This is a genomic window from Alkalilimnicola ehrlichii MLHE-1, assembly GCF_000014785.1.
Classification (GTDB): Bacteria; Pseudomonadota; Gammaproteobacteria; order Nitrococcales; family Halorhodospiraceae; genus Alkalilimnicola; species Alkalilimnicola ehrlichii.
Genome location: NC_008340.1, coordinates 2899738 through 2955412, shown reverse-complemented (window position 1 = coordinate 2955412; position 55675 = coordinate 2899738). Strand labels below are relative to the sequence as shown.

Here is a 55675-nt window from a genome sequence, read left to right as displayed (position 1 = left end):
AGTGAGGTCAGCACCCCGGAGACGTTGGCCTTGGGCAGCCGGCCGCTGGAAAAGGCCCGCTGGGCCGGCGCCATCGACGCGGTGGGCGGCGAGCTGTTGGCCGGCGTCTGTCGCCACGTGGGCCTGTACGGCAACGTGGCGGCCATCGGGCTGGCGGGCGGTGCGGAGCTCCACACCACGGTGATGCCGCACATCCTGCGCGGCGTGAGCCTGCTCGGCATCAGCTCCGCCAACTGTCCGCAGGCACTCCGGCGGCAGGTGTGGGCCCGGTTGGGCGACGATCTGCGCCCGTCGCGCCTGGATGAAGTGGTGGACCGGGTCCTGCCCCTGGACCGGCTGGCTGGCGGGTTTGACGACCTGCTTGAGCGCCGGGTCCGTGGCCGGATCCTGGTGGAACTGTAACAAACGAACGGGGCCGGTCCGCGGTCCCGGCCCAGTGCACTGACGTGCCAGGAGGAAATACCATGAGCATGACAACCCCCGGCGCGCGCTTCCGCGCCGCCCTGGAGGCCAACCGGCCGTTGCCGATCGTCGGCACCATCAACGCCTATACCGCTATGATGGCGGAGCGGGTGGGGCACCAGGCGATCTACCTCTCCGGTGGCGGGGTGGCCAATGCCTCCTACGGCCTGCCGGATCTGGGGATCACCACCATGAACGATGTGGTGGAGGACGCCCACCGTATCTGCGGGGCCACGGACCTGCCGCTGCTGGTCGATATCGACACCGGTTGGGGTGGGGCCTTCAATATCGAGCGCACGGTCAAGGAGATGCAGCGGGCCGGGGTGGCTGCTGTGCACCTGGAGGATCAGGTGGCGCAGAAGCGCTGCGGGCACCGGCCAAACAAGGCCATCGTCTCCCAGCAGGAGATGGTGGACCGGATCAAGGCGGCCGCCGACGCCCGTATCGACCCCGACTTTTACCTGATCGCCCGTACCGATGCCTTTCAGATGGAGGGGCTGGACGCCGCTATCGAGCGGGCCGCGGCCTGTATCGAGGCCGGTGCCGACGCCATCTTCGCCGAGGCGGTGCACACCCTGGACGACTATCGCGCCTTCTGCGAGCGGGTGGATGCACCGATCCTGGCGAACATCACCGAGTTCGGGGCCACCCCGTTGTTCAGTCAGCAGGAGCTGGCCGAGGTGGGCTGCCGGATGGTGCTCTATCCGCTGTCGGCCTTCCGCGCGATGAATGCCGCGGCCCTGAAGGTCTATCAGGATATTCACGAGAAGGGCCACCAGCGGGATGTGGTGGAGCTGATGCAGACCCGCGATGAGCTCTACGACTTCCTGAACTACCACGACTTCGAGCAGAAGTTGGACGCGCTGTTCGAGCAGGACAAATAAGGCGCGCTGGGGCTTGCGGCGGGGCGCCGGCCTTCGGACGGCCGGGATTCCCGTCGCGGGGACGCTGCGAGTACGTCCCTGTAAGCTCGTCGCCGGCCGTCCATGGCCGGCGACGCCCCGCGACGGGAATCCCGGCCGCCCGAAGGCCGGCTCCGGGGCTGCTTTACCCGCTTTCACAATTGTCAAACCGCACGAGGGAGAGACCTATGAGCGATAAGAAACTGGGCGGTGCCGGCCTGCGCGGCCAGTCCGCTGGCCAGACCGCGCTGTGTACCGTGGGCAAGGGCTCCGGCCTGACCTACCGCGGCTACGATGTCCGCGAACTGGCCGAAGGCGCCACCTTCGAAGAGGTGGCCTACCTGCTGTTGAAGGGTGATCTGCCCACCAAGGCGGAGCTTGCGGCTTACACCGAGAAACTGAAGGGCATGCGCGATCTGCCCGATGCGCTGAAGGCCGTGCTCGAGCAGATCCCGGCCGACGCCCACCCCATGGACGTAATGCGCACCGGCGCCTCCATGCTGGGTAACCTGGAGACCGAGCAGAGCTTCGATGAGCAGCAGGAGGCCACCGACCGCCTGCTGGCCGTGCTGCCCGGGATCATCACCTACTGGTACCGCTACAGCCACGACGGCGTGCGCATCGACACGGCCACCGACGATGACTCCATCGGTGCGCATTTCCTGCACCTGCTGCGGGACGAGAAGCCCAACAGCCTGCACGAGAAGGTGATGCACGCCTCGCTGATCCTCTATGCGGAGCACGAGTTCAACGCCTCCACCTTCACCGCCCGGGTCTGCGCCTCCACCCTGTCCGACATCCACTCCTGCGTCACCGGCGCCATCGGCTCCCTGCGCGGCCCGCTGCATGGCGGCGCCAACGAGGCGGCCATGGCCATGATCGAGCAGTGGAACAGCCCGGACGAGGCCGAGCGCGAGCTCAAGGGCATGCTCGAGCGCAAGGAGAAGGTGATGGGCTTCGGCCACGCCATCTACCGCGTCTCCGACCCTCGCAACGAGATCATCAAGGCCTGGTCCAAGAAGCTGGCCGACGAGGTGGGCGACACCGTGCTCTACCCGGTCTCCGAGCGGGTGGAGCAGGTGATGTGGGACGAGAAGAAGCTCTTCCCCAACGCCGATTTCTACCACGCCTCCGCCTACCACTTCATGGGCATCCCCACCAAGCTGTTCACCCCCATCTTCGTGATGTCGCGGGTCACCGGCTGGTGTGCCCACGTTTTCGAGCAGCGGGCCAACAACCGCATCATCCGCCCGAGCGCGGACTACACCGGCCCCGAGGAGCGGCCCTTCACCCCCATCGATCAACGGGGCTGAAGGAGGCCTACTGGTGGTGCCCCTCAGGAAGTGCCCGTTTCGGGCCTCGCTGAGACTGGAGGGGGCACCCCGGCTGGCCGAGCTGTGGGTTCGACGGATTCGGTGGAAGACCGTAGGCGACAGGGATGTCGCCTTCGAGCCTACAGGGATGTATTCACGGCGTGTCTTCCAGCGAATCCGTCGAACCCACAGCCCCGACTCCTAACGCCTGGTGTGGGTACAGACAGAGACCAAAAGCCTCCCGGAACGACGGGATGGCAACGAGGGCGACCGGCCGACACGCAACCGTGTGCAAGGCCGAAGAGTCACCCCGTCACCCGACCCTGAAACACCGACTCGACGGAAAGCAGACGCCATGAACACGAAATACCGTAAAAACCTGCCCGGCACCGATCTCGATTATTTCGACGTGCGCGCCGCCGTCGAGGACATCCAGCCGGGCGCCTACGACAAACTGCCCTTCACCTCCCGCGTGCTGGCCGAAAACCTGGTCCGCCGCTGCGAGCCCGAACGGCTCACCGATTCGCTGAAGCAGATCATCGAGCGCAAGCGCGACCTGGACTTCCCCTGGTACCCGGCGCGGGTGGTCTGCCACGACATCCTCGGCCAGACCGCCTTCGTCGACCTGGCCGGCCTGCGCGACGCCATCGCCGAACGGGGCGGTGACCCGGCCAAGGTCAACCCGGTGGTGCCCACCCAGCTCATTGTCGACCACTCCCTGGCGGTGGAGCACGCCGGCTTCGAGAAGGACGCCTTCGAGAAGAACCGCGCCATCGAGGAGCGCCGCAACGAGGACCGCTTCCACTTCATCAACTGGACCAAGAAGGCGTTCGAGAACGTGGACGTCATCCCCCCGGGCAACGGCATCATGCACCAGATCAACCTGGAGCGGATGTCCCCCGTGGTGCACAGCGTGGACGGGGTGGCCTTCCCCGACACCCTGGTGGGGACCGACAGCCACACCCCCCACGTGGACGCCCTGGGTGTGATCGCCATCGGCGTCGGCGGCCTGGAGGCGGAGAGCGTCATGCTGGGCCGGCCCAGCTACATGCGCCTGCCCGACATCATCGGCGTGGAGCTCACCGGCAAGCCGGCACCGGGCATCACCTGCACCGACATCGTACTGGCCCTCACCGAGTTCCTGCGCAAAGAGCGGGTGGTCTCCGCCTACCTGGAGTTCTACGGCGAGGGGGCCGAGGCCCTGAGCGTGGGCGACCGCGCCACCATCTCCAACATGACCCCGGAATTCGGCGCCACCGCCGCCATGTTCCACATCGACCAGCAGACCCTGGACTACCTGACCCTCACCGGCCGCGAGCCGGAGCAGGTGGACCTGGTGGAGAAGTACGCCAGGACCGCCGGCCTCTGGGGCGATGACCTGAAGGGCGCCGAGTACGAGCGGGTGCTGACCTTCGACCTGTCCACCGTGGTGCGTAACATGGCCGGCCCCTCCAACCCCCACAAGCGGGTGGCCACCACTGATCTTGCCAAGGCTGGCATCGCCGGTGAGGTGGAGCAGCGGGACGACGGCCTGATGCCCGATGGAGCGGTAATCATTGCCGCCATCACCAGCTGCACCAACACCAGCAACCCGCGCAATGTCATCGCCGCCGGCCTGCTGGCCCAGAAGGCCAACGAACTGGGCATGACCCGCAAGCCCTGGGTGAAGACCTCCCTGGCCCCCGGCTCCAAGGCGGTGCAGTACTACCTGGAGGACGCCGGCCTGCTGCCCGAGTTGGAAAAACTCGGCTTCGGCATCGTGGCCTTCGCCTGCACCACCTGCAACGGCATGAGCGGCGCCCTGGACCCGAAGATCCAGCAGGAGATCATCGACCGGGACCTCTACTCCACCGCCGTGCTCTCCGGCAACCGCAACTTCGACGGCCGCATCCACCCCTACGCCAAGCAGGCCTTCCTGGCCTCGCCGGCCCTGGTGGTGGCCTACGCCATCGCCGGCACCGTCCGCTTCGACATCGAGAAGGACGCCCTGGGCACCGACAAGGATGGCAACCCGGTCACCCTGAAGGACCTCTGGCCCTCCGATGAGGAGATCGACCGCATCGTGGCCGAGCACGTGAAGCCGGACCACTTCCGCAAGGTCTACATCCCCATGTTCGAGAAGAAGGTGGAGAAGGCCGAGCAGGTGAGCCCGCTCTACGACTGGCGGCCCCAGAGCACCTACATCCGCCGGCCCCCCTACTGGGAGGGCGCCCTGGCCGCCGAGCGCACCCTCAAGGGCATGCGGCCGCTGGCGATCCTGCCGGACAACATCACCACCGACCACCTCTCCCCCTCCAACGCCATCATGCCGGACAGCGCCGCCGGGGAGTACCTGGCCAAGATGGGCCTGCCGGAGGAGGACTTCAACTCCTACGCCACCCACCGGGGCGACCACCTGACCGCCCAGCGGGCCACCCTGGCCAACCCCAAGCTGTTCAACGAGATGGTGCGGGACGAGAACGGCGAGGTGAAGCAGGGCTCCCTGGCCCGGCTGGAGCCGGAGGGCAAGGTGATGCGCATGTGGGACGTGATCGAGACCTACATGGAGCGCAAGCAGCCGTTGATCATCGTTGCCGGCGCCGACTACGGTCAGGGCTCCTCCCGGGACTGGGCCGCCAAGGGCGTACGCCTGGCCGGGGTGGAGGCCATCGTGGCCGAGGGCTTCGAGCGCATCCACCGCACCAACCTGGTGGGTATGGGCGTGCTGCCACTGCAGTTCCAGGAAGGTACCACGCGCAAGACCCTGGGCCTGGACGGCACCGAGACCTATGACGTGGAGGGCGATCTGGCCCCCGGCGCCACCGTCACCCTGATCGTCAATCGCCGGGACGGCGGCCGCGAGGAAGTCCCGGTGATCTGCCGGCTGGATACCGCCGAGGAGGTCTCCATCTACGAGGCCGGCGGTGTGCTCCAGCGCTTCGCTCAGGACTTCCTGGAGGCGGAGGCCGAGGAGCAGCAGGGCCGCCGCGCCTGAGCGCTGCCTCGTTGGGCTCTCCCGCACCCGGCAGCGGTGCGGGAGAGTGCCGCGTCCGCCATCCCATTCACCGGCGCCCCGCCTACGGACGGGGCGCTCATGCATCAGGACGAGACAGGCCCATGGCACACACCCCACAAATCCGCATCCCCGCCACCTACATGCGCGGCGGTACCAGCAAGGGCGTCTTTTTCCGCCTGGATGATCTGCCCGAGGCGGCCCAGCAGCCGGGCGAGGCCCGGGACAAACTGCTGCTCCGGGTCATCGGCAGCCCCGACCCCTACGGCAAGCACACCGACGGCATGGGCGGGGCCACCTCCAGCACCAGCAAGACGGTGATCCTCTCCAGGAGCGACAGCCCCGACCACGACGTGGACTACCTCTTCGGCCAGGTGGCCATCGACAAGCCCTTCGTGGACTGGAGCGGCAACTGCGGCAACCTCTCCGCCGCCGTCGGCCCCTTCGCGGTCAGCAACGGCCTGGTGGACCCGGCCCGCATCCCCGAGAACGGCGAGGTGGCCGTGCGCATCTGGCAGGCCAACATCGGGAAGACCATCGTCGCCCGGGTGCCCATCACCAACGGCCAGGTGCAGGAGACCGGCGACTTCGAACTGGACGGGGTCACCTTCCCCGCCGCCGAGGTGCCGGTGGCCTTCATGGACCCAGCGGACGGGGGCGGCGCCATCTTCCCCACCGGCAACCGGGTGGACGACCTGAAGGTGCCCGGGGTGGGGACGCTGAAGGCCACCCTCATCAACGCCGGCATCCCCACGGTCTTCGTTAACGCGGACGAGATCGGCTACACCGGCACCGAGCTGCAGGAGGCCATCAACGGCGACCCCAAGGCGCTGGAGATGTTCGAGACCATCCGCGCCCACGGGGCGGTGAAGATGGGGCTCATCACTGACCCGGCCGAGGCGGCCGACCGCCAGCACACGCCGAAGGTGGCCTTCGTGGCCCCGCCGGCCAGCTACACCGCCTCCAGCGGCAAGGCCGTGCAAGCGGAGGACATCGACCTGCTGGTGCGCGCCCTCTCCATGGGCAAGCTCCACCACGCCATGATGGGCACCGCCGCCGTGGCCATCGGCACCGCCGCCGCCATCCCCGGCACCCTGGTTAACGAGGCGGCCGGTGGCGGCGATCGCAACTCGGTCCACTTCGGCCACCCCTCCGGCACCCTGCGGGTCGGTGCGGAGGCCACCCAGGAAAACGGCGAGTGGACGGTGAAGCAGGCGATCATGAGCCGTAGCGCGCGGGTGCTCATGGAAGGCTGGGTCCGGGTACCCGGCGATAGCTTCTAAGCACCCATAGCTTGTCTTTTTTTTCGGTCGGCTTTCGGATGGGTGGGTGTTCCGGCTCGGGATTTGCCGGTAGGGATACGCCGTAAATACTTGCAAGCTACGCAGTCCTGCTCCGCTTGCAAGTCCAGCCCGTCCATCCCTGGCCGGGCGTTCGCCGCAATGCGGCTCACCCCTAGGCTCGTAGGCGGCCTCCCTGCCGCCTACGAGCCCTACCGGAGCCCCAAGCCGGAGCACCAGCGCGGCATCTGATCGCGCGTTGACCCAAGGAAATGCCAAGGAATCCCCGAACCCATCATTGCGAGCGGGGCCCCACCCCCACCGTCACTGCGAGGAGGCGAAGCCGACGTGGCAGTCTACCGCTCTGGATCGCCACGGGCCTTCGGCCCTCGCGATGACGGGGAAAAAGCCTTCGGCCCTCGCGATGACGGGGGTGCCGCCTACGAGCCTACAGGGATGTATTCACGGCGAGTCCACAACCCAACCCCACTCCCCGGCCGCCCCCCCCCCTGTCCGAAGCCCCATCAACACCCCCCACACACAGTCCGGACTTAATACCTACACTGGAGAGAGAAAAACCAAACCAGGCATGAAAGCCGACCGCCGAAGGGAGGAAGACCCATGAGCGCCACCGATCGGGGTATCAAGTCCACCAAGCGTCCCAAACCGGACAAAGAGCTGGTCGACATCGCCAAGTACGTCGCCAAGAAGGAGATCAAATCCGACGAGGCCTACGAGACCGCCCGCTACTGCCTGATGGACACCCTGGCCTGCGGCATGCTGGCCCTGCAATACCCCGCCTGCACCAAGCTGCTCGGCCCCGTGGTCCCCGGGGCGCAGATGGCCGACGGCGCCCGGGTGCCCGGCACCCCCTACCAGCTCGACCCCGTCCAGGCCGCCTTCAACATCGGCGCCATGGTCCGCTGGCTCGACTTCAACGACACTTGGCTCGCCGCCGAGTGGGGCCACCCCTCCGACAACCTGGGGGGCATCCTCGCCGTGGCCGACTACCTCAGCCGCCAGCGGCTGGCCCAGGGCAAGAAACCCCTGACCATGAAGGACGTGCTCACCGCCATGATCAAGGCCCACGAGATCCAGGGGGTGCTCGCGCTGGAGAACTCCTTCAACCGGGTGGGGCTGGACCACGTCATGCTGGTGCGCATCGCCACCACCGCCGTCGCCACCGACATGCTGGGCGGCAGCCAGGACGACATCACCAACGCCCTCTCCCACGCCTTCATCGACGGCTCCGCGCTGCGCACCTACCGCCACGCCCCCAACACCGGCTCCCGCAAGAGCTGGGCCGCGGGCGATGCCAGTGCCCGCGGCGTGCGCCTGGCGCTGATCGCCATGACCGGCGAGATGGGCTATCCCACCGCCCTGTCCGCCGACTTCTGGGGCTTCAACGACGTGCTCTTCAAGGGCAACAAGCTGGAGATCAACCAGGCCTACGACAGCTACGTGATGGAGAATATCCTGTTCAAGATCTCCTTCCCCGCCGAATTCCACGCCCAGACCGCCGTGGAGGCCGCCATGACCCTGCACGAGCAGGTGCGTGACCGGCTCGACGAGGTGGAGAAGGTGGTCATCGAGACCCAGGAGGCCGGGGTGCGGATCATCGACAAGGAGGGCCCGCTGGACAACCCCGCCGACCGCGACCACTGCATCCAGTACATGGTCGCCGTGCCGCTGATCCACGGCCGGCTCACCGCCGACGACTACGAGGACGCCGTCGCCGCCGACCCGCGTATCGACGCCCTGCGCGAAAAGATGGAGGTGGTGGAGCACAAGCCCTTCTCCAAGGACTACCTGGACCCGAAGAAGCGCTCCATTGGCAATGCCGTGCAGCTCTTCTTCAAGGACGGGAGCAAGACCGACCGGGTCGCGGTGGAGTACCCGATCGGCCACCGCCGCCGGCGCAAGGAGGGTATCCCGGTGCTGGTGGATAAGTTCGAGAAGGCCCTGGCCACCCGCTTCGCCCCGCGGCGCGCCGAGGCCATTCGCAAGGCCTGTGACAAGCAGAAGGGGCTGGAGCGCATGGCGGTCAACGAGTTCATGGCGCTCTGGACCCTCTGACCCGCCCATAAAAAACGCCGGCCCCCGAATGGGGGCCGGCGTCTGTTACCGGCGGCTGTGACAGCCGCCCGCAGCGTCGTCCTTACTTGGACTGACCACCGGCCTTGGCCGCGGCCTGGACGCTCTTCTGGGTCAGGGCCTGGGCCTCTTCGGCGTACTTGCGGTTCAGGCTGACCACCTTCTCGGCGTCGGCCTTCACGCGCTCGCCGAGCTCGCGGGCCACGTCCTGTTGGCTTTCGATGTAGCTCTGCACATCCTGCGGCGCCTTGATGTCCAGCGCGGCGCGGATCTGCTTGAAGCCCAGGTCGGCGTAGCTCTTGGAGAGCTCGACCTGGTTGCTCACCAGGGCCTCCAGGTGGTTGACGCTCAGCTCGGCGAAGCTGCGGGCCGGGCCGCTCACCAGCTGCTCAATCTGCTTGTTCATCTGCTCAATCGTCGGGTTCATCATGGCAACACCTCATTGCGTTTGTATTTGCGACAAGGTGTGGAGCCCTTCTCCAACCTTGTTGCGATGCAGCATAACAGCGGATTTGGTGCAGTGCAACAATTATTTTCAGATCCGGCCCGAACGGTGCGGCGGTGACCCGACAGCTGTCGGCGGCGGGATGTGCTTTACTGGTGGGAGTGACGGATTCTCCCCGGTTGTCCGGGAGTTATGGCATGTGGAAGGTGTCGGCGGGGCTGCTGCTGATGATCATCTCTTTCGGGGCCCTGAGCGATCCCCAGGGTGAGGCGGACAGGGTGGTGACCCTGCCCGAGCCCAAGCGCGCCGGGCCCATGGCCCTGGAGCAGGCGCTGGAGACGCGGCGTTCCGTGCGCCGCTACGCCGAGGAGGTGCCGGATCTGAACGCGATCGCCCAGCTGGCCTGGGCCGCCCAGGGGGTGAGCGACCTGGGCCGGGGGTTGCGGACCGCGCCATCGGCCGGGGCCACCTATCCGATGGAGGTGGACCTGCTGGTGCGCCGGGCCCGTGGCCTGTCGCCCGGGGTCTGGCGCTATCGACCTGATGAGCATGTGCTGGTGCGTCGGCTGGACGCCGCGCCGGGTGAGGCGGTGGTGCAGGCGAGCCTGGGGCAGGCAGCGGTGGCCCGGGCCCCGCTGGTGGTGGCCTTGTCGGCGGTGGAGGCGCGCACCGCGCACCGCTACGGCGAGCGGGCGGCGCGCTACGTGCACATGGAGGCCGGTCACGTGGCGCAGAACATCTACCTGCAGGCCACCGCCCTGGGTTTGGGTACGGTGGCGATCGGCGCCTTCGACGATGAGGCGCTGGCTCGGGCGCTGGAACTCGGGCCGGGGGAGCGGCCCCTCTACCTGCTGCCGATCGGTTACCGCCGGTGACCCGGGCGCGCCGGCCGTGCGAAAGGCAGTGTGCGGTCAGGGGGTGGGGGTATCGGAGGCGGGGGCGCCGTCGCGCAGCATGTAGTGGATCGCTGCCCAGTCGTAGAGGGCGTGGACCAGGCAGACCACCAGGAGGTTGCCGGTCAGCTCGTAGATCACCCCCAGGTAGATGCCGAAGCCCACCGCGAAGACAAAATAAGTCCAGGACAGGAAATGCAGCAGGCCGAAGACCACCGCTGCCGCCAGCACCCCCGTCCAGGGCCCGGCCAGCTCCGTCAGCCAGCCCTGCAGGACGCCACGGAACAGCAGCTCCTCGCCGAAGCCGGCCAGCAGTGAGATCAGCAGCACCGGTCCCCGGCCGCGCCCGCGGAACAGGGCGTTGATCATCGGTCGCACCAGGGCATCCAGGTCCTCAAACCAGGCCACCCGCGCCCGCGACAGCCCCCAGAGCCCCAGCAGCGGGGGGAGGGTGGCGACCACCGCCAGCAGCACCGCATCCAGATTGGCGTCCATGGCCGTCCAGGGGCGAACGCCGAGCAGGAAGGCCAGGCCGATGGCCAGCGGGAAGAGGAGCCCCTGAAAGACGATGGCCGCGATCAGCGGGTCGGTGACCGGTGTCTTTCCGTTCGACAATGTTGGCACCCCGCGATGGTTGGGACTGAGCCGATGGGTCGGCAGTGACCGCCGTCGGGCCACGGACGGTAACAGATTGTACCCCGCCACGCGCGCTGCCCGGGCGGCAACCGAGCGGTACCCTGCGTTGAATCAACCGGGGGGCGTTCCTATGCTTGCTTTAACCGGGATCAAAACGGCCCGGTGGTCTTTCGATCAGCGGCCTATAGGAGCGCCGTATGTCCTCCGCCTCGCAGCCGCCCCCCGGGCAGGGGGTCTTAGCCCCCCGCCTGCAGGATTACGACCGGACCCGCGCCGCGTTCAGTTGGGCGCAGGCCCGCCGGGAGATCACCGATCTCGGGGGCGGCCGGCTCAATATCGCCTACGAGGCGCTGGACCGCCACCTGGACGGCCCGGGTGCGGACCGCACCGCCATCCGCTTCCTCCCCCGCGACGGGGGCAACCCGCTGGATATCACCTACCGGGCGCTCAACGCCCGCGCCAACCAATTCGCCAACCTGCTGGCGGAGCGGGGCCTGCAGCCGGGCGACCGGGTGTACTGTCTCGCCCACCGGATCCCTGACCTCTACGCCGCGGCCCTGGGCACGCTCAAGCACGGGTGTGTTTTCACGCCGCTGTTCTCCGCCTTCGGCCCCGAGCCCATCCGCTCCCGGGTGGAGATCGGCGAGCCGGCGGCGGTGGTGACCACCGAGCGGCTCTACCGCCGCAAGATGGCTGACTGGGTCGCGGAGACCCCCTGTCTGCAGCATGTGCTGCTGATCGGGGATGTGGATGAGGCGCCGGAGGGGACGGTGGACGCCGCCCGGGCCATGGACGCCCTGTCCCCCGAATACACCACCCGCCCGATGGACCCGGAAGCGATGGCGCTGCTCCATTTCACCAGCGGCACCACCGGCCGGCCCAAGGGCGCCGTCCACGTGCATGAGGCCGTGGTGCTGCACCGGGTCACCGCCGAGCAGGCGCTGGACCTGCAGCCGGGGGATATCTACTGGAGCACTGCGGACCCGGGCTGGGTGGCGGGGATGTCCTACGGCATCATCGGGCCCTTCGCCGCCGGTGTCACTCTGGTGGTGGACGAGGCCGAGTTCGACGCCGAACGCTGGTACCGCATCCTGGATGAGCAGCGGGTCAACGTCTGGTACACCGCGCCCACCGCCATCCGCATGCTCATGAAGTGCGGGCCGGAGCTGCCCGCCCGGCACGATCTCTCGGCGCTGCGGTTCATCGCCAGTGTCGGCGAGCCGCTCAACCCCGAGGCCGTTCATTGGAGCCGGGAGATCCTGGGGCTGCCCTTCCACGACAACTGGTGGCAGACCGAGACCGGCGGCATCATGATCGCCAATTTCCGCTGCCTGCCCATCAAGCCCGGCTCAATGGGCCGCCCGGTGCCCGGGGTCGAGGCCGCCGTGATCCGGCGCGATGACGAGGGGGGCATCGAGTTGATCGACGCCGCGGATGAGACCGGTGAGCTGGCCCTGCGTAAGGGCTGGCCCGCCATGTTCCGCGGCTATCTGCACGAGGAGGCGCGCTACCGCAAGGCCTTTTCCGGCGACTGGTACCTGACCGGCGATCTGGTCCGGCGGGACGCCGACGGTTACTACTGGTTCATCGGCCGGGGCGACGATGTCATCAAGACCTCGGGCCACCTGATTGGCCCCTTCGAGGTGGAGAGCGTGCTGATGGAGCATCCGGCGGTGGCCGAAGTGGGGGTGATCGGCGTTCCGGATGAGGTGACCGGCGAGCGGATCAAGGCCTTCGTCGCCCTCAAACCCGGCCATGCCCCTGACGACGAACTGCGCCGTGCACTGATGGCCCTGGCCCGCAAGCGCCTGGGGGCGGCGGTGGCGCCGCGGGAGATCGCCTTCGCCGATCAGCTGCCCCGGACCCGCAGCGGCAAGATCATGCGGCGGTTGTTGCGGGCCCGGGAGTTGGGCCTGCCGGAGGGGGATCTCTCGACCCTGGAGGGGGGCGCCAATGACGACTGACAGCGAAGGCAAGCCGAGGCTGTCGCGCACGCACCTGCTGGCCCTGCTCCGTCAGATGCTGCGCATGCGCCGGTTCGAGGAGCGCTGCGTCGAACTCTACACCCAGGAGAAGATCCGTGGCTTCCTCCACGTCTACATCGGCGAGGAGGCGGTCGGGGCCGGCGCCATGTTCGGTCTCGACCCGAACGACGGCGTGGTGGCCACCTACCGCGAGCACGGCCACGCCCTGCTCAATCGCATCGCCATGAACCCGGTGATGGCGGAGATGTACGGCAAGGCGGCCGGATGCAGCCTGGGGCGGGGCGGGTCGATGCACCTGTTCGACGCCGAACACCGATTTTACGGCGGCAACGCCATTGTCGGCGGCGGCTTGCCGTTGGCCGTGGGGCTGGCGCTGGCCGACAAGCTGGCGGGTCGCCAGCGGGTGACCGCCTGTTTCTTCGGCGACGGCGCCGTGGCCGAGGGGGTGTTCCACGAGTCGCTCAACCTGGCCGCCCTCTGGCAGCTCCCGGTCTTTTTCGTCTGCGAGAACAACCAGTACGCCATGGGGACGGCCCTGCACCTCGCCCACGCCCAGACCGAGCTGTACCGCAAGGCGGAGGCCCTGGGCGTCCCCGCCGAGCGGGTGGACGGCATGGATGTGGTGGCGGTGGAGGCCGCCAGCGGCCGGGCCCTGGCCTCCGTGCGTGCCGGCGAGGGGCCGCGCTTCCTGGAGTGCGAGACCTACCGCTTCCGGGCCCACTCCATGTTCGACCCGCAGCTCTACCGTGACAAGGCGGAGGTGGAGGCGTGGCAGGCCCGCGACCCGATCCGGCGGCTCAGTGATTGGATGAGCCGCTCCGGGGCGCTGCACGAGGGGGAGTTGGAGGCCATGGACGGGGAAATCGGTGAGGAGATTGACGCCGCCGTGGCCTTCGCCGAGCAGGCCGAATGGGAGTCCCCGGATACCCTGCTGGATCACGTCTGCGCACCGGTGTCGGAGGCGCCCCCTCCGCCCCCCGATGTGGCGACCGAGCCGGAGCGGCTGAGCTTCCGCGAGGCCTTCCGGCGTGGCTTGATCGAGGCCCTGACCCATGAGCCGCGCAGCTTCATGATGGGGGAGGACATCGGTCACTACGGGGGCTGCTACGCCGTCTCCCGCGGGTTGCTGGAGCAGTTTGGGCCGGAGCGGATGCGCGACACCCCGCTCTCGGAGAACGGCTTCACCGGCGCCGGGGTCGGCGCGGCCCTGGGCGGCGCCCGGCCCATCGTCGAGATCATGACGGTGAACTTCAGCCTGCTGGCGCTGGACCAGATCGTCAATAACGCCGCCACGCTGCTGCACATGTCCGGCGGCCAGTTCCCCGTCCCCCTGGTGATCCGCATGGCCACCGGCGCCGGCCGGCAGGTGGCTGCCCAGCACTCCCACAGCCTGGAGAACTGGTACGCCCACGTGCCCGGGCTCAAGGTGCTGGCGCCGGGCACCCTGGAGGACGCCCGGCACATGCTTTGGGCGGCGCTGCATGACCCCAACCCGGTGGTGATCTTCGAGCACGTCCTGCTCTACAACCAGGAGGGCGAGCTGACCCCCTGCCCGCAGGGGGTGGATATCCGCCAGGCCGCCATCCGCCGGCCGGGCCAGCACCTGACCCTGATCACCTACGGCGGCAGTCTGGGTAAGACCCTGGAGGCGGCCGAGGCGCTGGCAGAGGAGGGTATCGAGGCCGAAGTGCTGGATCTGCGGGTGTTGCGCCCGCTGGATACGGAGGCCCTGGTGGCATCGGTTACCCGCACCCAGCGGGCGGTGATTGTGGACGAGGGGTGGAAGACCGGCAGCCTGGCTGCGGAGATCAGCGCCATCCTGGCGGAACAGGCCCTGTGGTACCTGGACGCCCCCATCGCCCGGGTCTGCTCGGCCGAGATCCCGATCCCCTACGCACGCCACCTGGAGACGGCAGCCCTGCCCCAGGTGGAGGACATCGTCGGGGCCGCCCGACAGGTCATGGAGGGGGCGGAATGAGCGATTTTCTCATGCCCTCCCTGGGCGCCGACATGGCGTCCGGGGAACTGGTGGAGTGGCGGGTGCGGCCGGGCGACCGGGTGGAGAAGGGCCAGGTCATCGCGGTGGTGGAGACCAACAAGGGCGCCATCGAGGTGGAGGTGTTTGAGTCGGGGGTGGTCGAGGCGCTCTACGAAGAACCGGGCACCCGGCTGCCGGTGGGGGCACCGATGGCTCGGATCGGCGATGGCCGTGGCCTGGAAGCGGGCGAGGGGAGCCCCAAGCCGGAACCCAAGCCGGAACCCAAGCCGAAGCCCGAGCCGAAGCCCAAGCCGAAGCCCAAGCCGAAGCCCAAGCCGAAGCCCAAGCCGAAGCCCGAGCCGGAGCCGGAGCCGGAGCCGGAGCCGGAGCCGGAGCCCGAGCCCGAGCCGGAGCCGGAGCCGGAGCCGGAACCGGCTGTGTCGGGGCCGGAACCCCCGGCCGGCACGCCAGGCCGGGCGCCGGTGCGGCTCTCCCCCGCCGCCCGCCGCCGTGCCCGGGAGCTCGGCGTGGACCCGGCCGGGTTGCGGGGCAGTGGGCCGGGGGGCGCGGTGCTGGCCGGTGACGTGGAACACGCCGCCGGTGCCCGGCCTGCCGCGGCCCCGGCGGAGCCCCCTCCGACACGCCCGGCCGGGTTCGATCGTGACGAGATGCGGCGGGCCATCGCCGCGGCCATGACCCGTTCCAAGCGGGAGATCCCCCACTACTACCTGAACACCACCGTGGACCTGAAGGCGGCCCACGACTGGCTGACCGCCTACAACCGCGAGCGCCCGCCGGAATCGCGGCTGGTGATGGCCGCGCTGTTTGCCAAGGCCGCAGCGCGGGCCCTGCGCAAGTACCCGGACCTCAACGGCCACTACCATGAGCAGGGCTTCCAGCCCGCGGACTCGGTGCACCTGGGCGTGGCCATCCACCTGCGTGGCGGCGGGTTGATCGCGCCGGCGCTGCTGGACGCGGACCGGCTCAATGTCCCTGACCTCATGGTCCGCCTGCGCGACCTCATCGACCGGGCCCGGGGCGGCGGCCTGCGCAGCTCGGAGGTCACGGCCCCGACGGCCACCATCACCGCCCTGGGGGAGCGCGGCGTGGACACCGTCTACGGCGTCATCCATCCGCCCCAGGTGGCCATGATCGGCTTCGGCCGTGTGCGCCGGCGGCCGGTGGTGGTGGGGGATGGGCTGGCCGCCAGGCCGGCGGTGGATGTCTCGCTGGCGGCGGATCACCGGGTCTGCGACGGCCATCTGGGCGCCCGCTTCCTTAACCGGATCGAACAAGACCTGCAGCAGCCGGAGGCCCTGTGAAGCAAGAAGACCTGCGCCGCACCATTCTCGAGGAGCTGGCCCGCATCGCCCCCGATGTCGATGTGGCGGCGGTGGACGATCAGGCGTCCCTGCGTGACGAGTACGACCTGGACTCGGTGGATGCGCTCAATCTGCTGACCGCGCTGCACAAGCGGCTGGGGGTGGACATCCCGGAGGCCGACTACGGCCGGCTGCACAGCCTGCAGGACCTGCTCGACTACCTGGGGCCACGGCTCGGCTGAACGGCGGGGCAGGGGCAGGTCAGCCACCGCCGGAGGCGGGCGGCGCGCCCGGCGCCCGGTCGTCGCGCTGCCGCGAGCGCTCGATTACGTCCTTGACAGCGGCCCGGCGGTCCAGCGGGTGATCGAAGGCCACCTTGCGCCGTTCCGGCGGCAGGAAGTCGTTCAGCTCCTCGTAAAAGCGAAACACCGCATGGGTCATGCCCGGGCCTCTCGTCCGCCAATCCCCTGGCGCCATGGTATCGCCGGCGGCCGGCCCCCCAAGCCCCGGCCGCCGGCGCGGAGCCACCGCTCAGCGCCCCCGGGGCTGTGGTGTAATGGGCGCAGGTGCAGGCGGAACGAAGGGAGGAGGGCATGACCGTTACCGGCGGCGGACCGCTGATCAGGACCAATCTCATCACCGGCTTCCTGGGGGTGGGCAAGACCACCACCATCCGGGGGCTGCTGGCGGGGCGGCCACAGGGCGAGCGCTGGGCGGTGCTGGTCAACGAGTTTGGGGAGATCGGCGTGGACGGCGGCCTGCTGGAGGACACCGGGGTGGCGCTGGAGGAGATCCCCGGCGGCTGCCTGTGCTGTGTCTCAGCCCGGCTGTTCACCGTGGGGCTGGATCGGCTGATCCGTCACGCCCGGCCGGATCGCATCCTGATCGAGCCCACCGGGCTGGGCCATCCGGCGGAGATCATCCGCACCCTGACGGCACCGCCCTATGACCAGCGCCTCGATCTGCGCGCCACCGTCACCCTGATGGACGCCCGCCACCTGGCCTCGATCCGCCATCGCGAGCACCCCAATTGGAATGATCAGATCCACCTGGCGGATGTCCTGCTCGCCAATAAGGCGGACCTCTACAGCGAGGCTGATCATACTGCACTGCAGAACTTTGTGGCGGGCCGGCCGGCACCGCGGCCCCGGGTCATCGAGACCCGCCAGGGGAGGGTCGCCCCGCCGCTGCTGGACCGGCCGCGCCTGGATCGCGGTGGTGCGCTGTTCCCGGAGGTGCAGGCCTTTCAGGCCCAACAGGCCACCCGCACCGGCGGTCATCACCACCACGAGCACCGCCACGGTGCGTCCGAGGCGGCGCCGGATGACTGGGTGGTCATCGACCGGCAGGCGGACGGCTTTGTGGGACGGAGTTGGCTACTGCCTGCGGGCGCCCGTCTCGATCACCCGACCTTGGTGGATTTGGTCGATGGCTTGTCGGCAGAGCGGGTCAAAGGCATCGTACCCACGCAGGCGGGTTGGCAGCACATCAACCGGGTGGCGGGGGAAGGGGGTCTGTCGCCGGGCGGCCCCCCTGCCGGCGGCGGCCGGCCGCGGCTGGAGGTGATCCAGCCGGCGGAGACAGGCACCGACCTGGAGGCGCTGGACCGCGCCCTGCGTGCCGGGTTGCTGCCCTGAGGCGTTGCTCGCCCGGCGGAGGGGACGACCCGCGCCTTACCCCGGCGGTGGGTGGGGCTGACGGGCGTCGCGCTCGAGGCTGCGGACCAAGTGCAGCACGCTGACCAGATGGCCCGTTGCCAACAGCACGGCGAGCACGGCGTAGAAGACCGCCCAGTAATCGAAGCCCTGGAGCACCATCAGCGTGGTCGGGAAACCGATCAGAATGGTGTAGAAGATCAGAAAGGTGGGCACCGCGACCCGGTCATGCACCCGGCGCTGCCAGTCCGGCCAGGCGGTGGCCAACGCGAAGATCGGTTCGGAGTCGGCGTGGAGCGCGTTGAGACGGGCCTCGAACCGGCGCATCCGCGCCTGATGGAAGAAAAAGATCGACTGCTTCATCAGATTGTAGAACATCACGAACATGACCACCAGCAGCAGGGTGGTGAACCCCACCGGGGTGACCGGCTGGTCGAGCCGTGCATTGAGTTCCAGCATCCGGGCCACCGGGTCCCAGGCCAATACCGCGCCTATGCCGCCCAGCAGCTTGATATCGGAAAGGGCGTCCCGGATGTAATTGTTGCAGCATTCGGACAGCCGGACATACTCCCGGTACAGCCGTTCTTCGTGCTGATTCTCCGGCGCATCCCTGGGGGTCTCATTCACTCCGCCACCCTCCGTCGGGTCCGTTACCGGCAGTCTAGCAATGCCACCGCCGACGGAGGGGGCGAAATAGTCAGCCCGGTTAGGCCATTTCGCCCACCCGCGGCGCGGCGGCCACGATCTCCGGGCTGGCCTGGTCGGCGTAGGCCTGGAAGTTCTTGTGGAACAGCCCGGCCAGGTGCTGGGCCATCTCCTCATAGGCGGCCGGGTCGGCCCAGGTCTTCGCCGGGATCAGCACCTCGTCCGGCACGCCGTGGCACTGCAGGGGCACCTGCACACCGAAGGTGGGGTCGGTCACGGTCTCCTGGTCCTTCAGCGAGCCGTCATGGATGGCGTCGATGATGGCGCGGGTGTGGGCCAGGCTCATGCGGCGGCCCTCGCCGTAGGGGCCGCCAGTCCAGCCGGTGTTCACCAGCCAGACCTGGACACCGGTGGCGCGGATCTTCTCGGCCAGCAGTTCCGCGTAGTGGGTCGGGTGCAGCACCAGGAAGGGAGCACCGAAGCAGGCGGAGAAGGTGGCCTGGGGTTCGGTGACCCCCATCTCCGTGCCCGCCACCTTGGCAGTGTAACCGCTGATGAAGTGGTACATGGCCTGGGCCGGGGTAAGTTTGCTCACCGGCGGCAGCACGCTGAAGGCGTCACAGGTCAGGAAGATGACGTTCTTCGGGGTCCCCCCCACGCAGGGCAGCCGGGCGTTGGGGATGAACTCGATGGGGTAGGAGCAGCGGGTGTTCTCGGTGATGGACCCGTCGTGGTAGTCCACCTCCCGGGTGACCGGGTCGTAGACCACGTTCTCCAGCACGGCGCCGAAGCGGATGGCGTTGTAGATCTCGGGCTCGGCGCGCGGGTCCAGGCCGATGGCCTTAGCGTAGCAGCCGCCCTCGATGTTGAACACCCCCTCGTCGGTCCAGCAGTGCTCATCGTCGCCGATCAGCCGGCGGCGCGGGTCGGCCGACAGGGTGGTCTTGCCGGTGCCCGACAGGCCGAAGAAGACCGAGACATCACCGTCATGCCCCTCGTTGGCCGAGCAGTGCATGGAGAGCACGCCCTGCTTGGGCATGATGTAGTTCATGATGGTGAACACGCCCTTTTTCATCTCGCCGGCGTATTCCGTACCCAGGATCACGAACTCACCCCGGCTCAGGCAGAGGCTGACGCTGGTGCTGGAGGTGACGCCGGGGAGCTCCTGGTTGGCCGCCAACCGGCCGGCGTTGTAGATGGTGTAATCGGGCTCGCCGAAATCGGCCAGCTCCTCCCGGTTGGGCCGGATCAGCATGTTGTGCATGAACAGGGCGTGGTAGGCCCGCTCGCAAATCACCCTTACCTTCACCCGGTAACGTGGGTCCCAACCGGCGTAGGCGTCGATCACATAGAGTCGGTCACGGGTGTTCAGATAGTTCACCGCCTGCTGCTGCAGGGCATCGAAGCTGTCCGGTTCCATTTCGATGTTCACGTCCCCCCACCAGACATCGTCGGTGACCTCCGGGTGGTGGGCCACCCGTTTGTCCTTGGGGCTGCGTCCGGTCTTTTCGCCGGAGCGGGCGATCAGCGCGCCGGTGGAAGAGATGGCCGAGCCCTTCTCGTGGGCCAGGGCCTCTTCATAGAGCCGCGCCGGGGCGGGGTTGCGCAGGACTTCCGCCACCTCGATGCCGTGCTTTGCCAGGGAGAACGTCACGTGCAAGCTCCTCGTTTTTTGGGGGGTGTCGGGCTGCCCATTTAGAGTCGTATTCATGATCGGGCGGTGTATCCGTTTATGTTACCGCGGGATGACTCTTTATGCCGCCCCCCGGTGACGATTCCTATTGCCGCACCGTCCACTTTGGTGCGCCACTGAGACCCCGACAACAGTGTGCGCACCACCGGCGTGCGCGACACGCGCCGTCGACCCTCGCCGGATTCATGCAACTCCCTGTTTTACCGCCAGGCCCGGGCAGTGGCACGCACCTTGTATTATTTTGCGCTGCATCATTGCTGACGGGCTCAGCCCCTGGAGTTGCTCATGGTCACCAAAGTCATGCTGGTCGATGATTCGCCGGAGCGTTCGGCCTGGCTCGAGGAGTCACTGCAGGTGGCGGGCTTTACCGTGGTGGCCACCGTGCAGGGCGCGGATGACCTTTACCAGCGGGTGCTCGACGAGGAGCCGGAGGTGATCATCACCGAAGCGGGATCGGGCAAACGCGACACCCTGGAGGGGCTGTGCAGCCGCGGGGGGCGGTACCCGGGGCCGGTGATGAACGGCTCCGTTCATCACGACCCGGAATTGATGAGCACAGCCGCGGCGGCGGGGCTCAGTGCCTACGCCGTGGGGGGCGTGCCGCGCGAAGGGGTGCAAGGGGCGATCCGCCTGGCCATCCGGCAGTACGAGCGCTTTCAGGGGTTGACCCGCGAGCTGGCGGACACTCGCCGCCAGCTTGCCGAGCAGCGTGATGTGCACCAGGCCAAGTGCCTGCTGATGGAGCGCGAGGGGCTGGGCGAGGCCGATGCCTACCACCTGCTGCGCCGCCGCGCCATGAACTGCGGGCAGCCTATTCCGCGTCTGGCGCGCAGGCTGCTCGTCGACGCGGGCCTGGCCCACGGTTGACCCGCGGCAGTGCATGCCCGCACCGATGCCGTGCAGTTGCCCCGCCACGGGGTGTCAAGCTATTTCGTAACACGTTGTTTCAACGGTAAAAGCCAAATCTGGCACGCGAATTGAATATACATCACTGACATCAGTGCCCTGTCCGTCGCAGCGCGACACCCAACGGCGGGTGGTGGCAGGCACTGAAACAGGCTTTCCAGGCAAGGGCGTCTGGCGTCGGCTACCGGCCGATGCCGCGCCCTTTTTTGTTATTGGCGGGAGGTAAGCACCATGAGCAACCGATCACTCAACGACCCGTTCAACCCGGAGGCGGACCTGCGCCACGGAGCGGGCTGCACCTGCTCCAGCTGCGGTGGCGGCGAACATGCCCAGCACGACCACGGGGCCGCCCCAGCGGAGCAGGACGCCAACCAGATGCTGGCCGCGAAGCAGGGCGTCGACAAAGAGGCCATGTTCGACCGGGCCGTGGAGAGCGCGGTGGTGCGTGCCCTGTTCGGTCACCACGACGCCAGCCGGCGTTTCTTCCTGAAGGCGGTGGGCGCCGGCACCTTTGCTGCGGCGGTGGGCTCCATATTCCCGCTGGATGCGGCCAAGGCCATGCTCAAGGACAACCTGGGTGACCCCGAGAAGCGCGACCTGACCGTGGGCTTTGTGCCCATCACCTGCGCCACGCCCATCATCATGGCCCACCCCATGGGCTTCTACGAGCGCTACGGGCTGAACGTGGACCTGCGCTCCACCGCCGGCTGGGCGGTGGCCCGGGATATGTCCATGAACCGGGAGTACGACGCCTCCCACATGCTCACCCCCATGCCCCTGGCCATGACCATGGGCACCGGCTCGTCGAGCATGCCCTTCATCATGCCGGCGGTGGAGAACATCAACGGCCAGGCCATCACCCTGCACAACAAGCACAAGGACAAGCGCGACCCCAGCCAGTGGAAGGGCTTCCGCTTCGCCGTGCCCTTCGACTTCTCCATGCACAACTTCCTGCTGCGCTACTACGTCGCCGAGCACGGCCTGGACCCGGACCGGGATATCCAGATTCGCGTGCTGCCGCCGCCGGAGATGGTGGCCAACCTGCGCGCCGGCAACGTGGACGGCTACCTGGCCCCCGACCCCTTCAACCAGCGGGCGGTCTGGGAGGAGGTGGGTTTCATCCACCTGCTCACCAAGGAGATCTGGGACGGCCACCCCTGCTGCGCCTTCGCCACCAGCCGCGCCTTTGCCGAGGAGTACCCGAACAGCTTCGGTGCCCTGTTCAAGGCCATCGTGGACGCCACCCACTATGCCTCCGAGCACGAGAACCGGGCCGAGATCTCCGAGGCCATCGCCCCGCGCAACTACCTGAACCAGCCGGTATCGGTGATTCAGCAGGTGCTGACTGGCCGCTACGCCGACGGGCTGGGCAACGTCAAGGAGGACCCGGACCGGATCGACTTCGACCCCTTCCCCTGGCACTCCATGGCGGTGTGGATCATGACCCAGATGAAGCGCTGGGGTTACGTGGACGGCGACGTGGACTACAAGGGCATCGCCGAAGAGGTCTACCTGGCCACCGACTGCGGCAAACTCATGCGCGAGCTGGGCTACGAGCCGCCGGAGGTCACCTACAAGAGCCACATGATCATGGGCAAGGCGTTCGACCCTGAGCAGCCGGAGGCCTACGTGGACAGCTTCGAGATACGGAGGTCGTAAGCCATGTTGAGTCGCGAGAACCTCAAGGCCGTCGTCCTCAGCCTCGCCATGCTCGTGGTGATATTGGGCATCTGGGAGTGGAGCGTGGGTGGCACCCTGGTTCCCGGGCAGGAGGAGCTCAGCGAGTACGAAATGCTCACCGGCGCGGGCAGCGCTTCCAGCAGCAACATCCCGGCGCCGTCGGAGGTGTTGAGCCTGGCGGTGACGGAGCTCTCTGACCCCTTCTACGACCGGGGCAGCAACGACAAGGGCATCGGCACCCAACTGGCCCACTCCATAGGCCGGGTGCTGGCCGGCTACGGGCTGGCGGTGCTGGTGGCCATCCCGCTGGGCTTCGTGGTGGGCATGTCGCCGGTGATGCAGAAGGCGCTTAACCCCTACATCCAGGTGCTGCGGCCCATCTCGCCGCTGGCCTGGATGCCCCTGGCGCTCTACATCATCCAGGACTCGGTGCAGTCGGCGATCTTCGTCATCTTCATCTGTTCCGTCTGGCCCATCCTGGTGAATACCGCCTTCGGGGTGGCGGGGGTCAAGAAGGACCTGCTGAACGTGGCGCGCACGCTGCAGCTCTCGCCGGTGAAAACCGCCTTCTCGGTGATCCTGCCGGCCGCCGCACCCACCATCCTCACCGGCATGCGCATTGCCATCGGGATCTCCTGGCTGGTCATCGTGGCCGCCGAGATGCTCGTCGGTGGAACCGGCGTCGGCTACTTCGTCTGGAACCAGTGGAACAACCTGGATCTGACCAGCGTGATCTTCGCGGTGCTCATGATCGGGATCGTCGGCATGATCCTGGACAGCATGCTGGCCATGGCCACCCGGGCCGTGCAGTACGCCGAATGAGCCCGTGCATTCACTGAATTCAGGCATCCGCGTACAACGTCACTGTGGGCAATGCGCCCCCGGCCGAGCGCCGGGGGCTGCCCCGGGAGAGACCCTATGAGTCATGCATTCCTCGAGGTGGAAAGCCTCAAGAAGACCTTCCCCGCTGCCCGCGGCGGGGACCCGCTTACCGTCTTTGACGGGGTGGACTTCAACATCGAGAAGGGCGAGTTCATCTGTGTCATCGGCCACTCCGGCTGCGGCAAGTCCACCATCCTGAACGTGCTGGCGGGCCTGGACGAGGCCACCGACGGCAACGTCTTCATGGACGGCAAGGAAGTGAAGGGCCCGAGCCTGGACCGGGGGGTGATCTTCCAGAACCACAGCCTGCTGCCCTGGAAGAGCGCCCTGGCCAACGTGGTGTTTGCCACCCAGGCCCGCTGGCCGGGCTGGAGCCGTCAGCAGGTGCGTGAGCACGCCATGAAGTACATCCGGCTCGTGGGGCTGGAGGGCAGTGAGACCCGGCGCCCGGCGGAGCTTTCCGGCGGCATGCGCCAGCGGGTGGGTATCGCCCGCGCCTTCGCCATCGAACCCAAGCTGCTGCTCATGGACGAGCCCTTCGGCGCCCTGGACGCCCTGACCCGGGGCACCATCCAGGACGAGTTGCTGCGGATCTGGAGCGACTCCGGGCAGACGGTGTTCATGATCACCCACGACGTGGACGAGGCCATCCTGCTCTCCGACCGCATCCTGCTGATGACCAACGGCCCGGAGGCCCACGTGGCCGAGGCGGTGAAGGTGGATATCCCCCGGCCGCGGGACCGGACCTCCATCATCGAGCACCCCAACTACTACCCGACCCGCAACCACTTGGTCGACTTCCTGGTCCGGCGCTCCCGGGAACTGCAGGGGCAGAGCGGCACCCGCAAGGCGGCCGAGGTCAATGTCGGCGAGGAACCGGAGCCCGGAAAGCGGGTTGTGAATGGCTGAACCGCACCTGCCACGGCAGGTGAGTACTACCTTGAGCGCGGCGTAGCCGTGTGCCCTAACCTTTGACCTTCAAGAGGATGACAACCATGAACAAGGCAGAAATGCGTGAAGCGATCCTGGCCGCCAAGCAGTTCAAAGGCATGAGCTGGGAGGCCATCGGGGAGGCCACGGGCCTGTCGCCGGTCTTCATCTGTTCCGCCTGCCTGGGAGAGAACAGCCTGCTGGCCGATCCGGCCGAAAAGCTCTGCGGCGTGCTGGGGCTGCCCGGTGAGGTGGGGGCGGCGTTGCAGGTCTACCCGGAGAAGGGCCAGCGCTACCAAGAGATGCTCTCCGACCCGCTGGTCTATCGTCTGAACGAGGTGGTGATGGTCTACGGCGAGACCCTGAAGCAGGTGATCCAGGAGAAGTTCGGTGACGGCATCATGAGTGCCATCGACTTCACCATGGAGGTGGACAAGGTCGAGGACCCGAAGGGCGATCGGGTGGTGCTCACCCTGAACGGGAAGTTCCTGCCCTACAAACGCTGGTGAAGGCTGCGGTTGTCGACGGTGAAGAAATGACGCCCGACGGCCTTTTGGGCCCCCGGGCGTTATTCGGTTGGCACTGCCGTCAGCGGCCGGCGGTCAGGTCTTCTTGCCGCAGGTGCTGAGGCCCAGGGGCAGGTAGACGGGGCACCAGCCGATGGCGGCGGTGGCCAGCGGGATGATACCGATCAGGCCCCAAGGGGTCTGCGGACCGACGAAGACCAGCGCCAGCAGGATGACGCCGACGATGGCGCGGAGGGCACGGTCCACGGTGCCCATGTTCTGTTTCAGGTTCATACGGAGACCTCCAGTTGGGGGATGTATTCAATTAAAAGATTGTATCAGCCTGCGCTTTTCCGGCCGGCTTTTCAAGCCCGCTGACACCGTAGGAAATAGGGGGTGACGGACGGCGGTGCGCCGGCGGGGGCGGATTACGGTTCAGGCCTCCGATTGCGCACCCTTCGGGTACCCTGCGCTACTCGGGAAAAATCGGCGCGCGTGAACTCGCTTCGCTCGAACAGGCACGCGCTTCATCCGATTTTTCCCTGCGTTGCTCGGTGGGCAAAAGTCGGCCTGAACCGTAATCCGCCCCCGCCGGCGCACCGCCGTCCGTCAGTCGTCAGCTCGGGCCAGCACGTGGTCCACCCATTGGCCGGTGAGCTGGTCCAGCAGGCGGTTCTGCTGCTGGCGGGCGGCCAGGTTGTCCAGGTCGATCCAGGCCAGGGGCTGGTCCTGTTCGGCGCAGGAGAAGACCGGGCGGGTGCGTTTGCCGGTTTCCGGGTCGAGCTGCCACTGCAGGCACTGGGCACAGACGCCCTTGAGCATGCACTGCATCGGGCTGCCCACGGTGCCGTGGGCCTGGACCCCGGGGGCGAGGCGGCCGCCCAGGTGGTCACCCAGGGCGGCCTGGAAGCCCTTGAGCAGCCCGGTGCCGCCCATTACCAGGATGCGGTCCACCGAGGAGAGCGGCAGGCCGCGGCCCTCGACCGGGCGGATCTCGCCGTCGGCGTACCGGCGCAGCACATCCAGCATGTCGGTGGCCTGCACCGCGCAGTCCCCCGGGCGGCGGGCCTCAATCAGCGCCTCACCGGCGGTGCACCAGATGATCTGGTCGGCACCGGCCTCCAGCTCCCCCTGGTGGTCCACATCGCGGGGCGAGCCGAAGGCGGCCAGGTAGAGCACCCGGTTGCCGGCGGCGCGCAGGGCTGAGCCGATGTCGTGCATCACCGCCGCGCCCCAGCGCCCGGCCACCACCAGCACCGTCTCGCCGCTGGGGATATCGGTGGGGGCACCGGTGGGGCCCATCAGTACCACCGGGTCACCGGGCCGGAGCCGGCCGGCGATGCGCGGGCCGGCCCCCCACTGGAAGACCATCAGGCGGATGCAGTCGCCGTCGATGCCGGTGCCCGAGACGGTGAGCAGCGGGACCTGGAGCCGGGTGCCGGCCACCAGCGGGGAGTGGCTCTCGTAGGTCTGCAGCCGGAAGAATTGCCCGGGGCGGAAACGCCGGGCGGCAGCCGGGGCGCGCACCCAGATCTCGGTGACCGCCGGGTTGTCCCGGTTCACCGAGACCACCTCCGCGCTCAGCAGGTCGGCGACACGGCGCTGGAAGGCGTGGGGGTCCGGGTTGGGCACCCGAGCCGGCAGGCTGTCCAGGGCCTTCATCACCTCCGGCCAGCTGTCGTGGGCCGAGGCGATGGCCCTCACCACGCTGCCCTGGTAGACCGGGTGGGTGTCGCCCAGGAAGGTGACCGTGCGCCCCTGATGGCGGTAGCCGGTGAAGGGACCCGCCTCCGGCGACTTGACGTGCTCGGCGGTCTGCACCGGTTGCAGGCCCTCGTTGTGAAAGGCGTGGGGCCGGTAGTGGTTGCCCTCCAGCTCCAGGCTGCCCGGGTGCTCGTGTTCGTAGATGGTGTTGGGTACGGTGCCGGCGGCCACGAAGACCGAGCGGGCGGGCAGTTCCACCTCGTGGCTGGTAGTGAACCAGCGGCCGGCATCGTGCTTCATCTGTCGGCAAACCAGGCTGCGGATGTGGTGGTGCTCGTCCAGCCGGGCGTGGATGGGGTCCAGGCCCTCGGCGTAGTAGAGCCCCTCCTCGGTGGCCGCCCGCAACTCCTCGTGGTTGCGGGTGTAGGCGGGCGAGGCGTTCATGCCCTTGCGGTAGGCGATGGTCACCCCGCCCCACTTCTGGATCAGCGGGATAAAGTCGGGTTCCCGGCCCTCGGCGGCGGCCTTCGCGCGCTCATCGCGGGCCGCTCGGCCGTGGGCCAGGAACTCATCCAGGATGGCCTGATCCTCGTCGTTCAACCGGTCGCGCACGCGCGCCTCGCCGCGTTCGGCCACCAGGGTCTCGTAGCGCCAGAGCACCTTTTCCACTTGGCGGATGTAGTAGGCCTGCACCTCGGTGGCGGTGTCCACGCCGGTGAGCCCGCCACCGATGACCACCGCCGGCAGGCGTACCTGGAGGTTGGCGATGGAGCTCATCTTGCCGGCGCCGGTGAGTTGCAGGGCCATCAGGAAGTCGTTGGCCTGGCGCATGCCGCGGGCGAGCGAGTTGCCCATGGGGATGACCCGCGGGTAGCCGGCGCCGGTGGCGACGCAGACGTGGTCAAAGCCCTGTTCCCAGGCGTCCTCCAGGGTGAGGGTGCCGCCCAGGCGCACGCCGCCGTGGACGCTGAAGGTCTGGCGCCGGGCCAGGGTGAGGTAGATGAGCTTGAGGAAGTTCTTGTCCCAGCGCACCGTGATGCCGTACTCGGCCACCCCGCCGAAGCCGAGCAGGGTGCGCTCGTCCAGGTCCTCGGCCAACTGGTCCCAGTCGCGCACCGGGCCGCGGAGGATGTCCTCGGGCAGGGGCTCGACCTTGAGCCCATCGATGCCGACCACCTTGCAGCCGGCCATGGTGAGGTGGTGGGCCATGGTGAAACCGGCCGGGCCCATCCCGGCCACCAGCACCCGGCGGCCGTTGTGGGGCTGCTCCAGGTACTGCTGGGGACGCAGCGGGTTCCAGCGGGCCAGCAGGTGGTAGAGTTCGACCCCCCAGGGCAGGTCCAGCACCTCGGTGAGCACCCCGGTCTCGGCCTGGGGGATGTTCACCGGATCCTGCTTCTGGTAGATGCATGCCTTCATGCAGTCGTTGCAGATCCGGTGGCCGGTGGCCGGGACCATGGGGTTGTCCACCATGATCATGGCCAGGGCGGCGATCACTCGCCCCTCCCGGCGCAGGGCGTGCATCTCGCTGATCTTCTCCTCCAGCGGGCAGCCGGTGAGGGTGTTGCCCAGCGGGTCCACCCGGTAGCCCAGTTCCGGTTGCTTCTTCTTCTCCGGGAAACCGCGGGAGCAGAAGTCGCCGGCGTGCTCGTGGCAGAGCACGCAGTAGTGCGTCTCGGCGTGCACATCGCGGGCGGACATGCGCGGGTCGGTGAGGCTGAAACCGTCGCGGCTGCGGTGGTGTTCTGTGGCGGCCGCCAGCCGGGCGGCACCGGGCAGGTCGGCCCGGCGCAGCGGCACCAGGCGGGCGTGGTCCACCTTGCGCGGCAGGCGGAAGGCGGTCCAGCCGGCCACCCGCGCACGCCCCTCCGGGGTCTCCAGGGCGCGGGCGCACCACTCGGCGAGGCCACGGATGGCCTCGGCGTGGCCTGCCTCGTCACCCAGCAGGTTGAGGCCGTAGCGGGCCACCGCCAGTTCCTCGTCCTGCTCGGTGGGCAGGCGGGCCTGGCGGAGGGCCTCGCGGAGCGCCTCGTCGAGGGTGGTGAAGTCAGCCTCCGGACGGGCCCTGCGTGCGCGTTTCTGCACGAACTCGCGGCGGAAGTCGATGATCACATCGTCGGCGACGAGCGTGGCCCGGCGGCGGGTCAGCGCCTCGGTGATGCCGAACAGCCCCGCCAGCCACTGCTCCAGGTGGGGCGCCACGGCCAGCAGCAGCCGGCTGTAGTCGGGGGTGGTGGCCGGCTGCCGGTCACGGTGGGCGAGCAGCCGTTCGCACAGCTCGCCGTCGCGCTCGCGCAGCCAGTCCAGGAATCGGCGGTCCAGCTCGGCCAGACCCGCCGGGGTCTGGAGTCGGGCGAAGGTGAGGCCGGCGCTTTCCAGGTGTTGGTCAAGACTGTTCATGGCTACCCGCGGTGTGCTGTGGAGGGGCCGGGACACCGGCAGGGCGCCCCTGCGGCAGAACACCGCAGGTTAACGCGGCTAACGGCGGACTTCCACCCGGTAGCGCAGCTCCGTCCGGCCCTCCGCGGGTACCTGCAACGCCCAGCGCGCCAGCCGGGCCGAGACCCGCTCGTGCGCCTCGCTCTCCTCCAGGATCTGCCAGTCGCCGTTCAGCTCTTCCTCCAGCTGCACCGTCACGGCCTGCTCGCCGGCGTTGTCCACCCTGAGGTGCCACTCGGCCTCGAAGCCGCCGCGCTCGTCCAGCCGGCGCCAGCTCACCGGGGTACGTTCCGCGGTGACGTCAAAACTGCGGCCGATATCGAGCCGCACGGTCTGTCCGGCCGGCGTATGGCCGATGCGCTGTTCACCCAGGTACTGCAATTCCCCATGGCGGTCGGGGCCGTAGACCTGGACCGGGCCCGCCGGCATCGGCGTCCCCGATGTGGGGTCGCCGTTGTCGAAGACCAGTCGGCCGGTCACGCCCTGTGGCTGCCGTTCCGCCAGTTGTCGCCCGGCCTGTCCCCGGCTCACCCACTGGCGCTCCACCGGCACAGTGCGCGATGCCGCCAGGGTGGCCAGTCGGGTCTCGCCATCACGCAGGGTGAGTGGGTCTGGCAGGGTATAGAGGTGGTAGCCGGCCAGGGCCTCCCGCTCCGGCGCAGCGGCCTCGGCGGCCTGGCTGCGCAGCGCCATGGGCTGCACCGGGCGGTCATCGCCGTGGGTGTCGCCGGCCAGCAGCTGCAGCCGGGCCTGGGGCCAGTCGCCGCCGCTGCGGTTGTCGATGGCGGCCAGGGACTCCAGGCGGAGCGCTTCGCCCGTCTCATCCAGGGTGGCGGTGTGGCGGGCGGACCAGGAGAGCCCGCCGGTGAGATAGGCCAGTTCGACCGGCTGCTCGCCGCCCTCGTCCGGCGTCAGGTCGAGGGTGAGGGCGGGCAGCGGCTGCAGGTGGGCGGGCAGGCTGCCGAAACGGATCCGCCAGGCATCGTTCAGGGGTACCGTCTCGGCGCCGTGGTCGGTCTCCAGTAGCACCCGCCGGTCGTCGCTGTGCAGCAGTCGGCCGGTGATCCGGCGACCGCTCGCATCATGCACCAGCGTCAGGGTGTGACCGCGGCGGGCGGTGAGCAGCCGGTCGATGTCCAGCTCACCGGTGGTCCAGTCCAGGCCGCTGGCCCGCAACGGTGTCTCGCTGCGCAGGTGCAGGCTGCCCGGGTCCAGGGCCCCGGGCAGACCGGTGAACTGGACGCGGGCGCCGTCCTCCGGCAGCTCCAGCCGCCGTTGCTCGCGGACCAGGGCCAGGTCGCGTTGGTAGACGGTGATCGAGAGGGCTTCGCGGTCGTCGGCGCCGCTCTCCTGCGCCGGGGGGGCGGCGGCGGTCAGCGCGGGGCCGGTGGCGAGCAGGGTGGCAAGCAGGGTGCTGGACCAGGCGTTCATGGCCGGTGTGCTCCTTAGCTGTCGGGATGGCGGCGCCGTATCGGTGCCGGGGGCCTACCCTGATTGACCCGCCAGCACTCGCAGACGTTCCTCGGCGCGGGCGCGGCTGATGGGGTCCATGACCTCGTCGAGCCAGGTCACGGCATCGCGGGCGGGGGCGTAGCCCTGGCGGTCGGCCAGGCTGAACCAGCACCAGGCTTCGATCTTGTCCTCCTCCACCCCGTGTCCCTCGGAGTACATGATGGCCAGGTTGTACTGCGCCGGCGGGAAGCCCTGCTCGGCGGCGAGCCGGTACCACTTGACGGCCTTGGCCGGGTCCTTGAACACCCCGCGGCCCTGATCGTGCATGACGCCCACGTTGGTCTGCCCCTCCGGATGGCCCTGACGGGCGGCGCGCCAGTACCAGTCCACGGCCGCCTGGTCGTCCTGGGCCACACCGCGACCGTCGCGATAACAGTTGCCGAGTTGGACCTGGGCGTCCGGGTCGCCGGCCTCGGCCGCCAGGCGCCACCACCGCGCCGCCTCGGTCGGGTCCTGGGCCACACCCAGGCCCATGGCCAGCAGGCCGGCCAGATTGGCGGCGGCCTGCGGGTGGCCCTGTTCGGCGGCCCGGCGGTAGTGGCGCACGGCGGCGCTGAAGTCCTCCTCGACGCCGCGGCCCATCTGGTGGGCCACCCCCAGGCTGTTCTCCGCATCGGGCAGGCCGGCCTCGGCGGCCCGGCGCCACAGGGCCACCGCCTGGGCCGGGTCCTCCGGCACGCCCTGGCCCTGGAACAGTAGGGCGGCCAGGGCGTGCAGGCCCTGGGGGTGGCCCTGGTCGGCGGCCCGGCGGTAGAGTGCCGCCGCCTGGGCCGGGTCCGGGGTCCCGTCCAGGCCGTATTCGGTGATCTGGCCGAGGTTGAACCAGGCATCCGCGTGGTCCTTCTCGGCGGCCTGCTCCCACCAGCGGCGGGCGGCGGCCAGGTCCTGCTCCAGCCCCTCGCCGTGGGCCAGCAACAGCCCCAGGCCCACCTGGGCATCGGGGTCGCCCTGTTCCGCCGCGGGGCGCCAGAGACGGGCCGCCTCCGCGGGGTCGCCGCGCTCCCAGGCGTGGCGGCCGGCGTCGGCGGCGTCGGTGGGGGGTGTTGTGGCCATGCTCAGTGGGATCAGGGGCAGTATCATGGTCCTTCGCTTTCGCTGCGGGTTGATCCCCGCATCATACTGATCCGGTCGCAGCCCGGCCACGTCGCGGCGGGCGCATCACCGGTTGACGAACGCAGGGGGCCGCCGAAATGGGCGACGGGCTGTCACGACAGGCGCTGGGGATGCTGATTGCCGGCGCGGGGGTGCTGGCGCTGAGTTTCGACGCCCTGCTGGTGCGCCTGGCCGGTGTCGGGCCCTGGGAGGTGGCGGTCTGGCGCGGGGTGTTCATCGCCTTGTCGCTGGCGGTGGTGGCGGGCTGGCTGGGGGGCTGGCAACGGGCGGTCCGCGCCCCGCTGGGGCCATTGCTGGGCGCCAGCCTGATGTTCGGGTTGAATGGCCTGCTCTTCGTGCTGGCGGTGATGCACACTGCGGTGGCCAACGTGGTGGTGATCCTGAGTATCGCGCCGCTGTTCGCTGCCGCCTGTACCCGGCTGTTTCTGCGCGAGGGGGTGGCGGCGCACACCTGGGTGGCCATGGTGGTGGCGGTGATCGCGGTGGGGACGGTGTTCGCCGGTTCGCTGGACGGCGACGGCCTGTTGGGCGACGCCTTCGCCCTGGGGGCGGCAATCGTACTGGGCGGCAACTTCACGCTGCTGCGCCGCTTTCCCCAGGTGCCGCGGCTGCCCACCGTCTCGCTGGGGGGCGCGGTCACCGCCCTGCTGGCCTGGACCTCCGCCGCCCCCTGGGGGCTGGCGGCCGAGAGCTACGCCGTGCTGGCCCTGATGGGCCTGGTGCAGATGCCGCTGGCCCTGGGGCTGCTCGCCACGGCGACGCGCTATATCACGTCGCCGGAGGTGAGCCTGTTCATGCTGGTGGAGATGGTGCTGGCGCCGGTCTGGGTGGCGGCCTGGCTGGGCGAGTCGCCCTCGCCCCAGACCCTGGTGGCTGGCGGCCTGCTGTTAACGACCCTGGCCGTGCACAGCGTGCTGGCGCTGCGCCGGCTGCCGCATCAACCGACCCCTACCGGCAGGACGTAGTAATCGCCCCCGGCCGCCTGCGGGCGGGCCGGCCGGCGGTCATCGTTCCCGGCGTCCTGGCGCTGTGCCTGTGCCAGGGTCAGGCGCAGGGTGGTCAGCGCCCGTTCATGCTGGTGGATCCGGCGCTCGAGCGCCTGGATATCGGTACCGATCGCCCTTGCTTGCACGGCCATGGTGGCTTCCTCCCGTGGATATATCGCTGTCAGACCCGGGTGGTCTGCTCATCGTTATGATGGACCGGCGTGGGGAGGTCTAAAAATAATAAATAGTCGCTTTTGTATAGCAATTGGCAATAACCGGGGTGCCGGCCCCTCAGGGGTCAGGGGCCGCTTCCGGCCGCCACGCCAGGTCGGGCTGACGGGCGGCGCGCACCTCATCCAGCCGGCGCACAGGCAGCCGATAGGGGGCCCCGCGCACCTGCTCGGGGTCACGCCGGGCCGCCTCGCGGATGGCCACCATGGCGGCCACGAAGGCATCCAGCTCCGCCAAGCTCTCGGTCTCGGTGGGCTCGATCAGCAGGCACTCGGGGATGAGCATCGGGAAGTACATGGTAGGGGCGTGGATGCCGTGATCAAGCAGCGCCTTGCTGAAGTCCAGGGCGGTGACCCCGAGCTCCCGGGCCTCCGATTTCAGCGTGAGCACGAACTCGTGGCTGGCGCGCCGCTCCGGGTAGGCCACCTGAAACCCCTCCGCCTGCAGCCGCGCCATCAGGTAGTTGGCGTTCAGGGTGGCGTAATCGGCCACCCGGGGCAGGCCCTCACGGCCCAGCATGCGGGTGTAGGCCCAGGCCCGCAGCAGCACCCCGATGTTGCCGCCGAAGGCGGACAGCCGGCCGATGGTGTGCGGCCGGTCGCCCTCCTGCAGCCAGCGGAAGCGGCCATCCGGCTCGCGGGCCACCTGCGGCACCGGCAGGTAGGGGCGCAGCCGCTCGCTGACACAGACCGCCCCGGCCCCCGGCCCGCCGCCGCCGTGGGGCGTGGAGAAGGTCTTGTGCAGGTTCAGGTGCATGACGTCGAAGCCCATGTCGCCGGGGCGGACCCGGCCCAAGATGGCATTCAGGTTGGCGCCGTCGTAATAGAGCAGCCCGCCGGCGGCGTGCACCGCGTCCGCCATCTCGCGGATACGCCGCTCAAAGACGCCGACCGTGGAAGGATTGGTGAGCATGATGCCGGCGGTCCTCGGGCCCAAGGCCTCGTGCAGGGCCCCCATGTCCACGTCGCCGTCCGGCCCCGTGGGGATCTCGCGTACGGTACAGCCGCAGAGGGCGGCGGTGGCCGGGTTGGTGCCGTGGGCGGCGTCGGGCACCAGGATCTCGTTCCGCTGGTGGTCGCCGCGCCCGGCGTGCCAGGCCATGATCATGGCTACACCGCAGAACTCACCCTGGGCGCCGGCCATGGCCGCCAGGCTGGTATCACCCATGCCGGTGATCGCGGTGAGCCAGTCCTGCAATTCGTGCAGGCAGGCCATCATCCCCTGGCCGGTGGTGGACGGGGCCAGCGGGTGGCGCTCGGCAAAGCCCGGCTCGCTGGCCACGGCGTGGCAGCCGCGGGGGTTGTACTTCATGGTGCAGGAGCCGAGCGGGTAAAAGTGGGTGTCGATGGAGAAGTTCAGTTGCGACAACCGGGTGTAGTGGCGCACGGCCTGTAGCTCCGAGACCTCCGGCAGGGCGGGGCGCTTGCGCCGGCGGAAGGCCTCGGGCAGTGCGGGTACCCGGGTCGGACGCTCAGGGGCCTGGGCGGCGGCGCGCCGGCCCTCGCGGGCCTGTTCGAAGATCAGCATCGGGTCGGTTTCCTGCCTGTTGGGGGGCGGCCGAAGGACGGGGGCACGCGGTGCGCGCCCCGTCGCCACCGTGATGCCCTCAGTCCAGCGCCTTGAGGGCGGCCTCGTAGTCGGGCTCCTGGCTGATCTCCGGCACCTGCTCGGTGTAGCGCACCTGGCCCTGCTCATCGATGATCACCACCGCGCGGGCGCAGATGCCGGCGGTGGGGCCGGTCTCCACCAGGACGCCGTAATCCTTTGCGAAGTGGCGGTCGCGCATCATCGACAGGGTCTTGACCCGGTCGATCTTCTCCGCCTCGCAGAAGCGCTTCTGGGCGAAGGGCAGGTCGGCGGAGATGGTCAGGGCCACCAGGTTGTCGCGCTCCTTGGCGGCGTCGTTGAACTTCTTGGCGGAGGTGCTGCAGACGCCGGTGTCCAGGCTGGGGACGATGTTGAGCAGTACCTTGCGGCCTCGGAAGTCGGCGAGACTCACGTCCTTGAGGTCCACGTCGGTCAGGGTGAAGTCGGGGGCCGTGCTCCCGACCGCCGGCAGGTCGCCGCAGGTCTGGATCGGTTCGCCGCCCAGGGTGATGGTCGCCATGGTCTTCTCCTTACGCTTATGGTGAGGGGACGGGGTCAGGCCGGGTGTTCAGCACCGCGGCCAGGCTGTCCCGGTAGTACTCGATATCCACCTCGTCGCGCATCTCGGTGGCGCAAACCAGCAGGGCGTTGCCCAGTTCCGGATAGTCCGCCGACAGGTCGTGGCCGCCGAGGATGCCGTGGTCTTCCAGGGCCTGCAGCACCGGGGCCACCGGGCGGTCCAGGCGCAGCACGGCCTCATGAAAGTGTGGCCCGCGCAGCGCGGATTGCACGCCCGGCAGGCCGGTCAGGGCCTCCACCAGGGCATGGGTGCGGGCCAGGCAGCAGTCGGCGACCCGCTCCAGGCCGTCGGGACCCAGCAGGGCCAAGTAGAGGGTGGCGGCGGTGGCCATCAGGCCCTGGTTGGTGCAGATGTTGGAGGTGGCACGGCCCCGGCGGATGTGCTGCTCGCGCGCCTGCAGGGTGAGGGTGTAGCCGGGCTTGCCGTCCAGGTCCACGGTCCGCCCCACCAGCCGCCCCGGTAGCTGGCGCATAAGCGGGCGCCGGCAGGTCAAAAAGCCGAAACCGGGGCCACCGGAACTCATCGGGATGCCCAGGGGCTGCCCCTCGCCGCAGGCGATGTCGGCGCCGGCCTCGCCCCACTCACCGGGCGGTGCCAGCCGGGCCAGGGCAATGGGGTTGACCACCCCGATCACCAGCGCACCGCGGGCCTGGGCGGCGCGGGTGAGGGTGTCCACCGGCTCCAGCACCCCGAGGAAATTGGGCTGCGGCAACAGCAGGGCGTCGAAGCCGCCGCTCACCCCCTCCAGGGCGTGCTCCGGCAGATGCCCCTGGTCGGGGTCGTAGTCCAGCAGCGTCAGCTCGATGCCCTGGGGCGCCAGCAGGGTGCTCAGCACCCGGCGGTAGAGCGGGTGCAGGGTGTGGGGCACCAGCACGCGATGCGCGGCGTCACGGCGGCGCTGGCGGACGGCCATCAGCGCCGCCTCCGCGGTGGCGGTGGCGCCGTCGTAGAGCGAGGCGTTGCTGACCGCCAGGCCGGTGAGGGCGCTGAGCATGGACTGGAATTCGTAGATGACCTGCAGGGTGCCCTGGGAGGCCTCGGCCTGGTAGGGCGTGTAGGCGCTGTAAAACTCACCGCGGGCGGCGATCTGCCAGACGGCGGCGGGGATATGGTGCTCGTAGCAGCCGGCCCCGAGAAAAGAGACCGGTTGGCGGTCCTGGGCCGCCCGCCGCCGGGCGATGCGCCGGACCGCCATCTCCGGTAGCCCCTCCGGCACCCCCTGCGGCGGCGGAGCCCGCAGCGCCGCCGGGATCTCGTCGAACAGCGCGTCCAGGTGCCGGACACCGATGACCTCCAGCATCCGGCGGACCTCGGCCTCGGTGTGGGGGATAAAGGGCACGCCCGTTACTCCTCGTCGGCCACCAGGTCCTGGTAGTCCTCCGGGTCCAGCAGTTGCTCCAGGTCGTCGCTGTCGTCCGGGCGGATGCGCATGATCCAACCCTCGCCGTAGGGGTCGGTGTTGACCAGCTCCGGGCTGTCCTGCAGCTCTGAATTGGCCTCGATCACCTCGCCGCCCACCGGCGCGTAGATGTCGGAGGCGGCCTTGACCGATTCCACCACGGCGCAGGCCTCCTCGGCGTCGTAGTGGCGCCCCACCGTGGGCGTCTCCACGAACACCAAATCGCCCAGTTCGCTCTGGGCGTGATCGGTGATGCCGATGGTGAGCGTGCCGTCGTCCTCCAAGCGGGTCCACTCGTGGGTGCGGTTGTACTTGAGGTTGTCTGGTACCTGGGTCATGGCTTGGTTCGTTCCCTGGGTTGTGAGAGGGCGTTTCAGGGCGGTGCGGGCCGCCCTGCCTGTTAGCTGTATAGCGGGCTAGTCGGGGACGTCCACCCGCGGCTTGCCATTGCGGACGAAGGGCGGCCGGACCGGCTCGGCGCTCAGGGCGCGGTCGCGGACCCGGACCCGTAGCGGCCCCCCGGTGCCGTTGGGCACCCGGGCCAGGGCAATGCCCCGTTGCAATACCGGCGACCAGCCGCCGCTGGTGACCTCACCGATCACCCGGTCGGCGGCGTCCAGCACCGCATGCCCGTGGCGGGGCACGCCGCGCTCGCGCAGGACCAGGCCCTGCCGGCACCATGGCGCCCCCTCCCGGCGTTGGGCCTCCAGCGGATGGCGGCCGATGAAGTCACGATCCTCCGGCGTCCAGTGCACGGTCCAGCCCAGGCCGCACTCCAGCGGCGTGGTCTCCGGGGTCATGTCCTGGCCGTTCAGGTTCAGGCCCGCCTCCAGGCGCAGGCTGTCCCGGGCCGCCAGCCCGCAGGGTCGGGCGCCGGCGGCCACCAGGTGGTCCCAGGTTTGGCTGGCCCGGGGGCCGGGCAGGATCAGTTCGAAGCCGTCTTCGCCGGTGTAGCCGGTGCGGCTGACGAAGATCCGCTCCCCATCCAGGGCCTCGAAGGCGCCCAGGCCCACGGCGGCGGCTGCCTCCGGCAGCTGTTCGATGAGACTGGGGGCGGCCGGCCCCTGCAGCGCGATCATTGCCAGGTCGGTACGAGCCTCCGGCTGCAGGCCGAAGGCCGCAGTGAGCCGCTCCAGCCAGCGCTGGACGCTGCCCCGGGTGGCGGCGTTGGAGACGATGCGGTAGCGTTCCGCGCCGCGGCGGAAGACGATGAGGTCGTCGATGATGCCGCCGGCCTCATTCAGCAGGCAACCGTAGAGGGCCTTGCCGGGGGCGGCCTCGTCGAGCCGGGCCACATCGGCGGCGAGGATCAGGCGCAGGGCGTCGCGGGCCCCCTGGCCCTCGAGATCGGTGATGGCCATGTGGGAGACGTCGAACAGGCCGCAGTCCTCGCGCACGGCGCGGTGTTCGGCCAGGGCGGAGCCGTAATCCAGCGGCATCTGCCAGCCGGCAAATTCCACCAGGCGGGCGCCGGCTTCCTGATGACGGCGATAGAGCGGGGTGCGTTGCATGGGCTCCCTTGCGGCTGGTCCGGCTCTGTCAGTGGTCGGACCACTATAGCGCCAACCGCGCCCGGGATAACAGGGGGGCGGGGCTCAGGTCTGGAGCGCTTCAGCGGCGGCCGGCTTCTGGTTGCGCGGGTGCTTGCGCACCGTCCGGCTGACCAGGAAGATCACCGGGATCAGGCCCACGGCCACCAGGGTGACCGCCGGCAGCGCGGCGCGCTCCCACTGCCCCTCCACGGTGAACTCGAAGATGCGCACCGCTAGCGTGTCCCAGCCGAAGGGCCGGAGCAGCAGGGTCGCGGGCATCTCCTTCATGACATCGACACCGACCAGCAGCGCCGCGGTGATCAGACCCGGCCGCAGCACCGGGATGTAGATGCGGCGGATGATCTCCCAATCCCGCGCGCCCAGGCTGCGAGCGGCCTCGCGCAAGCTGGGCCGGATCTGCTCGAGGGCACTGTCCACCGCACCGAAGGCCACCGCCATGAAGCGCATGACATAGGCGATGATCAGCGCGAAGACACTGCCGGTGAGCAGTTGGCCGCCGATATCCCCGACCAGCGGCTCCAGCAGGTCGGCCACCCGGTGGTCGAGCCAGGTGAAGACGATCATGATCCCCACCGCCAACACCGAGCCGGGCAGGGCGTACCCCAGAGTGGAGGCGCCGACGGCGCGGCGGGTGATGAAGTCCGGCTGCACACGACGCGCGTAGGCAAGCAGCAGGGCGATGGTGACGGTGATGAAGGCGGAGACCGCCCCCAGGGTGAGGGTGTTGAGCACCAGTTCCAAGTAGCGTTCGTTGAAATCGGCCAGGTGCCCCCAACCCCAGATGACCAGTTGCAGCACTGGCAGCAGAAAGCCCAGGAACAGCACGCTGGCGGCGAAGCCGGTGGCCGCCCAGGCGCGCCAGCCACGCAGGGGGATGCGGGTGACCCCGCCGGCCTGGCGCTGGTCGAAACGGGCGCGGCCCCGGGCGGCCTTCTCCGCGGTCAGGCCGAGCAGGATGATCAGCAACAGCAGGGCGGCCAACTGGCCCGCCGCGGCAAGGCTGTAATAACCGAACCAGGCTCGGTAGATGGCGGTGGTGAAGGTCTCGAAGTTGAATACCGAGACCGCCCCGAAGTCGGCCAGGGTCTCCATCAGCGCCAGTGCCGTGCCGGCCGCGATGGCCGGCCGGGCCATGGGCAGCGCCACCCGGAAAAAGCTGCCCCAGGCGCTCAGGCCCTGGACCCGTGCCGCCTCCATGGGGGCCGTCCCCTGGCTGAGAAAGGCGGCCCGGCTGAGCATGTAGACATAGGGGTAGAGCACGAGGCTCATGACCAGGATGAGCCCGGGGGTGGAGCGGATAGAGGGCAGCCGCAGGTCGCTGGAGACGGTCTCGCGCAAAAAGCTCTGCACCGGCCCCGCGAACTCGAACAGGCCGACAAAGACGAAGGCCAGGACATAGGTGGGCACGGCCAGGGGCAGGATCAGTGCCCAGTCGAACAGGCCTCGGCCGGGGAAGTCACAGCGGGCCGTCAGCCAGGCCAGGCTGACCCCCAGGAAGAGCACGCCGGATCCCACTCCCAGCACCAGCATCACGGTGTTGCCGAGGATCTCCGCTAACAGGGTCTGCTGGATGTGGCGCCAGACCTCCATGTCCGGCGTGAGCCAACTGGCCAGGGTCACCGCGATGGGGACGAAGAGCAGGGTCCCCATGCCCAAGGCGAACAAACGCCACGGCCCGACCCGCCGCAGCGGGTCGAGCAGCGTGGCGATCAGGCCCCGGCGGGGAGCCCTGGACCAGGCCACGGCCATGGGATCAGCGCCAGCCGACCCGGTCCATCAGCATGGCGGCCTGGCGCTGCAGCCGGCCGGCCTCGGAGACATTGATGTTATCGGCCTTGAAATCGCCCCAGTCGGCGACGATCGGGTCCAGGCCGATCTCCGGGTTCGCCGGATACTCCATGTTCAGGGCGGCGAAGTCCTTCTGCGCGGCCTCGCTGGCGAGCCATTCGATGAGCCGCTGCGCCCCTTCAGGGTTGCCGGCATGGCGGGTGACACCGGCACCGGAGACGTTGACGTGAACGCCCACGTCATCCTGGTTGGGCCAGTAGGGCGCCACCGGGAAGTCCGGGTCGTCCTTCAGCACCCGGCCCAGGTAGTAGGTGTTGGTGATGCTCACATCACACTGGCCGGCGGCGATGGCGCGCAGGGTCGAGGTGTCGTTGGAGAAGGGGCGGTCCGCAAAGTTGTTCACCCAGCCCTCCAGCACCTCCCGGGTCCGCTCCTCACCGTGGTGGGAGATCATGGTGGCGACCAGCGACTGGTTGTAGACGTGCTGCGAGGTGCGCACGCACAGGCGGCCCTCCCACTCCGGGTCGGCGAGGGCCTCGTAGGTGGACAGTTCCTCGGGATCGACGCGGTCGGGCGCGTACATGATGGTCCGTGCCCGCACCGACAGGCCGAACCACTGGTCGTCCGGGTCACGCAGGTGTTCCGGAATGGCCTCCCGCAGCGGCTCGGAGTCGATGGGCCGGAGCACGCCCCGGTCGGCGGCCTGCCAGAGGTTGCCGGCATCCACTGTCATCAACATGTCGGCGGGGGTGCGGCGCCCCTCCTGCTGGAGGCGGGCCAGCAGCGGACCGGCGCTGTCGGTCACGTAGCGCACCCGGATGCCGGTCTCCTCGGTGAAGCGGTCGAACAGCGGCTTGATCAGGTGCTCCTGGCGCGCGGAATAGACGGTGATGGTGTCGTCGTCGGCCAGGGTGGTGGCCGGCATGGCCAAAGCGATGGCCAGCGGCGCGGCCAGCAATCCGGTCAGAACCTGTTTGATGCGCATGGATGGTCTCCCAACAGCGAGGATGCTGTCCGGGATGATAAGCATTCTCATTGCTCTCTGTAAAGCCGCGTGAGAATTATATTTTTTAGTTATTCCAGTTCCGGAAAATCCTGCTGGCGCAGGGCTTCGTAAAGCACCACCGAGACGCTGTTGCCCAGGTTCATGCTCCGGCTCTCCGGCCGCATGGGCAGCCGCAATCGGCGGCCGGGGCTGAACCGGGTCAGCTCCCGACGCAGGCCACCGGTCTCACAGCCGAACACCAGGGCATCGCCGGGGGCGTAGCGGACCTGGTGGTAGCCGACCGAGCCGTGGGTGGACAGCGCCCAGGCCCGTCGGGGCCGGACCTGGCGCAGGCAGTCCACCAGACTGGGGTGTTCGGCCACCCGGGCCCACTCATGGTAATCGAGCCCGGCCCGGCGCAGCCGGGTGTCGTCCAGGCGAAAGCCCAGCGGATGCACCAGGTGCAGATGGGCACCGGTGTTGGCGGCGAGCCGGATGACGTTGCCGGTGTTGGGTGGGATCTCCGGCTCGACCAGGACGATGTGGAACATGCGGTGGTTACTGCTCCTGGCGGCCGCCGGGCCGGAGCAGGAGATTCTCCACGGCCTCGCGGGTGGAGACCCGGCCGGCGAGGCGCAGATGGACCTGCTCGCAGATGGGCATCTCCACCCCGGCCTGGGTGGCCAGGCGGTGCAGTTCATCCGCCGTGCGCACCCCCTCCACCGTGCCGATGGCCTCCACCGCCTCGTCCAGGTCCTCGCCGCGCCCCAGGGCCAGGCCCAGCCGGCGGTTGCGGGACTGGTCGTCGGTGCAGGTGAGGATGAGGTCGCCCATGCCGGCCAGCCCGGTGAGGGTGTCCGGGTCCGCGCCCAGCGCCTCACTCAGCCGCCGGGTCTCCGCCAGGCCGCGGGTGATCAGCGCGGCTCGGGCGTTGGCGCCGAAGCCCAGCCCGTCGGCCACGCCGGTGGCGATCGCCAGGACGTTCTTCACCGCGCCGCCCAGTTGCACGCCGACCAGGTCGGTGCTGGTATAGACCCGGAAGCGCTCGTAGCGGAAGGCGTCCGCCAGGTCGCTGGCGAAGCCCTGATCGGTAGCGGCCACGGTGACCGCCGTGGGCAGGCCCCGCCCTACCTCGGCGGCAAAGCTCGGCCCGGAAAGGACCGCCAGGGGCGGCAGGGGCTTGAGCACCCGCTGGACCACCTGGCTCAACAGGCCGCCGCTGGCGGCATCCAGGCCCTTGGTGGCCCAGCCCAGCCGGTGGCGGCGCTCGATCAGCGGGGCCAGGGTATGCAGCATGGACTCGAAGGCCCGGCTGGGCACGACGAGCAGCAGGTCGTCGCACTCGGCCACCAGCGCTGTCAGGTCCGGTTGCGGCTGCACCGGGTCCGGCAGCGGGCAGTCCGGCAGATTCCGCCGGTTGACCCGGTCCCGGGCCATGGCCTGAACCGCCGCCGTGTCCCGGCCCCACAGTCGGACCGGGTGCCCGGCGTGGCCGGCCGCGATGGCCAGCGCCGTGCCCCAGGCGCCGGCCCCGATGATGCCCAGTGGCCTGTTCATGGCCTCCGCGCCTCCGCCCGGTTATTGCTGGGTGTCGGAACCCTGGGCCGCGGTGCTATCGCTGCCCTTGGCCTCGGCGCCGCCGCCCTGGGCCTGCTCCGCCTTCTGGCGCTCGGCGGCCTGGGCCAGCCGCTGCTGGTAGAGGGCGTCGAAGTTGACCGGTTGCAGCACCATGGCCGGAAAGCCGCCCTGGGTGATCAAGCTGTTCACCGTCTCGCGCACGTAGGGGAAGAGTTGGGCCGGGCAGTAGGCGCCCAGCAGGCCGTTGCGCGCCGCGTCCTCGAAGCCCTTGATCTGGAAGACCCCGGCCTGGGTGACCTCGCACAGGTAAGCGGTCTTCTCGCCCTGCTTGGCGGTGACGGTGACGGTCAGGGCCACCTCGTAGTGCCCTTCCTGCAGGGCGCGGGTCTTGCTGGTCAGGTCGACGTTGACCTGCGGCTTCCACTCGCCGGTGAAGACCTCCGGGCTGTTCGGCGTCTCCAGCGAGACATCCTTGAGATACAGCTTGGCGATCTGGAACTGCTGCTTGGGTTGCTCGCCCTGCTGCGCGGCGCCCTGGCCGTTACCCTGGGGTTGTTCGTCTGCCATGTCTTGCTCCACTCCGTTACGTTCAGTGCCGGGTTGAATCGGTGCCGGCGCGCCTGCCGCGCGCTGCCGTCGTCGTTATGGGGTCAGCCCTTGGGGTTGGGCTTGGGCTTGGTCCTGCCGCGCTCCATCGGGTAGCCGGCGCTCTCCCAGCCGGTGAGCCCGGTCTTGAGCTGGTAGACCGTCTCGAAGCCGGCCTTGCGGAGTCGCCGCGCCGTCTTGTTGGCCTGCAGTCCATTGGCATCATAGACGATCAGCGGCCGGGACTCGTGGCGGCGCAGCTTTTCCAGCAGTTGATCCACCTCGGTGGACGGCATGTGAAACGCCCCGGGCAGATGCGATTTGCGGTACTCGGTGTTGTTGCGGATATCCACGAACAGCGCATTGTCGCGGTTGTAGAGCTGGGTCGCCGTCTCCGGGGTGATGGTCTTGACGCCGCTGCTGAAGTGGTAGATCTCGGCGCCGACCCAGTAGCCCAGGATGAGCACGAAGGCCAGCACGAGCATCCAGTTGTCGGTGATGAATTCCAGCAACTGCTCCATGGAGGATTCCATTTGTTGTCTGATTGGTTGTGGGACAGCGTCGCCACCGGCCCGGCCGGACCACCTTGCGGCGCGCCAAGTGGGCGGCCATGATACCAGCCTCCCGGCCACCGCGCAGGTCCCCCGAGGCACACCCGAGAGCTGGAATCGCCATGAGAATCGCACCCATGCTGCTCCTGATCACCGCCCTGACCCTGGTGTCACCGCTGGCGGCCGGGGTGGAGGACGACCTGCAGGCCACGGAGGCGGAACTAGAAGCGGTCCGTGAGCGCATCGAGGCGGCCCGCCAGGCGTTGGCCCGGGACGAGGCCGAGCGCGACGCGGCCGAGGCGGCGCTGGAGGAGAGCGACCGTCGGGTCCAGCGGGCGGCGCGGGCGTTGCGGGCGGCGGAGGAGGAGCGTGCCGCGCTTGAGGCGCGGGTGGCCGAGCTGGAGGCCAAAATGGCGGAACGCGACCAGCACCTGCGCGCGCAGCGCGAGCGGCTGGCGCGGCAGTTGCGTGCCGTCTGGCAGGGGGGGCGGGACGCCGGCCTGCGCGTGTTGCTGAATCAGCAGGACCCCTCAGCGCTGCAACGGTTGTTGGCCTATCACAGCCGCCTGGATGCCGCGCGGCGCGCCGATCTGGTGTCGGTGATCGAGACCCTGGAGCGCCTGCAGAGCCTGGAGCAGCGGCTGCAGGAGCAGTCCGAGGCCCTGGCCCGGGCGGAGATGGCGGCCCGCGAGCGCCGTGCGGAACTGGCGCGCGAGCGGGAGCAGCAGCGCCGGCGGCTGGCGCGGCTGGAGGCCTCCCTGGCCGAGACCGGTGAACAGCTGATGCGCATGGAGGAGGACGAACAGCGCCTGCAGGGGCTGCTCGATGAACTGGCCGAGGAGTTGGCCGCGGTGCCCGAGCGTGATCTGCAGGACCTCCGCTTCCGCGAGCACCGCGGTGCGCTGCCCTGGCCGGTGGAGGGGCGGCTGGGGGCCCGGTTCGGTGATTCGAGGGAACTGGGCAATATCAAGTGGCGCGGCCTGGTTATCGATGCCGAGAACGGCACGGAGGTGCAGGCGGTGGCCACCGGGCAGGTGGTCTACGCGGATTGGTTCCGCGGCCTGGGGCTGCTGGTCATCCTCGACCATGGCGACGGGTACCTGAGCCTCTACGGTTACAATGAGTCGTTGTTCGTGGAGGAGGGTGAATGGGTGCAGGCCGGCGCCGTGCTGGCCTCGGTGGGGGCCAGCGGTGGGCGGCGCGAGCCGGGGCTCTACTTCGAGGTGCGGGCCGACGGCGACCCGGTGGACCCGCTGCCGTGGCTGGCCGCGCGCTAAGGGCGCGGGTCTGACAAGCGGGGGCAACAGGGGTAAACTGCGGAAATAGCGGATGTATCGCACCGCCGGGCGTGAGCGCCCGAGACCAGCAACACCGGATGGGAGCGCTGCCGCATGCGCATGATTCGACCGCTCTATTCTACCGCCATACTGCTGATCCTGGCCGCCGGGCTGGGGTTGGGGCAGACCGTATGGGCGGAGCGGCAACAGGCCAACGCGGATCTGCCGTTGGAAGAGCTTCAGGCCGTCGCCGAGGTCTACGCGCGGATTCGCAGCCACTACGTGGACGAGGTGGATGACAAGGCGCTCCTGGAGGCGGCCGTGCGCGGCATGGTCAGCAGTCTGGACCCCCACTCCACCTTTCTGGATTCCAGCGAGTTCCAGGCCCTGCAGGAGGGCACCCGCGGTGAGTTCGGCGGGCTGGGTATCGAGGTGGGCCAGGAGGACGGCTTCATCAAGGTCATCGCGCCCATCGATGACACCCCCGCGAGCCGTGCCGGCCTGCGTCCGGGGGACCTGATCACCCGCATCGACGATAAACCGGTCAAAGGGATGTCGTTGACGGAGGCGGTCAAGCAGATGCGCGGTGAGCCGGGCAGCCAGATAACTCTCACCGTGGTGCGCGAAGGCGAGGATCGCCCGCTGACCTTCGAGATCACCCGCGCCGTTATCCAGGTGGAGAGCGTGCGGGCCCGGATGCTGGAGCCCGGCTACGGCTATCTGCGCATCAGCCAGTTCCAGGAGCGCACCGGTCGTGACGTGCGGGAAGCGCTCAGCGAACTGAAGCGGGAGGCCGACGGCAGCCTGCGCGGTCTGGTTCTGGATCTGCGCAACAACCCCGGTGGGGTGCTGGACGGTGCGGTCAGTGTCGCCGACGTCTTTCTCAGCAACGGCCGGATCGTCTACACCGAGGGCCGGGACGAGCGCGCGGAGATGAGCTTTAGCGCCACCCCGGTGGATATGCTGCACGGCGCCCCGCTGGTGGTGCTGGTCAACCAGGGGTCCGCCTCCGCCTCGGAGATCGTCGCCGGGGCCCTGCAGGATCATGGACGCGCGGTGGTCATGGGGTCACCCACCTTTGGCAAGGGCTCGGTGCAGAGCATCCTGCCGCTGGGCCGCGGTGCGGCGGTCAAGCTCACCACGGCGCGCTACTACACCCCGGGCGGTCGCTCCATTCAGGATAAGGGCATCCAGCCCGATATCCTCTCCGAGGAGCTCAGGGTGGCCCGGGTGGAACGCGAGGACATGAGCCCGGCCGAGCTGGAGCGCCACGGCCTGCGCCAACGGCCGGACGTGGATCGGGACGACGAGACCGAGAGCCTGGCGCAGCGCGATTTCACGCTGTACGAAGCGCTGAACCTGCTGAAGGGCGTGGGTATCTTTACCGGTCGCTGATGCCATGGCTGCCCGGACGCGCCGAGCCCCTGCCGGCCACCTGATCCTCCTGCTCTGCGGCCTGGGGGCCCTGCTGCTGGGCCAGGCGCAGGCCCGGTCGGCCGATGAGCCGGTGCGGGTGGCGGTGGTGATCGACGATCTGGGGGATCACCTGGCCAGCGGCCAACGCACGGTTGATCTGCCCGGGCCGGTGACCTGTTCCGTTCTACCCCACACCCCCCACGCCCGGCGCCTGGCCGAGGCCTGCCACCGCAGCGGCAAGGAGGTCATGCTGCACATGCCGATGCAGGCGAAAAACGGCGCCGATCGAGGGCCGGGCGGGGTGGACATCCACATGGACCGGACGGCGGTGGAGGCGGCGGTCCGCAAAGACCTGGACGCGGTGCCCCATGCCCGCGGGGTCAATAACCACATGGGCAGTCTCTATACACGCCACCCGGGCAACCTGCGTTGGGTCATGGACGCACTGCGGGGGGAGGGCGACTATTACTTCGTGGACAGCCGGACCACGGCACGCAGTGTGGCGGAACAGGTGGCGCGGGAGGCCGGGGTGCCCGCCACCCGGCGGCATGTCTTCCTGGACCACGACCGTGATCCGGAGATGATCCGCCACCACCTCGAACGGCTGGTGCGGCACGCGCGCCGGCATGGCTACGGGCTGGCCATCGGCCACCCCTACCCGGAGACCCTGGCGGTGCTGGAGGAGGTACTGCCGGAGTGGGCCCGGGCCGGTATCAAACTGGTGCCGGCCTCGCGGCTGGTGGAGTTGTATGGTCAGGAGGAGGAGAACGTGCCATGAGTAGTGTGCTGGTGCCCTTGGCAACGGGCTGTGAGGAGCTGGAGGCGGTCACCGTCATCGACCTGCTGCGCCGGGCGGGGATCGATGTGGTCACCGCATCCCTGGACGGCGAGCCGGTGCGGGCCAGTCGCGGCGTCACGCTGGTGGCGGACACCCACCTCGATGAGGCCCTGCGCCGCGATTTCGACATGGTGGTGCTGCCCGGCGGCGCCGAGGGGGCGCGACGGCTGGGCGAGGATGACCGGGTCACTGAGCTCTTACGTAAGCTCGCTGACAGCGAGCGCTTCACGGCGGCCATCTGCGCGGGCCCCAAGGTGCTCGCCGGGGCCGGACTGCTGGAGGGCCGCCAGGCCACGGCCTTCCCGGGCGCCCTGGACGATGTCCCGGGGGTGGAACTCCGCGGTGGGGAGCCGGTGGTGGTGGACGCCAGCGTGGTGACCTCCCGCGGCCCCGGTACCGCGATGGATTTCGCCCTCCGGCTGATCGAATTGCTGGCCGGCGAGGCGCAGGCGGCGGAGGTGGAGCAGCAACTGCAGCGCCCCAGCGGTCACCGGCAGTACAACGGTGAGGCCTGAGGGGCCCGACCCATCACCCACGGCATAAGGGAGTCGCTTTATGAAGGCAGGCGTGATCGGACTGGGCGCCATGGGCGCCGGCATGGCGGCCAACCTGGCCCGGCAGGGGCTGCTGGCCGCGGTATGGAACCGCACCTATGACAAGGCGGTGGATTTCGCCGGCCGCCATGGGGTGGCCGCTGCGGCCGATGCCCCCACGGTGGCTGCCCAGTGCGACGTGATCATCACCTGTGTCTCGGCGGACGCCGATGTGCTGGAGGTGGTCGACGCCATGCTGCCCGAGCTGGGTGAGGGCAAGGTGGTGGTGGACACCTCCACCGTCAGCGCAGACACCGCCCGCGAGGCCGCCCGGCGGGTGGCTGAGACCGGGGCGCGGTTCCTGGACGCCCCCGTCTCCGGCGGCAAGGAGGGGGCGGAGAAGGCCACCATGGTGATGATGGTGGGCGGTGACGAGGCCACCCTGGAGCAGGTCCGGCCGGTGCTCTCGGCGATCAGCCGCTCGGCCACCCACATGGGCCCGTCCGGGGCCGGGCAGGTGACCAAGGCGGTCAATCAGATCATGGTGGCCGGGATCATCCAGGGGGTCACCGAGGGGCTGGCCTTCGGCCAGGCCCAGGGGCTGGACATGGACAAGGTGATCGAGGTGCTGAGCGGCGGCGCCGGCGGAAGCTGGCTGCTCCAGCACCGCGGCCCGACCCTGGTGCGCGACAGCTACCAGCCCGGCTTCAAGATGGCCCTGCATTACAAGGACCTGGAGATCTGCCGGTCGATGCTGGAGAGCATGGGCGTGGCGCTGCCGGTGGTCGAGATGACCCTCAAGCAGTACCGGCCCCTGATCGAGCAGGGCTACGGCGAGGAGGACATCTCCGCGCTCTATCGCGGTAAACGGGCGATGTTCGAAAACGGGGGCAACAAGAAGGGCCTCTAGGTGCCAAATGGGAGATTGGCCAAGCCTGGCGACTCCGATAGGCCCCGGAACGGGGGCTAGCGGGGTATCGGGTGCGAATACGCCGTGAACCCATCCCTGCGGGCTCGTAGGCGGCATCCCTGCCGCCTACGATTCGCACCCGATACCCCGCCAGCCCCCTGAAGGTTGCCGGCGCGTCGCTTTCGGCGAGGGGCTAAGTGGGCGGGCCGCGGTCATTCAGCATTGCGCCCGGGCGTCCATAAAGGGGCCAACCCCTGCAGACGGGCACGGCCCCAGACAGACCTAGGGAGGCCGGGGCGGGGGTGTTCCGTTCAGGGGTGTAGGCGGCAGGGATGCCGCCTTCAAGCCCCCAGGGATGGGTTCACGGCGTCCCCTGAACGGAACACCCCCGCCCCGGCCGGACCTTCCGTAAGCCCCCAACCCCATCCCATTTCAAAGCGCCACAGCCCAGCACAACAACGCCATAGCAGCGCCACCCGGCTATGCTGGCAGTGACGACGAACCAGCAGAATCGCACAACCAGAGGGACGGTCATGACAGAGCGGGGAGGGCGGATCCTGGTACTGGGTACCGGGCGGATTGGCAAGGCCATGGCCCATCTGCTCGGGCGCCGGCAGCCGGTGGTGAGCTGGGAGGGCCTGCCCCCCGACGGTTCGGCCCCCGAACCGCTGGAACCGCTCGTGCACCAGGCTGAATTCGTCTTCTTCTGCATGCCCGTGGTGGCCCACAGCGACATCGCGCCCCGGGTCGCCGCCGCACTGCCCGACGGGGCCGTCTGCGTCACCATCGCCAAGGGGTTGGACGAAAGCGGCCGTACCGCCGCCGGCATCCTGCACCAGGCCCTCGGCGAAGGAAAGGCCCTGGCCGCCATCTACGGCCCCATGATCGCCGAGGACCTGCAGGCGGATCGCCTCGGGTTCGCCGACCTGGCCTGCCCGCAGCGCGAGACCTTCCAGCAGGTCCGCGAGCTGTTCCGGGGCTCCGCTCTGAAACTGGTCCACACCACCGACCTGACCGGCGCCTCCTGGGCCGTCGTGCTCAAGAACGTCTACGTCCCCCTCATCGGCGCCGCCGATGAACTCCAGCTCGGTGACAACGTCCGCGGGGCGCTCACCATCGATGCCTTCCGGGAGCTGGCGGCGATCGTGGAGGCCTTGGGCGGGGCGCCGACCAGCCCCTACGGCCTGGCCGGGCTGGGTGATTTCGTCGGCTCCGCCACCAGCGCCGACTCCCACCACCGCCAGCTCGGCCGCCGCCTCGCCCGTGGCGAGACCCGCGGCCTGGAAGGCGAGGGCCCCCACACCCTGGCGATGATCGACCGCCACCGCCTGTTCGACACCGAGCCCTACCCCCTGCTCAACCTCGCCCGGCGGATGTTCGCCGACCCGCCCGCTACCGCTGACGAGCTACGGGGCTACTTGGAGGGCTGGGGGGAGTAGGCGCCGCCCGGTCTCCAGGATCCCTGTCAGTCAACGCAGTTGTCGCCCAACATGTATGCCCGGAGCTGCCGTTCCTCCCGCATGACGTAGAGGATAAGAACTCGCCCCCCGTCTTCACGATAGAAAATCCGGCACGGCGGTACTACTAATTCCCGGTATACGGAGTTGGGCAGCTCCGGAGGGATCCTTCCGGATCGGGGGAACTCTTCCAGGCGTGTGGCCTTGGCGAATACCTCCTGGACCAAACGGCTTGCCGCCGCCGGATTATCCAGCGCGATGTACTCAGCGATGGCATCCAGTTCCTGAAGGGCGGGCTCAGTCCAGACTATTTCAGCCATTTACCCAGCTTATCCCTGGCTTCACTGTGGCTGTACGTTCTCCCTTCCAGTACAGCGCGCTCACCTCTTGAGAGCCCTTCAAGCAGCTCAAGCCGGCGCTGCATAAACTCGTAGTCCTGCACATCAACCAGGTAAGCAGATGGCTGGCCATGCTCAGTGATCAGCACCGGCTCCTTCGATGCGCGCAGTTCTGCGAGAATCTTCGTGGCCTGGCGCTTGAGGTTCGTAACGAGCTCAACTTTCATGGAGTCACCCCGAATCAACCAGTGACACTATAGTAGCACTGGCCGGTGTCGAGTGTCGGTTGCATGGGCAGAGCCGCCAGCGGTGGATGATTCCACGGGCTGCGACAGTTACGCCGCCGACTCCTGCTCAACGTCCCAGCCAGGAAATACGAGAACGGCGGGGTGACACCGCAAAGCCCTGGCCAGGACCTTGGCCCTGTCTACACCGAGGCGAACGCGGTCGTTCTCGATAGCAGAAATGGTGGATTGGGGGATCCCGGTAGCGCGGGCCAGCTCATTCTGACTCATCTCTTGCAGTTCACGCATGATGCGGACCGACTCTCCAACAGAGACCTCGAGCCGTTTCCTGGCCTTACGATATTCGCTCATTCTATTTCCTCCCGTAATCGTGGGGAGTTACCTTCTCGACCCCTACGAGCACTTGATTCTTCCGTACCCGATAGATGACGCGGTACTGTATGTTAAGCCGTGAAGACCGGAAGCCTTTCCACTTGCCTGATAAGGCTTCATCGCTGAAACCCCTAATAGAGCGCAGCCCCTGTGGCCCTGATATGGCGACAATGTCTTTCCATTTCTCATACCTTTTCTGCACCTCGACAGGCGCTGCCGACAAGTTCTTCGCCACTCTCCTGTGCTCGAATATCTTCCACATACCATAAATAGTATGTATATCATATATGGTATGTCAAGTGGGAAGGGCCGGCTACTCACGCCATAGCCCCATAACATCACGCTTCGCGGCCCTCCTGCAGGCGTTCGTAGACCTCGTCCAGCAGGTGCGCGCCCGCCACCCGACGGAGGTCGTCGTCGTTCATCAGCCGCTCGAAGATCTCCTCGTTGCCGTCCATGCGCTCGATGAACAGGTTCTCCAGCATGCGGTTGAAGACGTAGACGAAGTGCTGGCGGGTGTCGGTTTCCCGCAAACGGACGCGGCTGGTGTCTAGCTTGAGGGGTGCAGCCGGTTCCTCTCGGGCCACTGCTTCAGCCGGTAGCCCCAGCCCAGATACAAAAAGCCCCCGACTCGCAGGTCGGGGGCTCTGTGCGGTAAATTGGCCAATACCCGTTATATCGCGGCCATTACTCAGCCTGTTGGGGGCGTCACCGATACCCCCCCAGGGCCTGCCTCAAGCCTCACTAACAGCCGGCGCACCCTTGGTAAAGGCCAACCCATCACCCTCAGTATCCACCCGAATACTATCCCCAGGCATAAACTCCCCACGCAGTATCCGCTGGGCCAGGGCGTTCTCCAGCCGTTGCTGCAACACCCGCTTCAGGGGCCGCGCCCCGTACACCGGGTCGAAGCCGGCCTCACCCAACTGGTCCTTGGCCGCGTCGGAGACCTCCAGCGTCAGCTCCTTGTCCGCCAGACGGGCGTTGAGCTGGCGCAGCTGGATGTCGGTGATGGAGCGGATGTGCTCGCGGCCCAGCGGGTGGAAGACCACCACCTCGTCCACCCGGTTGATGAACTCCGGGCGGAAGTGGGTACCGACGATCTCCATCACGGCCGAGCGCATCTCCTGGTAGTGCTCCTCGCCCGCCATCTGCTGGATCACGTCCGAGCCCAGGTTGGAGGTCATCACGATCACCGTGTTGCGGAAGTCCACGGTGCGGCCGTGGCTGTCGGTCAGGCGGCCGTCGTCCAGTACCTGCAGCAGCACGTTGAAGACGTCCGCGTGGGCCTTTTCCACCTCGTCCAGCAGGATCACCGAGTAGGGCTTGCGCCGCACATGCTCGGTGAGATAACCCCCTTCCTCGTAGCCCACGTAACCGGGGGGCGCGCCGATCAACCGGGCCACGGCGTGCTTCTCCATGAACTCAGACATGTCCACGCGGATCATCGCCTCCTCGGTGTCGAAGAGGAAGCTGGCCAGCGCCTTGCACAGCTCGGTCTTGCCGACACCGGTGGGGCCCAGGAAGAGGAAGGAGCCGTTGGGCCGGTTGGGGTCGGAGAGCCCGGCCCGGGAGCGGCGGATGGCGTTGGCCACGGCGGCCACGGCCTCGTCCTGACCCACCACGCGCTTGCGGATCTCTTCCTCCATGCGCAGCAGCTTGTCGCGCTCGCCCTCCAGCATCTTGCTCACCGGGATGCCGGTCCAGCGGGAGACCACCTCGGCGATCTCCTCGGTGCCCACGCTGGTGCGCAGCAACTGGGTGTCGTGCATCTCCGCCTGCAGGGCCAGGTCCAGTTGCCGCTCCAGTTCCGGGATGCGGCCGTACTGCAGCTCCGACATGCGCCCCAGGTCGCCGGCCCGGCGGGCGGTATCCAGCTCTTGCCGGGCGCGCTCCAGTTGCTCCTTGATGCTCTGGGTGCCTTCCACGGCGGCCTTCTCGGAGTTCCAGATCTCCTCCAGCGCCTTGTACTCGTCCTCCAGCTCGTTGATCTCGCCCTCCAGCGCGTCTAGGCGCTTGCGGGAGGCGTCGTCCTCCTCCTTGGCCAGGGCTTCGCGTTCGATCTTGAGCTGGATCAGCCGCCGCTCCAGCCTGTCCATCTCCTCCGGCTTGGAGTCGATCTCCATCTTGATCCGGCTGGCCGCCTCGTCCACCAGGTCGATGGCCTTGTCGGGCAGTTGCCGGTCGGTGATGTAGCGGTGGGAGAGCTGGGCCGCCGCCACGATGGCCGGGTCGGTGATCTCCACCCCGTGGTGCACTTCGTAGCGCTCCTTGAGGCCGCGCAGGATGGCCACGGTGTCCTCCACGGAGGGCTCGTCCACCAGCACCTTCTGGAAGCGGCGCTCCAGGGCGGCGTCCTTTTCGATGTGCTTGCGGTACTCGTCCAGGGTGGTGGCGCCGATGCAGTGCAGCTCGCCCCGGGCGAGGGCGGGCTTGAGCATGTTGCCCGCGTCCATGGCGCCCTCGGCCTTGCCGGCGCCGACGATGGTGTGGATCTCGTCGATAAAGAGGATGATCTGGCCCTCCTGCTTGGCCAGGTCTTTGAGCACGGCCTTCAGCCGCTCCTCGAACTCGCCCCGGTACTTGGCGCCGGCGATCAGCGCGGCCATGTCCAACGAGAGGATGCGCTTGGTCTTCAGGCCCTCCGGCACCTCGCCGTTGATGATGCGGTTGGCCAGGCCCTCGGCGATGGCGGTCTTGCCCACGCCGGGCTCGCCGATGAGCACGGGGTTGTTCTTGGTGCGCCGGGAGAGCACCTGGATGGTGCGGCGGATCTCCTCGTCGCGGCCGATCACCGGGTCCAGCTTGCCCTGTTCGGCCCGCTCGGTGAGGTCGATGGTGTACTTCTCCAGGGACTGGCGCTGGTCCTCGGCGTTGGGGTCGTCCACCGACTGGCCGCCGCGCAGCTCTTCGATGGCCTTTTCCACCGCCTCCTTGGTGGCGCCGGCGCCGCGCAGCAGTTCGCCGAGCTGGCCCTTGTCGGTCACCGCCGCCAGCACGAAGAGCTCGCTGGAGATGTACTGGTCCTTGCGCTTCTGGGCCAGTTTGTCGGTGAGGTTGAGCAGCCGGCCCAGTTCGTTGGAGACATGCACCTCGCCGGCGCTGCCCTCCACCGTGGGCAGCCGGTCCAGGGCCCGGCCCATTTCGGTGCGCAACTGGTTGATGTTAACGCCGGCCCGGGAGAGCAACTGGCCGACGCCGCCCTCCTGGTCCAGCAGTGCGGCCATCAGGTGCACAGGCTCGATCATCTGGTGATCGCGGCCCAGGGCCAAGCTCTGCGCATCGGCGATGGCCATCTGGAATTTCGTGGTCAGTTTGTCCTGCCGCATGGTGAATCCTCTTGCTCCAGGGTGTGAGTCACCCGTCAATGCCTTTGCACTAACAGATGGGGGAGTGCGCAGGGCTTTTCAACCGTGGGCACCGTTTCGGCTTGGCGTCAGCATCGGTTTGGCCGATGATGGACGCCATGAGTGAACTGGATTTCATCCGGCCTGATTGGCCGGCACCGGCCGGGGTGCGGGCACTGGTCTCGACCCGTACCGGTGGGTTCAGCCGGCCCCCCTACGACAGCCTGAACCTCGGCGGCCACACCGGCGACGATCCGGAGCGAGTGGCCGACAACCGCAGGCGCCTGCGCGAGGCCGCGGCACTGCCCTCGGGGCCGGTCTGGCTCCGGCAGGTCCACGGTACGCGGGTGGTGGCGGCGCACGCCGTGGAGGGCGTGCCCGAGGCCGACGGCAGTTGGACCGACCGACCGGGCGTGGTCTGCGCGGTCCTGACCGCCGACTGCCTGCCGGTGGTGCTCTGCGACCAGGACGGGCCCCGGGTGGCGGCCCTGCACGCCGGCTGGCGCGGCCTGGCCGGTGGCATCCTGGAGGCGGGGGTGAGCGCCCTGGGCGGCCCCGGGGGGCTGATGGCTTGGTTGGGGCCCGCGATCGGTCCCGAGGCCTTCCAGGTGGGTGACGACGTGCGTCAGGCCTTTCTGGCCCGGGATGACGGCGCCGGGCCCTGCTTCCGGGCGGATGCGCAGGGGCGTTGGCGGGCCGATCTCTACACCCTGGCCGCGCGACGATTGGCCGCCGCCGGTGTGCAGGCCGTGTACGGCGCGGACCACTGCACCTGGTCCGATGCCGGGCGGTTCTTCTCCTACCGCCGCGACGGCGAGACCGGGCGCATGGCCACGCTGATCTGGCTGGCGTGAGGCAGCGACAGCGCCGCGGCACGGATTGACCCGGCCGGCGGCGCGGCGGATCATCAGGGTAAGGATCACAGGGAGTGCCACCATGCGCCGATTCGTGCTGGACACCAGCGTTTTCACCAACCCCCACTGCGCCGTGCAGTTCGGCGAGGACCCGCTGGCCGGGGTGCAGACCTTCCTGCACCTGGCCCGGCGCTGTCCAGCGGAGTTCTACATGCCGCTGTCGGTCTATGACGAGTTCCGGCGCATGCGGGACCTGGCGGAGATGGCGGCGGACTTCGAGACCGATGTCTGGGTCCGT

53 protein-coding genes (2 of these 53 running past the window's edge) are annotated in these 55675 nt (G+C 68.7%); 26 read left to right on the top strand and 27 right to left on the bottom strand.

Annotation, left to right across the window (positions count from 1 at the left end):
* The 6 genes from MLG_RS13175 to MLG_RS13150 form a co-directional block, all read left to right on the top strand.
* On the top strand, positions 1-402 hold the end of the coding sequence (locus MLG_RS13175; RefSeq protein WP_011630339.1) for a YhdH/YhfP family quinone oxidoreductase. It extends 585 nt beyond the left edge of the window; 402 of the gene's 987 nt are visible here — the last part of the coding sequence; its start codon lies beyond the left edge, outside the window; the stop codon is at positions 400-402.
* 62 nt (positions 403-464) lie between these two features.
* Positions 465-1346, top strand: coding sequence for a methylisocitrate lyase (gene prpB, locus MLG_RS13170; protein WP_011630338.1), 882 nt, complete (start codon positions 465-467; stop codon positions 1344-1346).
* A gap of 206 nt (positions 1347-1552) precedes the next feature.
* A complete protein-coding gene (gene prpC / locus MLG_RS13165) occupies positions 1553-2677 on the top strand; it encodes a bifunctional 2-methylcitrate synthase/citrate synthase (protein WP_011630337.1) in 1125 nt (374 codons plus the stop codon).
* A 355-nt stretch (positions 2678-3032) separates the two neighbouring features.
* The gene (gene acnD, locus MLG_RS13160; RefSeq protein ID WP_011630336.1) at positions 3033-5651 is read left to right on the top strand and encodes a Fe/S-dependent 2-methylisocitrate dehydratase AcnD; all 2619 of its coding nucleotides are present in this window, start codon (positions 3033-3035) and stop codon (positions 5649-5651) included.
* 122 nt (positions 5652-5773) lie between these two features.
* Positions 5774-6952, top strand: a complete 1179-nt coding sequence (gene prpF, locus MLG_RS13155; protein ID WP_011630335.1) for a 2-methylaconitate cis-trans isomerase PrpF — start codon at positions 5774-5776, stop codon at positions 6950-6952.
* A 618-nt stretch (positions 6953-7570) separates the two neighbouring features.
* On the top strand, positions 7571-9025 hold the full coding sequence (locus MLG_RS13150; RefSeq protein ID WP_011630334.1) for a bifunctional 2-methylcitrate dehydratase/aconitate hydratase: 1455 nt from the start codon (positions 7571-7573) through the stop codon (positions 9023-9025).
* 82 nt (positions 9026-9107) lie between these two features.
* On the opposite strand, the gene MLG_RS13145 is transcribed toward MLG_RS13150, so the two are convergent.
* Positions 9108-9473: a phasin family protein gene (locus tag MLG_RS13145; RefSeq protein WP_011630333.1), complete on the bottom strand. Its 366-nt coding sequence runs from the start codon at positions 9471-9473 to the stop codon at positions 9108-9110.
* Positions 9474-9685: 212 nt separating this feature from the next.
* Here MLG_RS13145 and MLG_RS13140 point away from each other — a divergent pair, with 212 nt between their 5' ends.
* On the top strand, positions 9686-10363 hold the full coding sequence (locus tag MLG_RS13140) for a SagB/ThcOx family dehydrogenase (RefSeq protein WP_011630332.1): 678 nt from the start codon (positions 9686-9688) through the stop codon (positions 10361-10363).
* Positions 10364-10399: 36 nt separating this feature from the next.
* Here the strand turns inward: MLG_RS13140 and MLG_RS13135 are convergent, their stop codons facing one another.
* Entirely contained in the window at positions 10400-10996 is a 597-nt protein-coding gene (locus MLG_RS13135) for a CPBP family intramembrane glutamic endopeptidase (RefSeq protein WP_011630331.1), read from the bottom strand.
* Between the two features lie 218 nt (positions 10997-11214).
* Here MLG_RS13135 and acsA point away from each other — a divergent pair, with 218 nt between their 5' ends.
* Genes acsA through MLG_RS13115 form a run of 4 tightly spaced genes read left to right on the top strand, consistent with a single transcriptional unit; the run spans position 11215 to position 16544 of the window.
* Positions 11215-12981 carry an acetate--CoA ligase gene (gene acsA, locus MLG_RS13130; RefSeq protein WP_011630330.1) on the top strand — a complete coding sequence of 589 codons (1767 nt, stop codon included), beginning with the start codon at positions 11215-11217 and terminating at the stop codon, positions 12979-12981.
* Positions 12971-14980, top strand: coding sequence for a pyruvate dehydrogenase (acetyl-transferring) E1 component subunit alpha (pdhA, locus tag MLG_RS13125; protein ID WP_011630329.1), 2010 nt, complete (start codon positions 12971-12973; stop codon positions 14978-14980). The genes acsA and pdhA overlap by 11 nt, the downstream gene beginning before the upstream one ends.
* Positions 14977-16302, top strand: coding sequence for a dihydrolipoamide acetyltransferase family protein (locus MLG_RS13120; protein WP_011630328.1), 1326 nt, complete (start codon positions 14977-14979; stop codon positions 16300-16302). Before pdhA ends, MLG_RS13120 begins: the two co-directional genes overlap by 4 nt.
* On the top strand, positions 16299-16544 hold the full coding sequence (locus tag MLG_RS13115; RefSeq protein WP_011630327.1) for an acyl carrier protein: 246 nt from the start codon (positions 16299-16301) through the stop codon (positions 16542-16544). Before MLG_RS13120 ends, MLG_RS13115 begins: the two co-directional genes overlap by 4 nt.
* 19 nt (positions 16545-16563) lie before the next feature.
* Here MLG_RS13115 and MLG_RS13110 read toward each other — a convergent pair whose 3' ends face one another.
* Complete coding sequence (locus MLG_RS13110) at positions 16564-16743, bottom strand: ubiquitin family protein (RefSeq protein ID WP_041718076.1); 180 nt, start codon at positions 16741-16743, stop codon at positions 16564-16566.
* Between the two features lie 152 nt (positions 16744-16895).
* Here MLG_RS13110 and MLG_RS13105 point away from each other — a divergent pair, with 152 nt between their 5' ends.
* Positions 16896-17939: a CobW family GTP-binding protein gene (locus MLG_RS13105; RefSeq protein WP_011630326.1), complete on the top strand. Its 1044-nt coding sequence runs from the start codon at positions 16896-16898 to the stop codon at positions 17937-17939.
* A gap of 36 nt (positions 17940-17975) precedes the next feature.
* On the opposite strand, the gene MLG_RS13100 is transcribed toward MLG_RS13105, so the two are convergent.
* Entirely contained in the window at positions 17976-18584 is a 609-nt protein-coding gene (locus MLG_RS13100; RefSeq protein ID WP_011630325.1) for a hypothetical protein, read from the bottom strand.
* A gap of 79 nt (positions 18585-18663) precedes the next feature.
* Positions 18664-20256, bottom strand: coding sequence for a phosphoenolpyruvate carboxykinase (ATP) (gene pckA, locus MLG_RS13095; protein ID WP_041718075.1), 1593 nt, complete (start codon positions 20254-20256; stop codon positions 18664-18666).
* 324 nt (positions 20257-20580) lie between these two features.
* On the opposite strand from pckA, the gene MLG_RS13090 reads away from it, so the two are divergent.
* The 5 genes from MLG_RS13090 to cynS all read left to right on the top strand — a co-directional run bounded on the left by MLG_RS13090 (position 20581) and on the right by cynS (position 25202).
* Entirely contained in the window at positions 20581-21162 is a 582-nt protein-coding gene (locus tag MLG_RS13090; protein WP_011630323.1) for an ANTAR domain-containing response regulator, read from the top strand.
* Positions 21163-21432: 270 nt separating this feature from the next.
* Complete coding sequence (locus MLG_RS13085; RefSeq protein WP_011630322.1) at positions 21433-22860, top strand: CmpA/NrtA family ABC transporter substrate-binding protein; 1428 nt, start codon at positions 21433-21435, stop codon at positions 22858-22860.
* A gap of 3 nt (positions 22861-22863) precedes the next feature.
* Positions 22864-23703 carry a nitrate ABC transporter permease gene (gene ntrB / locus MLG_RS13080; RefSeq protein ID WP_011630321.1) on the top strand — a complete coding sequence of 280 codons (840 nt, stop codon included), beginning with the start codon at positions 22864-22866 and terminating at the stop codon, positions 23701-23703.
* Between the two features lie 96 nt (positions 23704-23799).
* Entirely contained in the window at positions 23800-24672 is an 873-nt protein-coding gene (locus MLG_RS13075; RefSeq protein WP_011630320.1) for an ABC transporter ATP-binding protein, read from the top strand.
* An 86-nt stretch (positions 24673-24758) separates the two neighbouring features.
* A complete protein-coding gene (gene cynS / locus MLG_RS13070) occupies positions 24759-25202 on the top strand; it encodes a cyanase (protein ID WP_011630319.1) in 444 nt (147 codons plus the stop codon).
* A 93-nt stretch (positions 25203-25295) separates the two neighbouring features.
* On the opposite strand, the gene MLG_RS13065 is transcribed toward cynS, so the two are convergent.
* The 4 genes from MLG_RS13065 to MLG_RS13050 form a co-directional block, all read right to left on the bottom strand.
* Positions 25296-25493, bottom strand: coding sequence for a YgaP family membrane protein (locus MLG_RS13065; RefSeq protein WP_011630318.1), 198 nt, complete (start codon positions 25491-25493; stop codon positions 25296-25298).
* Positions 25494-25808: 315 nt separating this feature from the next.
* Positions 25809-29303, bottom strand: coding sequence for an FAD-dependent oxidoreductase (locus MLG_RS13060; RefSeq protein ID WP_011630317.1), 3495 nt, complete (start codon positions 29301-29303; stop codon positions 25809-25811).
* 78 nt (positions 29304-29381) lie between these two features.
* Positions 29382-30773 carry a DUF4139 domain-containing protein gene (locus MLG_RS13055; RefSeq protein WP_011630316.1) on the bottom strand — a complete coding sequence of 464 codons (1392 nt, stop codon included), beginning with the start codon at positions 30771-30773 and terminating at the stop codon, positions 29382-29384.
* A 54-nt stretch (positions 30774-30827) separates the two neighbouring features.
* Positions 30828-31907, bottom strand: coding sequence for a tetratricopeptide repeat protein (locus MLG_RS13050; RefSeq protein ID WP_011630315.1), 1080 nt, complete (start codon positions 31905-31907; stop codon positions 30828-30830).
* Positions 31908-32044: 137 nt separating this feature from the next.
* On the opposite strand from MLG_RS13050, the gene MLG_RS13045 reads away from it, so the two are divergent.
* On the top strand, positions 32045-32932 hold the full coding sequence (locus tag MLG_RS13045) for a DMT family transporter (protein ID WP_011630314.1): 888 nt from the start codon (positions 32045-32047) through the stop codon (positions 32930-32932).
* On the opposite strand, the gene MLG_RS13040 is transcribed toward MLG_RS13045, so the two are convergent.
* The 12 genes from MLG_RS13040 to MLG_RS12985 form a co-directional block, all read right to left on the bottom strand.
* Positions 32905-33105, bottom strand: coding sequence for a hypothetical protein (locus MLG_RS13040; RefSeq protein ID WP_041718073.1), 201 nt, complete (start codon positions 33103-33105; stop codon positions 32905-32907). The two genes, MLG_RS13045 and MLG_RS13040, sit on opposite strands and share 28 nt — an antisense overlap.
* A gap of 139 nt (positions 33106-33244) precedes the next feature.
* The gene (gcvPB, locus tag MLG_RS13035; RefSeq protein WP_011630313.1) at positions 33245-34780 is read right to left on the bottom strand and encodes an aminomethyl-transferring glycine dehydrogenase subunit GcvPB; all 1536 of its coding nucleotides are present in this window, start codon (positions 34778-34780) and stop codon (positions 33245-33247) included.
* 10 nt (positions 34781-34790) lie between these two features.
* A complete protein-coding gene (gene tpx / locus MLG_RS13030; RefSeq protein WP_011630312.1) occupies positions 34791-35291 on the bottom strand; it encodes a thiol peroxidase in 501 nt (166 codons plus the stop codon).
* Between the two features lie 16 nt (positions 35292-35307).
* A complete protein-coding gene (gene gcvPA / locus MLG_RS13025; protein WP_011630311.1) occupies positions 35308-36690 on the bottom strand; it encodes an aminomethyl-transferring glycine dehydrogenase subunit GcvPA in 1383 nt (460 codons plus the stop codon).
* A 5-nt stretch (positions 36691-36695) separates the two neighbouring features.
* Positions 36696-37088, bottom strand: a complete 393-nt coding sequence (gene gcvH / locus MLG_RS13020; RefSeq protein WP_011630310.1) for a glycine cleavage system protein GcvH — start codon at positions 37086-37088, stop codon at positions 36696-36698.
* A 78-nt stretch (positions 37089-37166) separates the two neighbouring features.
* Positions 37167-38261, bottom strand: coding sequence for a glycine cleavage system aminomethyltransferase GcvT (gene gcvT, locus MLG_RS13015; RefSeq protein WP_011630309.1), 1095 nt, complete (start codon positions 38259-38261; stop codon positions 37167-37169).
* 84 nt (positions 38262-38345) lie between these two features.
* Entirely contained in the window at positions 38346-40052 is a 1707-nt protein-coding gene (locus MLG_RS13010; protein ID WP_011630308.1) for an ABC transporter permease, read from the bottom strand.
* Between the two features lie 4 nt (positions 40053-40056).
* Entirely contained in the window at positions 40057-41076 is a 1020-nt protein-coding gene (locus tag MLG_RS13005; RefSeq protein ID WP_011630307.1) for a Fe(3+) ABC transporter substrate-binding protein, read from the bottom strand.
* 89 nt (positions 41077-41165) lie between these two features.
* A complete protein-coding gene (locus MLG_RS13000) occupies positions 41166-41627 on the bottom strand; it encodes a tRNA (cytidine(34)-2'-O)-methyltransferase (RefSeq protein ID WP_011630306.1) in 462 nt (153 codons plus the stop codon).
* A gap of 7 nt (positions 41628-41634) precedes the next feature.
* Positions 41635-42633, bottom strand: a complete 999-nt coding sequence (locus tag MLG_RS12995) for an NAD(P)H-dependent glycerol-3-phosphate dehydrogenase (RefSeq protein WP_011630305.1) — start codon at positions 42631-42633, stop codon at positions 41635-41637.
* A gap of 21 nt (positions 42634-42654) precedes the next feature.
* On the bottom strand, positions 42655-43221 hold the full coding sequence (gene secB, locus MLG_RS12990) for a protein-export chaperone SecB (RefSeq protein WP_011630304.1): 567 nt from the start codon (positions 43219-43221) through the stop codon (positions 42655-42657).
* 83 nt (positions 43222-43304) lie between these two features.
* Positions 43305-43760 carry a rhodanese-like domain-containing protein gene (locus tag MLG_RS12985; RefSeq protein WP_011630303.1) on the bottom strand — a complete coding sequence of 152 codons (456 nt, stop codon included), beginning with the start codon at positions 43758-43760 and terminating at the stop codon, positions 43305-43307.
* A 152-nt stretch (positions 43761-43912) separates the two neighbouring features.
* Here MLG_RS12985 and MLG_RS12980 point away from each other — a divergent pair, with 152 nt between their 5' ends.
* From MLG_RS12980 to MLG_RS12955, 6 genes are all read left to right on the top strand, one after another.
* Complete coding sequence (locus MLG_RS12980; RefSeq protein WP_041718071.1) at positions 43913-45067, top strand: murein hydrolase activator EnvC family protein; 1155 nt, start codon at positions 43913-43915, stop codon at positions 45065-45067.
* A gap of 114 nt (positions 45068-45181) precedes the next feature.
* A complete protein-coding gene (locus MLG_RS12975) occupies positions 45182-46462 on the top strand; it encodes a S41 family peptidase (protein WP_011630301.1) in 1281 nt (426 codons plus the stop codon).
* Positions 46463-46466: 4 nt separating this feature from the next.
* Complete coding sequence (locus MLG_RS12970) at positions 46467-47261, top strand: divergent polysaccharide deacetylase family protein (RefSeq protein WP_011630300.1); 795 nt, start codon at positions 46467-46469, stop codon at positions 47259-47261.
* Entirely contained in the window at positions 47258-47836 is a 579-nt protein-coding gene (locus tag MLG_RS12965) for a DJ-1 family glyoxalase III (RefSeq protein ID WP_011630299.1), read from the top strand. Before MLG_RS12970 ends, MLG_RS12965 begins: the two co-directional genes overlap by 4 nt.
* A 40-nt stretch (positions 47837-47876) precedes the next feature.
* Positions 47877-48764, top strand: a complete 888-nt coding sequence (locus tag MLG_RS12960) for an NAD(P)-dependent oxidoreductase (protein WP_011630298.1) — start codon at positions 47877-47879, stop codon at positions 48762-48764.
* Between the two features lie 533 nt (positions 48765-49297).
* Positions 49298-50203 (top strand): NAD-dependent glycerol-3-phosphate dehydrogenase, encoded by a 906-nt coding sequence (locus tag MLG_RS12955; RefSeq protein WP_011630297.1) that lies wholly within the window; start codon positions 49298-49300, stop codon positions 50201-50203.
* 26 nt (positions 50204-50229) lie between these two features.
* On the opposite strand, the gene MLG_RS12950 is transcribed toward MLG_RS12955, so the two are convergent.
* The 6 genes from MLG_RS12950 to clpB all read right to left on the bottom strand — a co-directional run bounded on the left by MLG_RS12950 (position 50230) and on the right by clpB (position 54505).
* Positions 50230-50541 carry a type II toxin-antitoxin system RelE/ParE family toxin gene (locus MLG_RS12950; protein WP_011630296.1) on the bottom strand — a complete coding sequence of 104 codons (312 nt, stop codon included), beginning with the start codon at positions 50539-50541 and terminating at the stop codon, positions 50230-50232.
* The gene (locus MLG_RS15280) at positions 50529-50786 is read right to left on the bottom strand and encodes a type II toxin-antitoxin system Phd/YefM family antitoxin (protein WP_011630295.1); all 258 of its coding nucleotides are present in this window, start codon (positions 50784-50786) and stop codon (positions 50529-50531) included. The genes MLG_RS12950 and MLG_RS15280 overlap by 13 nt, the downstream gene beginning before the upstream one ends.
* Positions 50787-50894: 108 nt before the next feature.
* A complete protein-coding gene (locus MLG_RS12945; RefSeq protein ID WP_011630294.1) occupies positions 50895-51155 on the bottom strand; it encodes a helix-turn-helix domain-containing protein in 261 nt (86 codons plus the stop codon).
* 1 nt (position 51156) lies between these two features.
* Positions 51157-51438 (bottom strand): type II toxin-antitoxin system RelE/ParE family toxin, encoded by a 282-nt coding sequence (locus MLG_RS15275; RefSeq protein ID WP_011630293.1) that lies wholly within the window; start codon positions 51436-51438, stop codon positions 51157-51159.
* A gap of 76 nt (positions 51439-51514) precedes the next feature.
* The gene (locus MLG_RS12940; protein WP_041718070.1) at positions 51515-51709 is read right to left on the bottom strand and encodes a hypothetical protein; all 195 of its coding nucleotides are present in this window, start codon (positions 51707-51709) and stop codon (positions 51515-51517) included.
* 201 nt (positions 51710-51910) lie between these two features.
* Positions 51911-54505, bottom strand: a complete 2595-nt coding sequence (gene clpB, locus MLG_RS12935) for an ATP-dependent chaperone ClpB (protein WP_011630291.1) — start codon at positions 54503-54505, stop codon at positions 51911-51913.
* Between the two features lie 137 nt (positions 54506-54642).
* Between clpB and pgeF the strand changes: the two genes are divergently transcribed.
* Together pgeF and MLG_RS12925 are read left to right on the top strand one after the other, a co-directional pair.
* The gene (gene pgeF, locus MLG_RS12930; protein WP_041718677.1) at positions 54643-55377 is read left to right on the top strand and encodes a peptidoglycan editing factor PgeF; all 735 of its coding nucleotides are present in this window, start codon (positions 54643-54645) and stop codon (positions 55375-55377) included.
* An 82-nt stretch (positions 55378-55459) separates the two neighbouring features.
* Positions 55460-55675, top strand: partial view of an RNA ligase partner protein gene (locus MLG_RS12925; RefSeq protein WP_011630289.1) — the 5' end (the start) only. Its footprint extends 363 nt past the window's final position; only the first 216 of its 579 coding nucleotides appear in the window; it begins with the start codon at positions 55460-55462; its stop codon lies beyond the right edge, outside the window.

What these genes read in the sequence shown, in the direction of transcription:
- MLG_RS13065 (WP_011630318.1), bottom strand. Translation starts at nt 25,493, where the DNA reads ATGAACCTGAAACAGAACATGGGCACCGTGGACCGTGCCCTCCGCGCC.
- secB (WP_011630304.1), bottom strand. Translation starts at nt 43,221, where the DNA reads ATGGCAGACGAACAACCCCAGGGTAACGGCCAGGGCGCCGCGCAGCAG.
- MLG_RS13105 (WP_011630326.1), top strand. Translation starts at nt 16,896, where the DNA reads ATGACCGTTACCGGCGGCGGACCGCTGATCAGGACCAATCTCATCACC.
- prpC (WP_011630337.1), top strand. Translation starts at nt 1,553, where the DNA reads ATGAGCGATAAGAAACTGGGCGGTGCCGGCCTGCGCGGCCAGTCCGCT.
- MLG_RS15275 (WP_011630293.1), bottom strand. Translation starts at nt 51,438, where the DNA reads ATGTGGAAGATATTCGAGCACAGGAGAGTGGCGAAGAACTTGTCGGCA.
- MLG_RS12985 (WP_011630303.1), bottom strand. Translation starts at nt 43,760, where the DNA reads ATGGAGCAGTTGCTGGAATTCATCACCGACAACTGGATGCTCGTGCTG.
- prpF (WP_011630335.1), top strand. Translation starts at nt 5,774, where the DNA reads ATGGCACACACCCCACAAATCCGCATCCCCGCCACCTACATGCGCGGC.
- gcvT (WP_011630309.1), bottom strand. Translation starts at nt 38,261, where the DNA reads ATGCAACGCACCCCGCTCTATCGCCGTCATCAGGAAGCCGGCGCCCGC.
- MLG_RS13010 (WP_011630308.1), bottom strand. Translation starts at nt 40,052, where the DNA reads ATGGCCGTGGCCTGGTCCAGGGCTCCCCGCCGGGGCCTGATCGCCACG.
- tpx (WP_011630312.1), bottom strand. Translation starts at nt 35,291, where the DNA reads ATGGCGACCATCACCCTGGGCGGCGAACCGATCCAGACCTGCGGCGAC.
- MLG_RS12975 (WP_011630301.1), top strand. Translation starts at nt 45,182, where the DNA reads ATGCGCATGATTCGACCGCTCTATTCTACCGCCATACTGCTGATCCTG.
- MLG_RS12960 (WP_011630298.1), top strand. Translation starts at nt 47,877, where the DNA reads ATGAAGGCAGGCGTGATCGGACTGGGCGCCATGGGCGCCGGCATGGCG.
- MLG_RS12995 (WP_011630305.1), bottom strand. Translation starts at nt 42,633, where the DNA reads ATGAACAGGCCACTGGGCATCATCGGGGCCGGCGCCTGGGGCACGGCG.
- prpB (WP_011630338.1), top strand. Translation starts at nt 465, where the DNA reads ATGAGCATGACAACCCCCGGCGCGCGCTTCCGCGCCGCCCTGGAGGCC.
- MLG_RS12980 (WP_041718071.1), top strand. Translation starts at nt 43,913, where the DNA reads ATGAGAATCGCACCCATGCTGCTCCTGATCACCGCCCTGACCCTGGTG.
- cynS (WP_011630319.1), top strand. Translation starts at nt 24,759, where the DNA reads ATGAACAAGGCAGAAATGCGTGAAGCGATCCTGGCCGCCAAGCAGTTC.
- MLG_RS12970 (WP_011630300.1), top strand. Translation starts at nt 46,467, where the DNA reads ATGGCTGCCCGGACGCGCCGAGCCCCTGCCGGCCACCTGATCCTCCTG.
- MLG_RS12950 (WP_011630296.1), bottom strand. Translation starts at nt 50,541, where the DNA reads ATGGCTGAAATAGTCTGGACTGAGCCCGCCCTTCAGGAACTGGATGCC.
- clpB (WP_011630291.1), bottom strand. Translation starts at nt 54,505, where the DNA reads ATGCGGCAGGACAAACTGACCACGAAATTCCAGATGGCCATCGCCGAT.
- MLG_RS13085 (WP_011630322.1), top strand. Translation starts at nt 21,433, where the DNA reads ATGAGCAACCGATCACTCAACGACCCGTTCAACCCGGAGGCGGACCTG.
- gcvH (WP_011630310.1), bottom strand. Translation starts at nt 37,088, where the DNA reads ATGACCCAGGTACCAGACAACCTCAAGTACAACCGCACCCACGAGTGG.
- MLG_RS12945 (WP_011630294.1), bottom strand. Translation starts at nt 51,155, where the DNA reads ATGAGCGAATATCGTAAGGCCAGGAAACGGCTCGAGGTCTCTGTTGGA.
- MLG_RS13060 (WP_011630317.1), bottom strand. Translation starts at nt 29,303, where the DNA reads ATGAACAGTCTTGACCAACACCTGGAAAGCGCCGGCCTCACCTTCGCC.
- pgeF (WP_041718677.1), top strand. Translation starts at nt 54,643, where the DNA reads ATGAGTGAACTGGATTTCATCCGGCCTGATTGGCCGGCACCGGCCGGG.
- MLG_RS13090 (WP_011630323.1), top strand. Translation starts at nt 20,581, where the DNA reads ATGGTCACCAAAGTCATGCTGGTCGATGATTCGCCGGAGCGTTCGGCC.
- MLG_RS15280 (WP_011630295.1), bottom strand. Translation starts at nt 50,786, where the DNA reads ATGAAAGTTGAGCTCGTTACGAACCTCAAGCGCCAGGCCACGAAGATT.
- MLG_RS13140 (WP_011630332.1), top strand. Translation starts at nt 9,686, where the DNA reads ATGTGGAAGGTGTCGGCGGGGCTGCTGCTGATGATCATCTCTTTCGGG.
- MLG_RS13000 (WP_011630306.1), bottom strand. Translation starts at nt 41,627, where the DNA reads ATGTTCCACATCGTCCTGGTCGAGCCGGAGATCCCACCCAACACCGGC.
- MLG_RS13005 (WP_011630307.1), bottom strand. Translation starts at nt 41,076, where the DNA reads ATGCGCATCAAACAGGTTCTGACCGGATTGCTGGCCGCGCCGCTGGCC.
- MLG_RS13150 (WP_011630334.1), top strand. Translation starts at nt 7,571, where the DNA reads ATGAGCGCCACCGATCGGGGTATCAAGTCCACCAAGCGTCCCAAACCG.
- MLG_RS13055 (WP_011630316.1), bottom strand. Translation starts at nt 30,773, where the DNA reads ATGAACGCCTGGTCCAGCACCCTGCTTGCCACCCTGCTCGCCACCGGC.
- ntrB (WP_011630321.1), top strand. Translation starts at nt 22,864, where the DNA reads ATGTTGAGTCGCGAGAACCTCAAGGCCGTCGTCCTCAGCCTCGCCATG.
- MLG_RS12955 (WP_011630297.1), top strand. Translation starts at nt 49,298, where the DNA reads ATGACAGAGCGGGGAGGGCGGATCCTGGTACTGGGTACCGGGCGGATT.
- acsA (WP_011630330.1), top strand. Translation starts at nt 11,215, where the DNA reads ATGTCCTCCGCCTCGCAGCCGCCCCCCGGGCAGGGGGTCTTAGCCCCC.
- MLG_RS13075 (WP_011630320.1), top strand. Translation starts at nt 23,800, where the DNA reads ATGAGTCATGCATTCCTCGAGGTGGAAAGCCTCAAGAAGACCTTCCCC.
- MLG_RS12965 (WP_011630299.1), top strand. Translation starts at nt 47,258, where the DNA reads ATGAGTAGTGTGCTGGTGCCCTTGGCAACGGGCTGTGAGGAGCTGGAG.
- MLG_RS13040 (WP_041718073.1), bottom strand. Translation starts at nt 33,105, where the DNA reads ATGGCCGTGCAAGCAAGGGCGATCGGTACCGATATCCAGGCGCTCGAG.
- MLG_RS13045 (WP_011630314.1), top strand. Translation starts at nt 32,045, where the DNA reads ATGGGCGACGGGCTGTCACGACAGGCGCTGGGGATGCTGATTGCCGGC.
- pdhA (WP_011630329.1), top strand. Translation starts at nt 12,971, where the DNA reads ATGACGACTGACAGCGAAGGCAAGCCGAGGCTGTCGCGCACGCACCTG.
- MLG_RS13145 (WP_011630333.1), bottom strand. Translation starts at nt 9,473, where the DNA reads ATGATGAACCCGACGATTGAGCAGATGAACAAGCAGATTGAGCAGCTG.
- MLG_RS13120 (WP_011630328.1), top strand. Translation starts at nt 14,977, where the DNA reads ATGAGCGATTTTCTCATGCCCTCCCTGGGCGCCGACATGGCGTCCGGG.
- acnD (WP_011630336.1), top strand. Translation starts at nt 3,033, where the DNA reads ATGAACACGAAATACCGTAAAAACCTGCCCGGCACCGATCTCGATTAT.
- MLG_RS13110 (WP_041718076.1), bottom strand. Translation starts at nt 16,743, where the DNA reads ATGACCCATGCGGTGTTTCGCTTTTACGAGGAGCTGAACGACTTCCTG.
- MLG_RS13050 (WP_011630315.1), bottom strand. Translation starts at nt 31,907, where the DNA reads ATGGCCACAACACCCCCCACCGACGCCGCCGACGCCGGCCGCCACGCC.